Source organism: Hyunsoonleella ulvae (genome assembly GCF_016827605.1).
Lineage (GTDB): Bacteria > Bacteroidota > Bacteroidia > Flavobacteriales > Flavobacteriaceae > Jejuia > Jejuia ulvae.
In genome coordinates, this window is sequence record NZ_JAEPJQ010000002.1 from 115,343 (window position 1) to 173,013 (window position 57,671).

At 34.3% G+C, this 57,671-nt stretch carries 46 protein-coding genes and 1 tRNA gene (2 of these 47 running past the window's edge); 22 read left to right on the plus strand and 25 right to left on the minus strand.

From position 1 onward, the window contains the following. Positions 1-480 carry the 5' portion of a CPBP family intramembrane glutamic endopeptidase gene (locus JS605_RS06320; RefSeq protein WP_203256858.1) on the minus strand. Its footprint begins 147 nt before the window's first position, so 480 of the gene's 627 nt are visible here — the first part of the coding sequence; the start codon lies at positions 478-480; the stop codon falls past the left edge of the window. Next, complete coding sequence (locus JS605_RS06325; protein WP_203256859.1) at positions 477-938, minus strand: Lrp/AsnC family transcriptional regulator; 462 nt, start codon at positions 936-938, stop codon at positions 477-479. The genes JS605_RS06320 and JS605_RS06325 overlap by 4 nt, the downstream gene beginning before the upstream one ends. Before the next feature lie 158 nt (positions 939-1,096). Here JS605_RS06325 and JS605_RS06330 point away from each other — a divergent pair, with 158 nt between their 5' ends. Next, a complete protein-coding gene (locus JS605_RS06330) occupies positions 1,097-2,302 on the plus strand; it encodes an aminotransferase class I/II-fold pyridoxal phosphate-dependent enzyme (RefSeq protein WP_203256860.1) in 1,206 nt (401 codons plus the stop codon). Positions 2,303-2,374: 72 nt separating this feature from the next. On the opposite strand, the gene JS605_RS06335 is transcribed toward JS605_RS06330, so the two are convergent. Together JS605_RS06335 and JS605_RS06340 are read right to left on the minus strand one after the other, a co-directional pair. Beyond that, complete coding sequence (locus JS605_RS06335) at positions 2,375-3,397, minus strand: metal-dependent hydrolase (RefSeq protein WP_203256861.1); 1,023 nt, start codon at positions 3,395-3,397, stop codon at positions 2,375-2,377. Between the two features lie 32 nt (positions 3,398-3,429). Then, positions 3,430-4,200 carry a hypothetical protein gene (locus JS605_RS06340; RefSeq protein ID WP_203256862.1) on the minus strand — a complete coding sequence of 257 codons (771 nt, stop codon included), beginning with the start codon at positions 4,198-4,200 and terminating at the stop codon, positions 3,430-3,432. A 288-nt stretch (positions 4,201-4,488) separates the two neighbouring features. Between JS605_RS06340 and nhaC the strand changes: the two genes are divergently transcribed. The 5 genes from nhaC (at position 4,489) to JS605_RS06365 (ending at position 8,705) form a co-directional block, all read left to right on the plus strand. After that, a complete protein-coding gene (gene nhaC, locus JS605_RS06345; protein ID WP_203257380.1) occupies positions 4,489-5,982 on the plus strand; it encodes a Na+/H+ antiporter NhaC in 1,494 nt (497 codons plus the stop codon). Positions 5,983-6,194: 212 nt separating this feature from the next. After that, complete coding sequence (locus JS605_RS06350; protein WP_203256863.1) at positions 6,195-6,836, plus strand: peroxiredoxin; 642 nt, start codon at positions 6,195-6,197, stop codon at positions 6,834-6,836. A 76-nt stretch (positions 6,837-6,912) separates the two neighbouring features. Then, positions 6,913-7,227 (plus strand): thioredoxin family protein, encoded by a 315-nt coding sequence (locus tag JS605_RS06355; RefSeq protein ID WP_203256864.1) that lies wholly within the window; start codon positions 6,913-6,915, stop codon positions 7,225-7,227. Then, complete coding sequence (locus tag JS605_RS06360; protein WP_203256865.1) at positions 7,208-7,465, plus strand: DUF6952 family protein; 258 nt, start codon at positions 7,208-7,210, stop codon at positions 7,463-7,465. Before JS605_RS06355 ends, JS605_RS06360 begins: the two co-directional genes overlap by 20 nt. A 190-nt stretch (positions 7,466-7,655) precedes the next feature. After that, positions 7,656-8,705, plus strand: coding sequence for a GTP pyrophosphokinase (locus JS605_RS06365; protein WP_203256866.1), 1,050 nt, complete (start codon positions 7,656-7,658; stop codon positions 8,703-8,705). A 261-nt stretch (positions 8,706-8,966) separates the two neighbouring features. On the opposite strand, the gene JS605_RS06370 is transcribed toward JS605_RS06365, so the two are convergent. Next, the gene (locus JS605_RS06370; RefSeq protein ID WP_203256867.1) at positions 8,967-9,437 is read right to left on the minus strand and encodes an ankyrin repeat domain-containing protein; all 471 of its coding nucleotides are present in this window, start codon (positions 9,435-9,437) and stop codon (positions 8,967-8,969) included. Between the two features lie 81 nt (positions 9,438-9,518). Beyond that, a complete protein-coding gene (katG, locus tag JS605_RS06375) occupies positions 9,519-11,708 on the minus strand; it encodes a catalase/peroxidase HPI (RefSeq protein WP_203256868.1) in 2,190 nt (729 codons plus the stop codon). Positions 11,709-11,959: 251 nt separating this feature from the next. On the opposite strand from katG, the gene tpx reads away from it, so the two are divergent. The 7 genes from tpx (at position 11,960) to ribB (ending at position 19,701) form a co-directional block, all read left to right on the plus strand. Then, a complete protein-coding gene (gene tpx / locus JS605_RS06380; RefSeq protein ID WP_203256869.1) occupies positions 11,960-12,466 on the plus strand; it encodes a thiol peroxidase in 507 nt (168 codons plus the stop codon). Then, positions 12,459-12,824 (plus strand): diacylglycerol kinase family protein, encoded by a 366-nt coding sequence (locus JS605_RS06385; protein ID WP_203256870.1) that lies wholly within the window; start codon positions 12,459-12,461, stop codon positions 12,822-12,824. Before tpx ends, JS605_RS06385 begins: the two co-directional genes overlap by 8 nt. Before the next feature lie 7 nt (positions 12,825-12,831). Next, positions 12,832-13,275 (plus strand): DinB family protein, encoded by a 444-nt coding sequence (locus JS605_RS06390; protein WP_203256871.1) that lies wholly within the window; start codon positions 12,832-12,834, stop codon positions 13,273-13,275. A gap of 125 nt (positions 13,276-13,400) precedes the next feature. Next, a complete protein-coding gene (locus JS605_RS06395) occupies positions 13,401-15,791 on the plus strand; it encodes a DNA translocase FtsK (RefSeq protein ID WP_203256872.1) in 2,391 nt (796 codons plus the stop codon). Positions 15,792-15,810: 19 nt separating this feature from the next. Next, positions 15,811-16,449 carry a LolA family protein gene (locus JS605_RS06400; protein WP_203256873.1) on the plus strand — a complete coding sequence of 213 codons (639 nt, stop codon included), beginning with the start codon at positions 15,811-15,813 and terminating at the stop codon, positions 16,447-16,449. 14 nt (positions 16,450-16,463) lie between these two features. Beyond that, positions 16,464-18,524 carry an LptF/LptG family permease gene (locus JS605_RS06405; RefSeq protein WP_203256874.1) on the plus strand — a complete coding sequence of 687 codons (2,061 nt, stop codon included), beginning with the start codon at positions 16,464-16,466 and terminating at the stop codon, positions 18,522-18,524. Between the two features lie 16 nt (positions 18,525-18,540). Beyond that, a complete protein-coding gene (ribB, locus tag JS605_RS06410) occupies positions 18,541-19,701 on the plus strand; it encodes a 3,4-dihydroxy-2-butanone-4-phosphate synthase (protein WP_239000284.1) in 1,161 nt (386 codons plus the stop codon). A 160-nt stretch (positions 19,702-19,861) separates the two neighbouring features. Here the strand turns inward: ribB and JS605_RS06415 are convergent, their stop codons facing one another. The 3 genes from JS605_RS06415 to JS605_RS06425 all read right to left on the minus strand — a co-directional run bounded on the left by JS605_RS06415 (position 19,862) and on the right by JS605_RS06425 (position 23,473). Next, the gene (locus tag JS605_RS06415; protein ID WP_239000285.1) at positions 19,862-21,433 is read right to left on the minus strand and encodes a family 16 glycosylhydrolase; all 1,572 of its coding nucleotides are present in this window, start codon (positions 21,431-21,433) and stop codon (positions 19,862-19,864) included. Between the two features lie 91 nt (positions 21,434-21,524). Beyond that, positions 21,525-22,721, minus strand: a complete 1,197-nt coding sequence (locus JS605_RS06420; protein ID WP_203256875.1) for a DegT/DnrJ/EryC1/StrS family aminotransferase — start codon at positions 22,719-22,721, stop codon at positions 21,525-21,527. 119 nt (positions 22,722-22,840) lie between these two features. Beyond that, the gene (locus tag JS605_RS06425) at positions 22,841-23,473 is read right to left on the minus strand and encodes an NAD(P)H-dependent oxidoreductase (RefSeq protein WP_203256876.1); all 633 of its coding nucleotides are present in this window, start codon (positions 23,471-23,473) and stop codon (positions 22,841-22,843) included. Between the two features lie 183 nt (positions 23,474-23,656). Here JS605_RS06425 and JS605_RS06430 point away from each other — a divergent pair. Then, positions 23,657-23,741: transfer RNA gene (locus tag JS605_RS06430), tRNA-Ser, on the plus strand. A gap of 239 nt (positions 23,742-23,980) precedes the next feature. Continuing rightward, entirely contained in the window at positions 23,981-25,228 is a 1,248-nt protein-coding gene (locus JS605_RS06435) for a site-specific integrase (RefSeq protein ID WP_203256877.1), read from the plus strand. On the opposite strand, the gene JS605_RS06440 is transcribed toward JS605_RS06435, so the two are convergent. Further along, positions 25,225-25,422: a hypothetical protein gene (locus JS605_RS06440; RefSeq protein ID WP_203256878.1), complete on the minus strand. Its 198-nt coding sequence runs from the start codon at positions 25,420-25,422 to the stop codon at positions 25,225-25,227. The two genes, JS605_RS06435 and JS605_RS06440, sit on opposite strands and share 4 nt — an antisense overlap. Positions 25,423-25,580: 158 nt before the next feature. Here JS605_RS06440 and JS605_RS06445 point away from each other — a divergent pair, with 158 nt between their 5' ends. The 3 genes from JS605_RS06445 to JS605_RS06455 are packed head-to-tail and all read left to right on the plus strand — an operon-like array spanning position 25,581 to position 26,981. After that, complete coding sequence (locus tag JS605_RS06445; protein ID WP_203256879.1) at positions 25,581-26,336, plus strand: hypothetical protein; 756 nt, start codon at positions 25,581-25,583, stop codon at positions 26,334-26,336. Then, complete coding sequence (locus JS605_RS06450) at positions 26,336-26,731, plus strand: DUF5675 family protein (RefSeq protein ID WP_203256880.1); 396 nt, start codon at positions 26,336-26,338, stop codon at positions 26,729-26,731. The genes JS605_RS06445 and JS605_RS06450 overlap by 1 nt, the downstream gene beginning before the upstream one ends. 4 nt (positions 26,732-26,735) lie before the next feature. Beyond that, the gene (locus JS605_RS06455) at positions 26,736-26,981 is read left to right on the plus strand and encodes a hypothetical protein (protein ID WP_203256881.1); all 246 of its coding nucleotides are present in this window, start codon (positions 26,736-26,738) and stop codon (positions 26,979-26,981) included. Between the two features lie 437 nt (positions 26,982-27,418). Here JS605_RS06455 and JS605_RS06460 read toward each other — a convergent pair whose 3' ends face one another. The 13 genes from JS605_RS06460 to JS605_RS06520 all read right to left on the minus strand — a co-directional run bounded on the left by JS605_RS06460 (position 27,419) and on the right by JS605_RS06520 (position 45,366). After that, the gene (locus JS605_RS06460; protein ID WP_203256882.1) at positions 27,419-28,552 is read right to left on the minus strand and encodes a hypothetical protein; all 1,134 of its coding nucleotides are present in this window, start codon (positions 28,550-28,552) and stop codon (positions 27,419-27,421) included. Between the two features lie 233 nt (positions 28,553-28,785). Next, positions 28,786-29,529 (minus strand): RteC domain-containing protein, encoded by a 744-nt coding sequence (locus JS605_RS06465; protein ID WP_203256883.1) that lies wholly within the window; start codon positions 29,527-29,529, stop codon positions 28,786-28,788. 140 nt (positions 29,530-29,669) lie between these two features. Further along, a complete protein-coding gene (locus JS605_RS06470; RefSeq protein ID WP_203256884.1) occupies positions 29,670-30,269 on the minus strand; it encodes a DUF2490 domain-containing protein in 600 nt (199 codons plus the stop codon). Between the two features lie 205 nt (positions 30,270-30,474). After that, positions 30,475-31,500 (minus strand): UDP-glucose--hexose-1-phosphate uridylyltransferase, encoded by a 1,026-nt coding sequence (locus JS605_RS06475; RefSeq protein WP_203256885.1) that lies wholly within the window; start codon positions 31,498-31,500, stop codon positions 30,475-30,477. Position 31,501: 1 nt separating this feature from the next. Further along, complete coding sequence (galE, locus tag JS605_RS06480; RefSeq protein WP_203256886.1) at positions 31,502-32,545, minus strand: UDP-glucose 4-epimerase GalE; 1,044 nt, start codon at positions 32,543-32,545, stop codon at positions 31,502-31,504. A gap of 26 nt (positions 32,546-32,571) precedes the next feature. Further along, positions 32,572-33,924 carry an MFS transporter gene (locus JS605_RS06485; protein ID WP_203256887.1) on the minus strand — a complete coding sequence of 451 codons (1,353 nt, stop codon included), beginning with the start codon at positions 33,922-33,924 and terminating at the stop codon, positions 32,572-32,574. Between the two features lie 129 nt (positions 33,925-34,053). Continuing rightward, positions 34,054-34,998 carry a glycerophosphodiester phosphodiesterase family protein gene (locus tag JS605_RS06490; protein WP_203256888.1) on the minus strand — a complete coding sequence of 315 codons (945 nt, stop codon included), beginning with the start codon at positions 34,996-34,998 and terminating at the stop codon, positions 34,054-34,056. A gap of 25 nt (positions 34,999-35,023) precedes the next feature. After that, positions 35,024-36,502 carry an outer membrane protein assembly factor BamB family protein gene (locus tag JS605_RS06495; protein WP_203256889.1) on the minus strand — a complete coding sequence of 493 codons (1,479 nt, stop codon included), beginning with the start codon at positions 36,500-36,502 and terminating at the stop codon, positions 35,024-35,026. 87 nt (positions 36,503-36,589) lie between these two features. After that, a complete protein-coding gene (locus tag JS605_RS06500) occupies positions 36,590-38,086 on the minus strand; it encodes an outer membrane protein assembly factor BamB family protein (protein ID WP_203256890.1) in 1,497 nt (498 codons plus the stop codon). A gap of 12 nt (positions 38,087-38,098) precedes the next feature. Beyond that, complete coding sequence (locus JS605_RS06505; protein WP_203256891.1) at positions 38,099-39,208, minus strand: glycerophosphodiester phosphodiesterase family protein; 1,110 nt, start codon at positions 39,206-39,208, stop codon at positions 38,099-38,101. Positions 39,209-39,227: 19 nt separating this feature from the next. Beyond that, the gene (locus tag JS605_RS06510) at positions 39,228-40,646 is read right to left on the minus strand and encodes a RagB/SusD family nutrient uptake outer membrane protein (protein WP_203256892.1); all 1,419 of its coding nucleotides are present in this window, start codon (positions 40,644-40,646) and stop codon (positions 39,228-39,230) included. An 11-nt stretch (positions 40,647-40,657) separates the two neighbouring features. Then, on the minus strand, positions 40,658-44,044 hold the full coding sequence (locus JS605_RS06515) for a SusC/RagA family TonB-linked outer membrane protein (protein WP_203256893.1): 3,387 nt from the start codon (positions 44,042-44,044) through the stop codon (positions 40,658-40,660). A 155-nt stretch (positions 44,045-44,199) separates the two neighbouring features. Further along, on the minus strand, positions 44,200-45,366 hold the full coding sequence (locus tag JS605_RS06520) for a FecR family protein (RefSeq protein ID WP_203256894.1): 1,167 nt from the start codon (positions 45,364-45,366) through the stop codon (positions 44,200-44,202). Between the two features lie 125 nt (positions 45,367-45,491). On the opposite strand from JS605_RS06520, the gene JS605_RS06525 reads away from it, so the two are divergent. Then, positions 45,492-46,076: an RNA polymerase sigma factor gene (locus JS605_RS06525; RefSeq protein ID WP_203256895.1), complete on the plus strand. Its 585-nt coding sequence runs from the start codon at positions 45,492-45,494 to the stop codon at positions 46,074-46,076. Positions 46,077-46,389: 313 nt separating this feature from the next. Here the strand turns inward: JS605_RS06525 and JS605_RS06530 are convergent, their stop codons facing one another. Together JS605_RS06530 and JS605_RS06535 are read right to left on the minus strand one after the other, a co-directional pair. Next, positions 46,390-48,690, minus strand: coding sequence for a GH92 family glycosyl hydrolase (locus JS605_RS06530; protein ID WP_203256896.1), 2,301 nt, complete (start codon positions 48,688-48,690; stop codon positions 46,390-46,392). Between the two features lie 184 nt (positions 48,691-48,874). Then, complete coding sequence (locus JS605_RS06535; RefSeq protein WP_203256897.1) at positions 48,875-51,529, minus strand: GH92 family glycosyl hydrolase; 2,655 nt, start codon at positions 51,527-51,529, stop codon at positions 48,875-48,877. Between the two features lie 412 nt (positions 51,530-51,941). On the opposite strand from JS605_RS06535, the gene JS605_RS06540 reads away from it, so the two are divergent. From JS605_RS06540 to JS605_RS06550, 3 genes are all read left to right on the plus strand, one after another. Further along, positions 51,942-55,529, plus strand: coding sequence for a glycoside hydrolase family 38 N-terminal domain-containing protein (locus JS605_RS06540; protein WP_203256898.1), 3,588 nt, complete (start codon positions 51,942-51,944; stop codon positions 55,527-55,529). A gap of 422 nt (positions 55,530-55,951) precedes the next feature. Continuing rightward, positions 55,952-56,830, plus strand: coding sequence for an AraC family transcriptional regulator (locus tag JS605_RS06545; protein WP_203256899.1), 879 nt, complete (start codon positions 55,952-55,954; stop codon positions 56,828-56,830). Positions 56,831-57,224: 394 nt separating this feature from the next. Next, a protein-coding gene (locus tag JS605_RS06550) for a glycoside hydrolase family 38 N-terminal domain-containing protein (protein WP_203256900.1) crosses the window boundary here: on the plus strand, positions 57,225-57,671 show its 5' end (the start). Its footprint extends 3,900 nt past the window's final position; only the first 447 of its 4,347 coding nucleotides appear in the window; the start codon lies at positions 57,225-57,227; its stop codon lies beyond the right edge, outside the window.

Genomic DNA, 57,671 nt, shown 5'->3' on the forward strand with positions numbered 1-57,671 from the left:
CACCAAAGTATTCTTAAAGAAAATATGTGCTAACGCAAAAAATGTAGCATTTATAAAAACCAAGAATGCTTTAGAATGCCATAAATTATGATAGCGTTTAAAGAAAAACGTGCGGTAAATAAGTTCTTGTGGATACACTGAAAAAAAAGAGTAGATAAATAGAATAAACAACCAAAGTTTTGGCTTACTGCGTAATACGATAAATAAATCTTCTTTGTTAGTTACCCATAAAAAAACGGTAGTAAGTATGGCTATAACTGCTAACTTTAATAAAGTTTGTGTCCAAAAATATTTCCAATTTAGGTTTTTAGTAATTTTAAAAGCCGCTTTCTCTACTTTTAACAATACATAAACAACATACGTAAACCCTAGCAGACCTATAGCCAATTTAATAAATACTGAGTACTTAAAAGCAAAACTTACAGGCACTAAAATAAATATAGTAAATAGTTCTATGCATTTATAGATTCTGGACGTCATGAAAAGCGAATTACATTAGTTTGTTTCACTTCATTTATTACGAACATACTGTGCGTGCTACCAATATGGTTAATGTTGGTTAATTTTTTTACCATAAACTCTCTAAAAGCTGCCATATTCTCTACAATTACCTTTAAAAGATAATCATAATCACCACTAAGATGGTAACATTCCAAAACTTCATCAAGGTTGTTCACTTCTTTTTCAAAGCTAAATACATAATCTTGGCTATGCTGAAGTAGTTTTACATGACAAAATGCAACAAAGTTGCGGCTAATTTTCTGTTTATTGATAACCACTGTATAACCTTCAATAAAACCTTCTTTTTCTAATTTCTTGATGCGCTCATAAACAGCGGTAACCGAAAGCTCTAATTTATTGGAAAGCTCTTTATTGGTTTGTTTACTATCGCTTTGTAATAACTCAAGTAATTTTTTATCGGTTCTGTCGAAAATCATGATTGAAAAAAATTCGTTCTACAATGAAATTGAAAGCGTATTTCAAAAATTTATTCTAAAAATAATAAAATAAAAAGATTTATTTTCTAAAAAATAAATTATTACTTGACTAAATTTCTAATAATCCTGAAATTCGTTTATCCTAAAAATGATTCATAATGAGTTTTAAACCTGCAAATAATATTCAAGATTTACAGTATTTTGGCGAGTTTGGTGGTGTAAACCCATCCATTTCAGACTCTTCTACCTATACGTTTCTCTCCGCAAAAACTATGTTTCACACTTTTGAAGGCAATGCTGATGGTTGTTACCTCTATTCACGCCACTCCTCACCCTCCAACTTGTACCTGGGAGAGGCTTTAGCCGCTATGGAAGATACTGAAACAGCCAATGTTACTGCTTCTGGTATGGGAGCCATTACTTCAGTAATCATGCAATTATGTAATGCTGGAGATCATATTATTTCAAGTAGGACTATTTATGGTGGTACTTATGCGTTCTTTAAAAATTTTATACCCAAGTTTCATATAGAGGCTTCCTTTGTAGATATCACTAAACCAGAAACTGTAAAAACTGCCATCACAAAACAAACTAAAGTATTGTATTGCGAATCTGTAAGTAACCCTCTTTTGGAAGTAGCTGATATTAGAGCACTTGCAAAAATTGCTAAAGAACATAACTTATCCTTAGTAGTTGATAATACTTTCTCTCCTTTATCCATTTCTCCCGCTACTTTAGGAGCTAATGTTGTTATACATAGTTTAACCAAGTTTATCAATGGCTCTAGTGATACGGTTGGTGGAGTGGTTTGCGGTACACAGAAGTTCATTAATGATTTACGAAATGTAAACGACGGTGCTGGCATGTTACTGGGATCTACTATGGATAGTTTACGTGCTGCTTCTATATTAAAAAACTTGAGAACATTACATATTAGAATGCAACAGCATAGTAAAAATGGATTGTATTTAGCTACAAAGTTTGAAGCTGATGGTTTAAGAACTGTATATCCAGGGCTAACATCCCATCCCTCCCATGAATTGTTTAAAAGTATGATGCATACAGAATATGGGTTTGGTGGAATGCTAACCGTAGATGTTGGTACTTTAAAAAAGGCCAATGAACTTATGGAATTAATGCAACATAGAAACTTAGGATATCTAGCCGTAAGCTTAGGGTTTTACAAAACATTATTTTCAGCCCCAGGCACTTCAACATCCTCTGAAATTCCAGAAGACGAACAAAAAGCCATGGGATTGAGTGATGGTTTAATTCGCTTTTCTATAGGTTTGGATGCGGATATTGAGCGTACTTACCAAATGATGAAAGCCTGTATGGTTGAATTAGGGATACTTAAACGTTAAACCTATACTTTTTAATAGGAATAAGAGTTACAAAGGAAAACCTGATAAAGAATATCGTGAAATTATTTTCAGTTAAATCCCCTTTACACGATCCCATAAAGATTTAAAGGCTGATCCCATATCTTCTACTTTTGGTTCGAAAGGCTTCATATTAAAGCGTTCGCCATCTTTGTAAAGTAATAAACTAAACACCGATGAGTTTGGATCATCCAAATCTAAAAGCGGATAGCGTAAATCGTTATACTGGTATTCTGTAGCATTTAATTTATAAATACTGTAATACCGATTACTAAACCAAGCGAGACCAGCAATGTCCGTATAATCTGAAGGTTTTAAATCCCGATGTTTTGGTATTTCCCTAAAATTTAAAAATCTATTTTCAGTATCAAACCATGAATAGTCAGACACATAATAGGAAGTTTCAGTTTCTGCAATACCATACCATAAAATAGTGTTCAAAATAGCAGGCTGAGTACTAAATCTAATAGCATTAACATGAGCTTCCTCTAGGGATTTTCTAAAAATTAAATCTATATACAACTTATTGCCTAAAGTGAACAACATATAAATGGAACTTATACCAATACCCCATTTTAGCCATCTTCGTCTTTGTAGAGCTGTTCTCCTAAAAAACATTAACACTATCATACAAATTAAAAATGGTAGTGTATATACTGGATCTGCCACCGCTATATTATTTAAAGCAACCCGATAATTACTAAAAGGTGCAAATAATTGAGTACCGTAAGGGGTAAACGCATCTAAAATAGGGTGTGTAAATAATGACCAAAAAAAGAGTAATATCCAATCTTTTTGATTAGTTGTGGCTTTACGTTTACCAAAATCGTACAGCTTATGTACCAGCCAACCTAATAAAAAAGCTGCCAAAACTGAAAATAAAATAGAGTGCATAAAACCTCTGTGAAATAGCATGGCATCAATTTCATTTCCATAGAGCCAACTTCCTACCAAAACATCCAAATCGGGTATAGTACCACCAATGGCACCAAACAACAATGCCTTGTTTCCTATTTTTTTTCCTAATACTGCTTCTCCACAAGCAGCCCCTAAAACGATTTGAGTAAGTGAATCCATATAAAGCCAGCTAAGTTAACTAACTTTTTTATTTATGGTATCCGTCTAAGCCATACTGCAACTCTGGCACCATTTATATTTCCAGTTTCTGTGATAGATCTAAATCCTAAAGTCGTCCCAGCTGGTATGGTTACCGGAGTTGTTAAAATCTCCGTATAAGCTAAATTATCGTTTGCTCCTGAAGCTGTAAATCTAAAAAATTCTGTATAGGCGCCATTTCCTGAAATATTTACAACAGCCATAAGCATCGTGTTGGATGCGTTAGATGTATTATCAGCATGAAAGCTTACAGCGTAGGCTTCCCAAGCCTCTGGCAACGGTATACCTATAAAGCCTGTATCCCCATTAGCATAACTCCATTCCATAGAATTACTGCCTAAATCTGAAGCTTCTTCAGCCCATATTACAACTTTTTCATAAGTAATTTTGTTAGTACTTATTTGCTGCCAATTAACACCATCACTTTGCAATGTTATTGTTGTTTCGCTACCAATTGTTGTAGTTACCGTACCTGTTAAATCCTGATAATTAGAAACTGTAGGCGTATTAGTTGTCGGGTTTTTTATCACATACATTCTTCCATTACAAGTATCTGCCACTGGTAAAGTAATATTGTGGTTACCTCCAAGGATTACGGTGTAATGAGTATCATCTAAAGTTAAATTACCAGAAGTTGTTGTGATATTGGCAGATAAAGAACCGTTAACATCTAAGGTAGATGATGGCATAGTGGTTCCAATGCCAACTTGAGCGCACAAGTTTACACATATCAACAAAAGGAATTGAGAGAAAATCCTTTTCATTTTTTTGTTTTAGCAATAAACGTATTACAATATCTATAAAAAATCAGAGAAACAGTAACTAAATTTTATTTTTTTTAAACCTTTTATTAACTATCACTCTTATTTATTCCTTCTCATCAATATAATCCTTCACATTATAAATAATGTTAACCTACCAAAACAATACTACCAGTGGAAAAGTGCATCAGTTGTTAAAATGTCTAAAACAATGATTTGAAATACTTAAAGCATCACATCATTTTGAAAGAAATTAATAAAATCGTAACATTACCTAACCAAAAAGCTGTTATGAAAGACGATAAGAATATTTCCAAATTTAAAGCCAACGACCAAAATATTATTGAAAACACCGAATTGAATATCTGGGAAGCATTGATACCTATTTTTGCCTTAGTAGCTATGCTTGCTTATAATATTTATGTTTTTAGAGATGATGCACTAAATGGAAGTAATCAGTTTATTTTATTATTGGGAGCTGCTGTAGCTGCAATAGTAGGTTTTAAAAATAGAGTGAGTTATAAGAGAATGCTTGATGAAGTAGCCGAAAACGTAAAATCTACTACAGGAGCTCTTTTAATTTTGTTAATGGTAGGTGCTTTAGCAGGAACATGGCTAATTAGTGGAATTATACCTACAATGATTTATTATGGGCTTCAAATACTAAATCCTACAATTTTTTTAGCAGCCTGTGTCATCATTTGTTCAATTATTTCTATTGCAACTGGAAGTTCATGGACTACTTCAGCAACAGTAGGTATTGCCCTGGTAGGTATTGGAGAAACATTAGGTATTTCTGTGGGTATGACAGCTGGAGCAGTACTTTCAGGAGCATATTTTGGAGATAAAATGTCTCCTTTGAGCGATACTACCAATTTAGCCCCTGCAATGGCTGGAGGCGAGCTTTTTTCACATATTAAATATATGTCCTTAACTACTATTCCAACTATTGTTATCACTCTAATTGCTTTTATAGTAATAGGTTTAAATATAGATACTTCTGGGACACCACAAATAGATGATAAATTGCAAGCTATAAGTAGTGCTTTTAATATAAGCCCATGGCTATTTATAATTCCAATAATCGTGATTTTCATGATTATAAAAAAAACACCACCGTTGATAGCACTTCTTACAGGTTCGCTTTTGGGTGGGGTTACAGCTATTATTTTTCAACCAAATATTGTTACCAGTATAGCTGGTGCTGATTCCTTAAATTTTCAATCTGCTTACAAAGGAGTAATGAATGCTTTAACTGTTGACACTTCTGTACAAACTAGTAGCAAAGAATTAAATGATTTATTTACCGCAGGCGGAATGAGTGGTATGCTTGGAACTATTTGGCTTATTGTTTGTGCTATGGTTTTTGGAGGTGTAATGGATGCCATAGGCGCACTATCTAGAATTACAAAATCATTATTAAAAATGGCGACAACTACTTTTGGTCTTTTTGCTAGTACTGTGGCGAGTTGTCTAGCTTTAAATTTAACTGCATCTGATCAATATCTTGCTTTGGTTGTGCCTGGTAAAATGTTCAAAAGGGCTTATGAAGATCGAGGCTTAGCCCCTGAAAATCTAAGTAGAACACTAGAAGATTCAGGAACAGTAACTTCTGTTTTAATTCCTTGGAATACTTGTGGAGCCTACCATTCAAAGGTCTTGTTTGGATATGCAGGTGCCACCGCATATATACCTTACGCTTTTTTCAGTATTCTAAGTCCGTTTATGACACTACTTTTTGCAGCTCTTAGCATAAAAATCAAACAACTTTCAAAAGCTAAATAAAATGCTTCACTTAGCATAGGTTCATTTGCCAATTTGATAATTATAGCGCTGAATTTTTATATAATCCCTAAAAAACAGTGCAGGTTTTTGAACCGATACTCAATTACTATCCATCAATAAGATTTAATAATTACAATCTACTTTCATAGCTGTTCTTAAATGATAGTTTTGCATTTAAATAAAATATTAATAAACATAAATTATAGACAACTATGGCATTTGTAGGAAAAAAATTTCCAAACTTACATGTAGATGCAATGAACGATTTAGGCGATACATTTAAGTTAAACGTGTTAGAAGAAGCAATAAACAACAAGAAAAAGGTTATCCTATTTTGGTATCCTAAAGATTTTACTTTTGTATGTCCAACAGAACTACATGCATTTCAGGCTGCTCTAGGGGAATTTGAAAAACGTAATACTATTGTAATTGGGGCATCTTGTGACACTCCAGAAGTACATTTTGCGTGGTTAAATACTGAGAAAGACAATGGTGGTATTGAGGGAGTTACTTATCCGCTTTTAGCAGATTCTAACAGAAACTTAGCCTCTACTCTTAGTATTTTAGACATTACAAACGAAACCTACAACGAGGAGACTGGGGTCGTAACTGTAGATGGAGACAATGTCACTTACAGAGCTACTTATATCATAGATGAAGAAGGTGTTGTACAACACGAAAGCATTAACAATATGCCTTTAGGAAGAAACGTGCAAGAGTATTTACGTTTAGTAGACGCCTTAACCCATGTTCAAGAAAAAGGAGAGGTTTGTCCAGCAAACTGGGAAGAGGGTAAAGAAGCTATGAATGCTGATAGAGCTGGTGTTGCTGAGTATTTAACGGCACATGTATAATTATACAAATTACAAAATCTAAATTCCAAGTTCCAATACCATCTTTGGAATTTGGAATTTTAAAATTGATAGTGTTATGGTAAAAGAATTAGAACAAGACAATTTACAAGATTTGGTATCAGGTAATGATACGGTTGTAGTGCAATATTCTGCCTCATGGTGTGGCAATTGCCGCATTATGAAACCAAAAGTAAAAAAGTTAGCTTCTGAATTAGAAGATGTAACTTTTGTTATTGCAGATGCTGAAAAATTCCCTGAATCTAGAAAGTTAGCAACTGTAGATAATCTACCAACTTTTGCAGCTTTTAAAAATGGCACTTTTGTAAACCAAGTGCAAACTAACAAGTTTGATGTATTAAAAGATTTAGTGCATGAAGTTACCAGTAATTAAACATTTAACTAATTTTATAGAAGATAACGATGAGGATTTTATTGTGGAAACGATAGAAACCCTAGAAGCCTTAACTGAAGTACCCTCTCTAAAAGATGAAGAACTAAATGTTATAGGCGAATTGATCTCTAATATGTATGGAGCGCTTGAAGTTAATAAAATAACTAAGGACGGTACACCAAAAAAAGAAGCATTAAATAGTTTTATGAGTCGTGTTATGGGGACTATTGATACTTAATTGAAAAAGAGAAGTGTTATATCTAGAGCCATCTCTTTTTGAGGTGGCTTTTTTATTTCTTCAAAATTGACTTTGTAAAAAAATTCAACCATCTTCGTTTAACGTCGGATATAGGCCACTTGTACTGAACTCGTTTCAGTATCATAACGGCGCATATCCGTCAACACATTAGCTGTAATTTACAAGTTAGATGAAAAAGAAAGAACTTCAAGAATTTATTAAGAAGCATAAACCATACACAGGAATGCTTTATGAATTGCTAAAATCTCTTCTAGAATCAAATTCAGTTAAATACCATATTGTAGAAAAAAGAACTAAGACATTAGAAAGTCTTGAAGAAAAAATTGAAAGGAAAAACATTAATGATGTTTCATCCGATATATTAGATATTTCGGGAATAAGAATTATAATTTATTATGACGATGATTTAGATATTGTTGAGAAAATTATAAATAAAAATTTTAAGGTCGACAAAAATAATTCAATTAATAAGCAAAAGATTTACGATAGTAATGAATTTGGGTATTTATCTAGACATTATATCGTTAAAGTAAACAATAAAAGGGCGGAATTAGAAGAATGGCAACGGTTTAATTCTCTAAATGCTGAAATACAAGTACGTACTGTATTACAACATTCTTGGGCATCAATATCCCATGAACTTTATTATAAAAAAAACTATGATATTCCAAAAGAATTAAATCGTAAACTTTTTCGATTAGCTGGATTATTTGAATTAGCAGATGAACAATTCTTAGAAATTCGTAATAAACATGAGAATCTAGAAAATCAAATTAATTCTCTAAACAGTATAGAACTTGGAAAAGAAAAAATAAATCTTTTAACCTTAAATAATCGTATATCACAGCAAGAAGGAATATTTAATGAAATTAAAAATATAGGAATCGAAAGTGGGTTTAATTATAACAGTATTATTGATGATACATATGTTTCTAATATTATTTTAATAAGTAAGTACCTTCAAATAAACAATATTAGTGAATTAGAACAATTACTGGAAAACAATAAAGCGGACATCAAGATGTTTTTTGATGAAGTAATATCTGTAGACGGAAAGGACAAATATTGGGGAGCAGATATTCCTTTTCTTGTGATGATGTCTCTACTTTTAAATCTGAATGAGGAACAATTGGAGCAATTCAGTACTAAAGTAAATTGGAATAATAGTATCTGGGATAAAACAAAAAAGTCTATCCTGAAAATCAAAAACTACAGCTAACAATGGCTTCTATGAAAAGCCATTGTTTAAGCAAGTACCTTAGATGAATTTAAATTTACTATTTTATTTTTAATTATATCATAATGCTAATGTGGTGGTGGAATGTTGGCTAACGCGCAGCATTATCAACATTTCAATGCCTTTTTATATAACTCACTCAGCAACCTATATGTTTTCAGCTTAGTGTCTACTTGCAAAGTTAAGTATTAGACCACGCAACGAAATCATACACTAGACAGTTAAACAAAACTCTCAAAAAAATCAATTCAACAATCCAATAACTTCCCGAAACTTCTTTTCTTCAGCATAATCCAATGCAATTTTACCTTCATTATCTTGTATGGTGACATCGGCATGATGTTGTAATAACAAGGTTACCATTTTAGTTTGTCCATACATGCTGGCAAAAATCAAAGGGGTATACCCCAAGTTATTTTGTGCATTAATATTCGCGCCTTTATTAAGTAATTGCTTTGCTATATCTGTATTCCCTTTAAAAGCAACACCAATAAGTGCTGTGTTTCCAGAACCATCCGCAGCATCTACCGTAGCATTATAGTTTAAAAGTGTTTCAACTATGTCCTTTTTATCAAAATAGGCTGCAAAAATTAGTGGTGTGAATCCTCTAGTGTCTTTCGCATTAACCAAGTCAGGATTAGATTTTAAAAGTGTTGCTATTTGGTTGACGTCTCCCGTTTGTATCGCTCCAAAAAAAGCTGCGGTATCATTCATAATATTTTAAACTTAAAATAAAATTGGGACAAGCATAATGCTATGTTTGTCCCAATTTCTATCTACTAACCAATTCTACTATTATAGATCAAACCTATCAGCATCCATTACTTTGGCCCAGGCAGCAACAAAATCATTTACAAATTGCGCTTCTCCATCATTGGCTCCGTATACTTCTGCAATGGCTCTCAATTCTGTATTGGATCCAAAAATTAAATCAGCTCGTGTTCCAGTAAACTTCAAAATACCTGTTCTTCTATCCTTGCCTTCAAAAACACGATCGTTAGATGACGTCGCACTCCATGTATACGCAAAATCTAAAAGATTTGTAAAGAAATCGTTGGTTAAATGACCTATGTTATCTGTGAATACACCATGTTTAGAACCATCGTAGTTTGCTCCCATAACACGTAAACCTCCTACTAAAGCTGTCATTTCTGGAATAGATAAATTCATTAAATTGGCTCTATCTACCAATAAATCCTCAGCAGCTACATTTAAACTATCTTTAATGTAGTTTCTAAAACCATCTGCTAAAGGTTCTAAATAGCTAAAAGACTCTACATCTGTTTGTTCTTGAGATGCATCGCCTCTACCCTGAGAGAATGGCACTTGTACATTATGACCCGCATTTCTTGCGGCTTCCTCAACTCCTGCATTTCCCGCTAAGACAATTAAATCAGCCATAGAAACATCGCCACTAAAATCGTTTTGTATGCCTTCTAAAACTTTTAATACGCTTCGTAATTCTTTTGGATTGTTTACTTCCCAACTGCGCTGAGGTTCCAAACGAATACGTGCGCCATTAGCACCACCTCGCTTATCAGAATCCCTGTAAGTAGATGCTGAAGCCCATGCAGTTGTAACCATTTGAGAAATAGTTAAACCAGAAGCTAGAACCATTTTCTTTAGTTTTACTATGTCTGCATCACTAAGCGTATAACTTACTTTTGGGATTGGGTCTTGCCAAATTAACTCCTCTTGCGGCACTTCAGGCCCCAAGTAACGGTCTATAGGTCCCATATCACGGTGCGTTAATTTGTACCAAGCTCTTGCAAAAGCATCTTCAAAAGCTGCATGATCTTTGTGGAAACGTTTTGAGATCTCCAAGTATTTTGGATCTGTTTTTAATGCCATATCAGCTGTAGACATCATTAATGCCTGTGTACCACTACCACCAGCAGCTGGTGCTTTTTTGGCATCTGGATTTTTAGGCGTCCATTGGTGTGCCCCTGCTGGACTTTTGGTAAGTTCCCAGTCGTAATTTAATAACACATCAAAATAATCATGATCCCATTGTGTTGGATTTGGTGTCCAGGCACCTTCCAACCCACTGGTAATAGCATCATCTAACACTCCTGATTTATAGGTGTTTTTCCAACCAGTACTCATTTCTTCTATAGAAGCACCATGGGGTTCTGGTCCAACATATGTATCAGGATCTGCAGCACCGTGGGCTTTTCCAAAGGTGTGTCCCCCTGCAACCAATGCAACGGTTTCTTCATCGTTCATTGCCATTCTTCCAAATGTAATTCTAATATCGTGTGCAGATTTCATCGGGTCTGGGTTTCCGTTAGGGCCTTCTGGGTTTACATATATTAATCCCATATGTACCGCACCTAAATGTCCTTCTAAATCGCCATCACTAGTATCATAACGATCGTCGTTGTCTAACCAACCTGTTTCACTTCCCCAATACACATCTTGCTCTGGCTCCCAAACATCTTCTCGTCCACCAGCAAAACCAAAGGTTTTAAATCCCATAGATTCTAACGCACAGTTTCCTGCCAAGATCATTAAATCTGCCCAGGATAATTTTTTGCCATACTTCTTTTTTATGGGCCATAACAGTAAGCGTGCCTTATCTAAATTTCCATTATCAGGCCAACTGTTTAAAGGTGCAAAACGCTGTGTACCAGACGCTCCTCCTCCTCTACCATCACCTACTCGATACGTACCTGCACTATGCCATGCCATACGAATCATAAATGGGCCGTAATGTCCATAATCAGCTGGCCACCAATCCTGAGAATCCGTCATCGCATCTATAACCTCTTGTTTTAACGTTGGAAAATCTATACTTTCAAATGCTTTAGCATAATCAAAGTCTTTATCATAAGGATTTGAATCTTTTCCATGTTGCCTTAAGATGTTTAATTTGATTTCGTTAGGCCACCAATCTCTATTTCTGGTACCGCCTCCTGCTGTCTGTTTCTGGGTGCCACTCATAAATGGACACTTGCTGATGTCGTTACTGTCTGAATTGTGCATTTTTTATTGTGTGTTTAATTAGTACTCTTGTTTTTACTTACTCAAAATTAGTGATAAAATGTCCTCACATGAGCTGTAGAACATCTTTATAAATTATATTAAAATTGACAAAACTTATAGCTTTTGAAAATTCAATAGTTTTTTTAAATAGTGAAAAAGTATTGCCATAATTATTTCTTAAAGATATTTAATTAATTATGTGTTACAACATAAATATGCTTACTTTTAGAGTTCTAATTAAAAATAATAAAATGGCCAATATTACCTTGGGTGGTAACCCAGTAGAAACTATCGGAGAGCTTCCTGCAGTGGGTTCTCAAATTTTAGATTTTAAATTAACTGCAATAGACTTGTCAACAAAAACCTTAGCTGATTTTAAAGGCAGTAAATTGATTTTAAATATATTTCCTAGTGTAAACACTGGCGTATGTGCTACTTCTGTTAGACAGTTTAATACAGAAGCCAACGAATTAGAAAACACTAAAATATTGTGTATTTCTAGAGATTTACCATTTGCGCAAGAGCAATTTTGTGCTGCTGAAGGATTAGAAAATGTAGTAATGCTATCTGATTTTAAAACTGGGCAGTTTGGTAAAGATTATGGTGTGTTGTTTACTACTGGAATTTTTGATGCTTTATTATCAAGAAGTATTGTTGTTGTTGATACAGATGGTAAAGTACTCTATAACGAGCAAGTGCCAGAAACTGGAGAAGAACCTAATTACAAAGCAGCTTTAGAAGCGCTTTACAATGCCTAAAAAAGAATCTTTTTTAATAAACCGATTAAAAAGCGTAGGCTATGCCTTTAAAGGTGCAGTTTTATTAATTACTAAAGAATCTAGTATAAAAATCCAGCTGGTAATTGCTATTTTAGTAACTATAGCTGGATTTTATTTTGAAATATCAAAAACAGAATGGCTCATACAAATTCTTACTATCGCCTTAGTGATGGGCATTGAGGGAGTAAATACTGCCATTGAGGAAGTTGCCAATTTTGTACACCCAGAGTACCATGAAAAAATAGGTTACATTAAAGATGTTGCCGCAGGTGCTGTGTTTATTGCTGCTATTTGTGCTGTCATCATGGGCTGCATCATATACATCCCCAAACTGTAAAAAATTTATGGAAGACACTATAGATACACTTAAATTGCTTATAAGCAATGGTGTACGTTATATCTCTAATGCATCATCATTAGAACTCTCCCAAAAATCGTCTTTAAAAACATGGTCTAAAAAAGAGATTTTAGGACATTTGATTGACTCTGCCATCAATAACCTACAGAGGTTTACCGAAATTCAATTTGAAGATAAACCATATACAATAAGAAAGTATAGGCAAAATGAATTAGTGGAAGTCAATAATTATCAAAATACTGACGTTAAGGCTTTACTTCAATTATGGTTAGCGCTAAATGAGAGAATCGTATTTCTCATGAATGCTCAAAACAAAAACACTTTGAGTTACGAAGTTAGGTTGGATGATAATATCAGTTCTAACCTAAAGTTCCTAATGGAAGACTATGTAGTGCATTTAAGTCATCATTTAAACCAAATTATAGAATAGGTATTTGGGTAAACCCTTTATAAAAATCGTATTGCCGTATACCTGTAAACCATTTTTAAAAAATACTAATACACCTAGGATAAACGTTAGTAATTTGTATTTTTGCTTAAACTAAGCGCATACCAATGGCGAAGAGAACCAAAACTAAAAAACCTACTAAACCAAAATTAAAAAAACCAAGCTTTAAGTTGTCTAGCCAACAAAAGCTAGTTTTTGGTAGTTTTTTGGTCATCTTTGGCATTATTCTTTGTGTGTCTTTTATATCTTTTTTCTTTACCGGTAAAGCAGACCAGAGTGCCCTTTCAGAATTTGCCTCACGTGATACAGAAGCTAAAAACTGGCTTAGTAAAATTGGTGCTTGGTTAAGCGATTTCTTTATTCATCGTGGGTTTGGAATAGCTGCTTTTATTTTATCTGGTTTGGTGTTCCTGTCTGGTATTTATGTTTTAATGGACATAAAAAAAAGAAAACTGAGGACACACTGGTTTTGGGGAATTTTAATCATGATTTGGTGTTCCATATGCCTAGGATTCTTTTCTTCAAAGCATGATATTTTGGGCGGTACTATTGGTTTTGAAGTTAATAGTTTTTTACAAGATTACATTGGTAAAATAGGGACTGTACTACTATTAATTTTAGGTTTTATCACGTATCTAGCCATGCGATTTAAGGTAACTTTTGAAAGCTTTAAACGCTTATTCTCCACTGCCAAGAAAGATATTGAAAATGAGTTGTCTGATTTAAAGCAAGAGACTTTTGTAGTAGACAACAACCTGTCTGAAGAAGCCGAAGCCATAAAAACTGCCTTTGACATTCCATTAGACAATACCCCAAAAGATAAACCTGTAAAACCTAAAGAGACTACTGTTAAAGATGCTACACCCATTAAAGTTGAAGTTGCGAAACCAGAACCTGAGGAAGATACAGCATTGGAGATAAAGGTTGAGACCATTAAAGAGGAAGTTACAGAAACAGATAACCTAGCCAATAAACTTGTTGAAGATTTTGGTTTATATGATCCTACTTTAGAATTGGGCAATTATCAATTTCCGCATATCGATTTATTAAAAAAGTACGATACTGGGGGCATTACTATAAATCAAGAAGAATTAGAGGAAAACAAAAATAGAATTGTTGAAACTTTAAATAACTATAAAATAGGGATAGCCAGTATTAAAGCTACCATTGGACCAACAGTAACTCTTTATGAAATTGTTCCCGAGGCTGGTGTTCGTATTTCTAAAATTAAAAACTTAGAGGATGATATCGCTTTATCGCTTTCTGCACTAGGTATACGTATTATTGCTCCTATTCCTGGAAAAGGTACTATTGGTATAGAAGTGCCTAATAAAAATGCAACCATCGTTTCTATGCGATCGGTAATTGCGTCTAAAAAGTTTCAGGAATCTAAAATGCAATTGCCAATTGCGCTAGGAAAAACCATAAGTAACGAAACTTTAGTTGTAGACTTAGCAAAAATGCCTCACCTGTTGATGGCTGGTGCCACAGGGCAAGGTAAATCTGTTGGGTTAAATGCAGTATTAACATCGTTACTCTATAAAAAGCACCCAGCTGAAGTTAAGTTTATTTTGGTTGACCCTAAAAAAGTAGAGCTCACGCTTTTTAATAAAATTGAAAGGCACTACTTAGCCAAATTACCTGATAGCGAAGAGGCTATTATTACCGATAACACAAAGGTTATCAATACATTAAACTCATTATGTATTGAAATGGATAACCGTTACGAGCTTCTTAAAAACGCCATGTGTAGAAACATTGCTGAGTATAACAAGAAGTTTAAAGCTCGAAAACTAAATCCTAATGATGGGCATCAATTCTTACCTTACATTGTTTTGGTTGTAGATGAATTTGCTGATTTAATAATGACTGCTGGCAAGGAGGTGGAAACCCCTATTGCACGTTTAGCCCAATTGGCTAGAGCCATAGGCATTCATTTAATTATAGCCACACAACGCCCTTCTGTTAATGTAATCACAGGTATAATAAAAGCAAACTTCCCTGCTCGTATTGCGTTTAGAGTAACCTCAAAAATAGACTCTAGAACCATATTAGATGGCTCTGGAGCTGACCAGTTGATAGGTCGTGGTGATATGTTATACACGCAAGGCAATGACATTACACGAGTACAGTGTGCCTTTGTTGATACTCCTGAAGTAGAAAAAATCACTGAGTTTATTGGAGCCCAAAAAGCATACCCAGATGCCTATATGCTACCTGAATATATTGGCGAAGAAAGTGGCACAAGTCTTGATATAGATATTGAGGATAGAGATAAATTGTTTAAAGAAGCAGCCATTGTAATTGTAACAGCACAACAAGGATCTGCATCTTTACTACAACGAAAACTAAAATTAGGTTACAATAGAGCTGGGCGTTTAATTGATCAATTAGAAGCCGCTGGTATCGTTGGGCCTTTTGAAGGTAGTAAGGCAAGACAAGTGTTAGTACCTGATTTAGCATCTCTTGATGAGCTATTAGAAAATGAAAATATGTAATTTTGTATTAAATAAAAACATGAAAGAGCTGATTACCATAGTATGTATTGCATTTTTAACCTTTTCTGGGTTTTCCCAAAACAAAGGAAAAACTTTATTAAATGAAGTTTCTGAAAAAGTAAAAAGTTACGACAATATATCTATTGATTTTAAATATATTTTAGAAAACACCTCTGAAAATATAAAGCAAGAAACCAGAGGGGATGTTGTTTTAGAAGGCGAAAAATACAAACTAAACATCCTTGGGATTACCCGTCTTTACGATGGTAAAACGCTTTACAGCATAAGTCCAGAAGATGAAGAGGTAACCATCACAACACAAACAGAAGACGAAGAGGATGCAATTACACCAAGTAAAATGCTTTCTTTTTATGAAGATGGTTATACTTATGCTATGGATATTGTTCAGAATATAAAAGGACGAAAGATTCAATATGTAAAACTTACCCCAATTGATTCAAACTCTGAGATCGATTATATCCTTTTGGGAGTTGATGCAGCCACAAAACATATCTACAACTTAATTCAGGTTGGTAAAAATGGTACTAAAACAACGTTAACCGTTAATTCTTTCAAAACGAACGAACCATTATCAAAAACCTTGTTTACCTTTGATGAAGCTAAATATCAAGATTATTACATCAATAAAATTGATTAGGTAGTCTTTACCCTGTGAAAATATTAGATCGCTACATACTTACCACTTATCTTAGAACTTTTTTAAGTGTATTCTCTATTTTGCTATTGATTTTTGTTTTACAAATGATATGGCTATACATAAAAGAGCTTGCTGGTAAAGACTTAGATTTAAGTACCATTATAAAATTTATCATATATGGTTTACCAAAACTCATACCGCTAGTATTGCCGCTTACCATATTGCTAACATCTATTATGGTATTTGGTAATTTTGCAGAAAACTACGAGTTCGCCGCCATGAAATCTACTGGTATTTCTTTGCAACGTGCAATGGCCAGTTTAGGTGTATTTATTGTATCACTAGGGTTCGTTGCTTTTTGGTTTTCTAACAATGTAATTCCATGGGGAGAGTATAATTTTTTTAATCTACGAAAAAATTTAGCCAAGGTAAAACCATCTATGGCTATTGCTGAAGGACAGTTTAACGAAATAGAATCCACTCCCTATAACATTAAGGTTGCAAAAAAATCTGGAGACAGAGGGCAATTTTTAGAAAAGGTTGTCATTCATAAAAAAGGGAGCGATCGTAAAAAAAACGCAACTACCATTACCGCTAAAACAGGAGAGCTGGTAAGTAGCGAAAACTCTAATGTTTTAAAATTGGTGCTACATGATGGTAATTTTTATGAGGATATCTTTCCCAAAGAAATAAAAAATAGAAAAAAGCATCCTTTTGCTAAGAGCAGCTTTGAGGTTTATACGATGAATATCGATTTATCTAACCTCAATACAGTGGATATTGATGATAAGTCTTATTCTAACAAATACAGCATGCTTAATATTTCGGAATTAGACTATACTATTGATTCCCTTACCATAAAGCACGATAAAACCATGAGCGATTTTGGTAATGTGATGTATCAGAGGTCTAGTATTAGCAAATCTGTTAAACCTCTACAAGCACTTTCATCTCCTGAGAAATTCACAAAAAGAGAGATAGAAAACGATGAATATACTATTGAAAAAAATAAAAAAGGGATTAAAAAAAATACAATTCCATTAGATTCTATTTACGCAGGCGAGTTAACTGACTTATTCAGCAACAAAAAAAACTCTCAAATTGTCACTAATGCCATAAGTGCTATTAACAGTATAGATCTACTTATTAAAAATAGAGAGGAACCTCTTGATAGAGAAATAAAATGGTATAACAGGCATATCATCTCATTTCATGAAAAATTGGCACTTCCTTTCGCTTGTATCATATTATTCTTTGTTGGAGCTCCTTTGGGCGCCCTAATAAGAAAAGGAGGTATTGGCTTACCAATGGTTATTGCCATATTATTATTTTTAACCTACCACTTCATTGGGATTTTTGCTATGAATAGTGCAAAAAACGGTAGTTTTAACCCTATTTTAGCAAGTTGGTTTTCAACACTAATTATGCTTCCCTTAAGTGTATTTTTAACAATACGCGCAACTGCTGACAAAGGACTTTTTGATTTTGATAGCATTACGGTGCCTCTAAAAAAATTCTTTAGAATTAAAGAAAAAGACAAAGAGAATTTCAAATTTTTATCATCCTTTACCAACGACAAACTCTTTGATGCTATAACAAATTATGAAACTTTAGGATATTCTGAAACTACAAGGTATGAAGCTATCAAATTATTAAACAGTAGAGAGGTTTCTACACAAGAACTCCAAGAGAAAGGTATATTTACGAACAATGATTTTGAGATATCCCAGAATATCTCTAAGGATTATACCGACCACTCGAAATTTACAATAACGCTGTATTGTATTGGTATTATTCTATTGGTGCTACACTTCGTATTTAAAAACAACAAGTTGCCCTCTTTAGAGTCTGCATCAATTCAACTAAGCATAATTTCTCTAGTTTTGTTTGCTGTTTATTATATAAAATCGGTTGTTAACATTTCTACATTCTACAAACATATTAACACTCCAAAAAGGACACCTAATGCATTCTTACTTGTCATTGGAATTGTATTGTATATGATTACGTTTGTTTTTTTAAGGTATAAAATAAAGGAAGACTTAAAACAAAATTGTTTAGATAGTTTAAAATAAGCAATATCTTTGCAATATGATAGCAGAACCTATGACCAAAGAACGCAATACAATCTTTAAGTTAAACACTATTCATGATGCCATTGAAGATGTTAGAAAAGGTAAAGTGATTATTGTTGTTGATGACCAAAACCGAGAGAATGAAGGAGATTTTGTCGCTGCAGCGGAAAAGGTAACTCCTGAAATGATAAATTTCATGGCTACTCACGGTAGAGGTTTAATATGTGCACCACTTACAGAAAATAGATGTAAGGAACTCGAACTAAATATGATGGTAAGTAACAACACCGACCCAATGGAAACAGCTTTTACTGTATCTGTTGATTTGAGAGGTAATGGTGTTACTACTGGAATTTCGGCAAGTGATAGGGCTAAAACCATAAACGCTCTTATAGATAATAATACAAAACCTTTTGAATTGGCTAGACCAGGACATATATTTCCATTGGTTGCTAAAGAAGGAGGAGTTTTGCGACGAACTGGACATACCGAGGCTGCTATAGATTTTGCTAGATTAGCGGGTTTAGAACCTGCTGGCGTTATTGTTGAAATAATGAATGAAGATGGCTCTATGGCTCGGTTACCTCAGCTTATTGAGGTTGCGAAGAAATTCGATCTTAAAATTGTTTCCATTGAAGATTTAGTTGCTTACCGCATGCAACACGACTCTCTTATTGAGAAAAAGGAAGACTTTCAAATCCATACACGCTTTGGCAATTTTAGATTGCGTGCATACAAGCAAACCACAAACAATCAAATACATATAGCACTTACAAAAGGACAATGGAAAAATAATGAACCTGTGCTAACGCGTATAAATTCTACTTTAATAAATAATGATATTTTAGGTACTCTTACCAATAATGTTGACGAACAACTCAATGCCATGTTTAAAGCTGTAAACGATTTTGGGAAAGGTGCCATAATATTTATCAATCAGGAAGTACAGGCTACAAATATTCTAAATCGTTTAGATTTTTTAAAAAGTAACCAAAAAGAAAACGAAGTTTTAAAAGCGCCTAGAATAAATATGGATACTCGTGATTTTGGTATTGGTGCACAAATACTTCATGATTTAGACATACATAAACTACGATTAATAACCAACAGTGCGCAAACTAAACGTGTTGGTATGATTGGATATGGTTTAGAAATTGTAGATTATGTAAACTACTAAAAAAAGGGACTTAACGCAACTTGCTAAATAGCTTTCCCTTTCTTCCTCTTTGTGTCTTGAAATGCTTCAATTAACGTTATATTCTTAGTTAGAATATTTAGTAATAGAAATACTTCTTTAAAACCTAGGCATTTTTGAGAAACAAATATTGTATTTACGTTTATTGCTTTATAAGTTTTATAGTTTCAATTTTACTTTTAGAATAAATCATAAGTAAATAGATCCCCTTTGTTAAGTTTGATATATCAAGTGAATTCATTGGGTGGTCTTTGATTAAAACTTTATTCCCTAATAAAGTGTAAATCTCAATTTTATCAACATTATGTTTTGATGCTATGTGTAATGTCTCATTAGCTGGATTTGGAAAAATTTTAAAAAGACCTGATTCACTTTCATTTACACTAAGCCCAAGGTTTTGATATACCCTTACATAATCTATTACCATACTACTCTGCGTGAAATTAGGGTCTATAGCTCCAGATATACCTCCCATGGCAATGTTTAAGATAAGATATTGGTCTAAATCGAAAGGCCATGTATCGCTGTTCTTAACAGCTGGTTTATAAGTATAGTATGCTATATCATCTACTAGAAAGGTAATTTGATCTGGAGACCAATTCATAGAATATACATGGTAATTATTTGCGACATCTGTAAGTTCTTGTGATGCAACATTTACCGTATTTCCAAAACTAGAGGGTGTATGTATGGCACTAGATGTATGATTTACTACTCCCAAACCATGCTCCATGATATCTATTTCTCCACAAGCTGGCCATGGTGTTGTTCCAAAACCTTGTGTTTGCCAGTAAGCTCCTGTTTCAGAAATATTTTTTCCAAGGGTCCAAATAGCTGGCCATGTGCCATCTCCAAATGGCAACTTAGCCCTAACGTCTACCCTGCCATAAGTAAATGCAAATTTTGAGTTTAATCTTGCTGAAGTGTATTGTTTCGTTTCTCCTTGATCTGTGAAAGATTCCTTTATAGCTACAATATTTAAATTACCGTTTTCTACAAAAGCATTTTCAATACGATTTGTATAATGTTGTACTTCTCCATTAAACCAATTTCCACCAACTGGAATCTGTGTTTGATGAAACCAATTTAAACTGTTTATTGCTGTTTTTCCAGAGGTATTAAATTCATCAGACCATACCAAATCATTATAAACAACATCCAGACTATTAGGGTTTACAGGTGTAGAACCATCGTCAATATCATCTATTAAGTAAGTTCCTGCTATTGTACTCCCGTCATCAATAAAAATAGTAAGCTTATTATATATTCCCGAGGCATTTACTGGCGTTGTTCCATCAGAGCTTAATACTGCATTGGAGAAATCAAAAATTATATGATTAGTCCATCCAGAAGCAGCAATAGTGTTTACAGTTACTTCTACATCTGGGTTTATGCCTTGCTCTAATTTTAGCATCACTTGATGTCCATTAGGATCAAATGCATAAAAATCTAAACTAATTGTTTTCTGGAAGTCTAAATCTATTGACCGTATTAAATCTATAGTAAAACCTTGCCAAGGATCGGAGCCATTATTAAAAAATTCTCCTACCATATTTGATCCATCTGATGGACTTACTCTTCTAGAAAAACTACTACCACCAAAGGATGTAAAATTATCTGATTGGAAAGAAAAACCTATTGGCATTTGCTGACTAAATAGGCATCCTGTAAAGAACAGTAAAATTAAAAACGACTTAATATTGTTGGTATACATAGCTTTATTTTGAAATTATAAAGCTATAGTATTACTATAGTAACGAAAAATTATTTACCACTACATAAACCATACATAATGTTAATAATAGCTATTTAACAGATGCTCTTATAACTTTTGCCATCTTATTAGCTCTTGTTTTTACCTCTTCTTCTGTCCAAGACAACTTTATTAAACAAGAGATGTTTCTACCGATGTAATGGTCAGACATCTCGAATGTTTTGGTTTTAAGATACTCTAAGCCATTCTTTACTTCATGTGATATTGGAAACAAAGATTTTAATTCCTTTAGGTGCTCCCATTTGCGTATGTAATGCCAATTATTATCATAATAATTCCAGCAAACATCTATACCTTGTGCTTTAAAGCCATTTATAACGCTTCTTGTGGTTTCTAAATCTGGTAGAAAAAAGTTTAGGAAAGCACAACTTTCTACGCCTCCTTCTGGAACAGTTCTAAATGTAACCTCAGGTATTTCACTTAAAGCTTCTCTCAAAATATTGAAGTTTTTCTTTTGGATTGCCAAAAACTCGGGTAAGCGCTTTACTTGGGCTAAACCTACTGCGGCGTGCAGCTCTGAAATTCTAAAATTATAGCCTAAAAAGGGATGTGTTTCTGCACCTCTATCGTTTCCAACATGGTCATGTCCGTGATCACTATAATGATCTGCATTTGTATAATATTGTCCATTATTTGTAACTACTGCCCCTCCTTCTCCACAAGTAATTGTTTTTACAAAATCGAATGAGAAGCAGCCTAAATGGCCTATACTTCCTAAAGGCTTACCTTTGTAAGTACCCCCTATAGCTTGACATGCATCTTCTACGAGCAATACATCATGAGCTTTGGCCACTTCTTGCAGGGCATCCATATTCGCCATGCTTCCGCACATCTGCACCACCATGATGGCTTTTGTTTTTAGTGTAATGGCTTTTTTTACTGCTTCTGGGTTTAACCCCAGAGTATCGTCCACATCTACTAAAATGGGAATGGCTCCCAACAGCATTATGGCTTCGAAACTCGCAACAAATGTAAACGTAGGCATAATAACTTCGTCTCCTGCTCCAATACCTGCCGCAGCTAGTGCAACGGATACTGCTGCAGTTCCACTAGATACTAATTGTACGTGTTTAGCCTTAAAGGTGTTTTGTAATTCTTGCTCTAATGCTTTGGCTTTCCAATGGCCTTTACGCATACCATCGAAACCATAACGCATTAAAACGCCATTGTCTAATACATCGTTTACTTGTTGTCTCTCTAAATCTCCAAATAATTCAAATCCTGGCATAAGTGTTTTTTATATTTAGGGGCTTTTGCGCTAGGGATTGAACGGTCTGTTTGAGCTCTCCCGCTTTTTGCAGGAAGCGAGTAGTGAAAGCCCGACCCTTGTGGTAGCGCCCTTATTTTTTATAGTTCTATTATTACCTTATCTATTGGTTGTCTTACTTTTTTAAATTCTGAGAACATGTCGTCTTTTGCTCTGTACCCAACTGGTAAAAGGAGTACTGACTTGAGTCCTTTCGCTTCTAAATTTAATATTTCATCAAATTGTTTGGGTACAAATCCTTCCATAGGACAGGCATCTATATGTTCTATCGCACAAACCGTCATTAAATTGCCTAATGCTATATATGCTTGATTTGTGGACCATTTTTGTCGTTCCTCGACAGACATTTTGCTCATCATATCTAACAACCCATCCCTGTAGGGTTTTAGAATGTTTTCGGGTGTTTCCCTGATATCTTTTATATTATCATAATATTGGTTGACGTCTGCATTTAAAATATTTTCTTGTATGCAAATAACTAATAAATGTGATGCATCTACAACTTGACTTTGGTTGTAGGAGTGTTTTACAAGCTTTAATCTTAACGTCTTATCTTTTATTACAAGCATTTTTATGGTTTGCAAACCGTAGGAGGTTGCGGTTAAATTAAATGCTTGTTTTAAAATATCTAATTTATCGTTGGGTAAGGTTTTAGTGTCGTCGAACTTTTTAGTGGCATATCGCCATTGTAATTGTTCTATAATATTGGACATTGCTACTTGTTTTGCACAAAAATACGGTTTGAAAATATCTTTTTCTCATAAACTGATATAAAATAAAGCAATGGTAAAATGGTGTAAATTTATTTTAAAAAGTTTTGCTTTTATTTGAAAGAATTAAAAAAGGGTTCTATATTTGCACCCGCATTCAGGCAAATAGCTTGATGAGGCACTCAAGGAGAAATGGCAGAGTGGTCGAATGCGGCAGTCTTGAAAACTGTTGAGGGTCACACCTCCGGGGGTTCGAATCCCTCTTTCTCCGCTGAGAATTTACTAAATTCTACTAAAAGCCGATAAATACTATGTTTATCGGCTTTTTATATTTTTCACATTATCATCTAAAACTATCCAAAATCAATCAAAAAGTAACCTATTCGGTTACCTTTATTGATTTTTAAAATAGGTAACCGAATTTTATTAAACACTTATAAATACTATGATTTACAGTAGGTTGCAAATATAAAATTCACTATATTTATGTAGAATTTATATAGGTAACCGATGTATCATACTTTTTCTATCCTTTTCTTCTTGCAGAAAAATAAAGTGACTTTAGACGGCAAAGCTCCTATTTATGTACGTGTAACGGTAAATGGCAAAAGAGCACAGATAAGTATTCAAAGAAAAGTTCTTATAGAAAAATGGGATTCTTCTACTGGCAAGGTTAAAGGAACTAGTGCTGAATCCAGAACTATCAACTCATATATTGACAGTATTAGACATAAGCTTCAAAAACTACAGGAGCGCTTTATAGATGAAGGAAAGACCGTTACTGCATTAGCAATTAAGAATCGCTACTTAGGGAAAGACAGAGTAAATAAAATGCTTATTGAGATATTCCAAGAGCATAATAGTAAAGTAAATAGTTTGGTTGGAAAAGACTTTGCTCATGGTACAGCTGAGCGTTACAGAACAGCGAAAAGGCATGTGCAAGAATATATTCAAAAAGAATATAACGCGGATGATATCCCTGTAAAGGATGTTAACCACAAATTTATTACTGGATTTGAATATTATTTAAAGACTACCCGTAAGTGTAGTCATAACACAGCTATCAAATACATTACTAACTTCAAAAAAATCATTCGCATTGCTTATGCTAACGATTGGATAAGCAAGGACCCATTCTTTAATTGGAAAGCTAAATTAAAAACAGTTGACCGAGAGTTTCTTTCTAAAGAAGAAATACAAGCAATGGTTGGAAAGGAATTCTCCATTCCTAGGTTAGAATTAGTAAAAGACATATTTATATTTTCTTGTTTTACTGGTTTAGCCTATGCTGATGTAAAAAAGCTATCTAAAGATGATATAGTTATTGGAATAGATGGCAAAAGTTGGATTAAAACTAAAAGAAGTAAAACAGATACTAGAAGTAATATTCCAATTTTAGAGATACCAAAAGAGATTATTAGGAAGTATGCTGAGCATCTAGATGTAATTGATAGTGATAACTTATTACCTGTTCTTAGTAATCAAAAAATGAATTCTTATCTTAAAGAGATTGCAGATAGCTGTGGTATTACTAAGAATCTTACATTTCACTTGGCACGTCATACATTTGCAACAACAGTAACTCTTACCAATGGCGTACCTATAGAATCTGTTAGTAAAATGTTAGGACATAAATCACTTAAGACTACACAACATTATGCTAAAATTTTGGATAAAAAAGTTAGTGATGATATGGCCACACTTAGAGAAAAGTTTTCATCTAACCCAATTGCAACAATAAAAAAGCAAACTTCTTAGTCTTTAAGATACTTTTCTATCGTAATCAAATTTATACCGCTATATTCAGCGAATTCTTCTGCTGTGATAAATTGATATGACTCTTTACCAAAGTGGGCTTTAATCTCATTTAAAAGCTTGCGTCCGTAACGCTCACTTCTTCCGGTGATGCGCTGGATATCTTTTGGGTATATGCAAGCTCTTATTATTCTCATTTAATACTTTATCTATACTTAGTCCATACCTCATCATAGAATCGTCTATATGTATTCTAATGGCATAAAACGAATTAATCGGAATGGATGTGTAGGTGTTTTTGAATTCTTTTATAAAACTACTGTCTTTTGTTTCATAATCAAAATTTTAGATCATTATGGCCAAACAAACAGGTATTATTAAATTGAAAGGAACTATCGGAGATATTTCCTTCTACAAAAGTGCTGACGGACACCTAGCACGTTCAAAAGGTGGTGTCGATAAAAATCGTATTGCAAATGATCCTGCGTTTCAGAGAACTCGTGAAAATGGTTCTGAATTTGGACGAGCTGGAAAAGGCGGCAAAGTGATTAGAAATGCAATTCGTGTGCTTTTGCAGAATGCAAAAGATAAACGTGTGGTTAGTCGTTTGACAAAAACCCTAGTTGCGGTTACCAAAACTGATGCTGTCAATGAGCGTGGGCTTAGAACCATCGAAGATGGTGATATGAACACTTTATTGGGCTTTGAATTCAATATCAATGGTAAGTTAGGCGCAACCCTATTCACACCATATGCGACAGCATATGATCGTGCTGCAGGAAATGTAGATTTAGATATTGCTGCATTTGCACCAACGGTTAGAATCGCTGCTCCTAATGGCACAACGCATTTCAAAGTTGTGATGGGTGCTGCAGAACTTGATTTTGTAAATGAAGTTTCTGTTTTTGAGAGTGCTGAAACTGCAATTCTTCCTTACAATGGTGCAGATACTGCGCCAATTGACTTATCGGTAGCTCTTACAGCCAACTCAGTACTTCCTGTTATGCAAGTTGTTGGTATTGAGTTTTATCAAGAAGTAAACGGACAAATGTATCCATTGAAAAATGGTGCTTTTAACGCTTTATCAATTGCACGGGTAGATACAGCCTAATGAATGTTTTGCTCCAAAGGACCTATTTTGAAGAGGGCACGAATAGTGCTCTCTTTGTTAATGGCCAATTTTTGGGTTTTGCCATTGAATTACCCTGGTTAAAGAACCAAAGAAATGTGTCCTGTATTTCTGAAGGTGAATATGAGCTGAAAGCGAGATATTCGCCAAAGTTCGGTCATCATTTACACATCTTAGATGTAAAAGGTCGCAGTCTTATACTGCTACACCCAGCGAACAACGCGAAACGTGAGCTTCGTGGTTGTATTTCGCCTGTTACACAGTTAACAGGCATTGGAAAAGGTAATAATTCAAAAGCATTACTTCAAAAACTAGTATCGCTATGCTATCAAGCATTCGATAGAAACGAAAATGTATTATTAACAATTAAATCTTAAACAAATGAATATTGTAGATCGTTATAAAAAACCAACGCCAAAGTTCTTCAGAACTTTAAGAAATATTGGCATAGCATTAGCTACGGCTGGTGGTGCTATAATCGCAGCTCCAATTGCAATGCCTGCTTTAGTTGTTACTATTGCTACTTATATGACCGTTGCCGGAACTGTTGCAACTGCAGTAAGTCAAGCTGTGACTGTTGATGATGAAACCGAAATCCCTAAAACTTATCAGAAGGATGAGCAATAACTTATCTCATCTAAAGTTTTCAATTATTGGTGGAACGATATCTTCAACATGGATTCATATCACTTCAGACGACATTATTAAAACCATCATAATGGCAATTTTAGGTGCAGTAGTTAGTTATATTGTCTCTCTTATTTTGAAACGGGTTCATCAAAACTTCAGAAAGAGAAATAAAAATTAGAAAGAGAGCTTCATTTGAGGCTCTTTTTTTTGCGAGAAACATCAGAAGTAGCACAAAACCTTTCCACTATTTTTTTTAGAAAAACAAAAAAGATAACTGTTTCATTGATGGCGAGGGAATGCTGTCATGCTTTTTGGGAAAAATAATGCGCTAGGGCAAAGGTTTAAAAAATAGTACGCGCTTTTTAGCGTATTATTTTTTTCAAAACCTTTGGCTTGAGCTTTATAGCATTATAGCGTCGGACTATGGAAGCCAACTATATTTGTGGACTTTTTTTATGCTCATATGTAACTTTGAAATCTTTGAATTCCATAGAGAAAGGTTCTATACCATTATCGCCATCTAAAGCTACACGTCTCTTAGGTGCTAAAGCCTTAATCTTAACAAACATTTCTGTAATTGGGTCATCAAGTTTAAGTTCAACACTAGCTTGAGATTCTATGAGTTGATGCCAAGAACTCCAAGCGACAGTATCATCTAATTCGACACCTGTGAAATTCATTTGATTTCTTGAAAGAACAAAAATTTTGACATCATTAATTTCTGAAAATTTTACTTTTATATTGTTAATTTGAAGAGAGTTTATAATGGTCTTAGAATCATTATTTAGAACCCAATATTTCATTTTATTAACCCACTCGTTAGCTTTATCAAACAAATTACTTATCCTACTGTACCGCTCTTTCATAGAATAATTATATGGGTCTTGCCACTTCAATTGAAATAAGCCTAAATTTTTGGTTTTAGTGTCATAAACAATTGCATCTATATCGGTTTTAATACCTTCAAATAATATATTAACACCTCTTGGGACTTTAATAATTCTATCAGATGGAAAGAATTTAAAAAGCTCACTTCGAAACCTATCTTCTCGTTTGTTGACTGATTTGTCATAATCACTACGATATCTTCTTTTTAATTCTTTGTTAAGAAGTAAAATTGGATTAGTAAGAACTCCGGCTATTGATTTAATAAAAAGGTTTTTGCCAACTTCAAAGTACATAGGTGGTGGCGCAGACGGATAATCTAAATAGTAATTATAGTTGTCTTTTGTAAGCGTTACACAAGATAAAATTTGCGATACATCCTTAATACTCATATCAAGATAATCTGCATACATTTTAATTTCTCTATCTTGAAAACAAGTGTACGACAGAATGTTATGCAAATCTATTTTAGGGTATGATTTTACTAACTCTAGACAAGCTTCGAGCCTCATAATAGAAGTACCCATTATAATTTCTATCAAATCAACATAACGGCAATACTCTATACCTCCAAAAACATCTTTTGTACCAAAGTCATCATAACCTTGGCATCTAAGCATATGAAAATGTCCTCTTTGATTATAATATTCGTCTAAAATTGGTGTTGAATGATACACTATCATTTTGCCATCAGGACTGCTAATTATTCTTTTTAACTCCTCTTTTATTTCTTGTTCATTAAAAGGTTTCTGCTTTTTTCTTTCTAAGATTATTTTTTCAACGATATTATCTACATAAAAATTTAAACTTTGCTTGTCAAATCTTTCAAGACCAGTATACTTATGGTTATAATCAAAAACGAATTCATTATTACTCTTTTCTGATATTTCTAATAATTCTGATTTCTCATATTCTATTAGCTGTTTACAAAAGGATAATTTACCAGAATAAATAATATTTGCATCACACCTTTGATATCTGCGGCTCCACTATTGATTGACCCTGAACTATGCAGCGCATAGATAAGTTCTATCAGATCGGTTTTGTTACCGGTCCAATTTAAATTAGATTCCTTTTGGAATGGGTTATAAATTCCTTTCATTTTAATCCCTGTTTTCAATTTACTTATTTCTATTTTTAATTTTATGATTAGCTTTTCATAAGCTATGATTGTAGCCAATGTTGAACAATGGCTGGTTGAGAAGTTTTGATCTGTTAAAAATTGATAGTCTTCTTTATTGAGGCGCACTTTGGCATTTTTAGTTAAAAAGTATTGCTCATCTAAATGCGTTGCGCCCCTTTTAAAATAATAAAAGAACTCTTGGTTGTTGGTAAAGTATTCCTGAAGCGTATTAATATAGTTGTTATAGTATTTAGTTTGAGCCTTTGTGTCTGTTTTTGGACGTTTACTTTCGATATTGAAATTTTCAACGAAATAGATGAGTTTACTCAGTACTTTTGGTTTTATGCTTTTATAAAAGCTTATTTCTTCTTCATTAGATAAAAATCCATTAGATACCACCCAACGTCTTAACTCTTCTAAGGTGTATTTACAAAATTCAACCCCTTTTTCGGATATAAAAAATATATCATCATTTTCAGAGTTTAGCGTTTTTATTTTTTGTTCAAGTTCTTCTATAAGTTTGTTGTAGGATTTCAATTAACATGATTTTAGACTGAGGCATTTCAAAACCAATTTAATTCTAAGGAAGGTATTACATTTTGCTATTGGGTTCTTTAAATACCATGTTTCACTTCATTACTTTATATTCTTATGCGTAGTGGCCGTAAATATTACTATTAAAGCTTCCAATAATAGTTTATTCGTAACCAAAATTTATGTTCAGTTTCACTCGCTTTTATAAAGGCAGCAACTCTGTAGTCTAATCCAAACTCCAAACGTTCTTTTTCTGACAGGGTATACCCTAGTAAAGGCACTATGCGTACTTCTATATCATAGCCTTCTTTAAACTTATTTAGATATTCATTATTCAACTTGAAGTAGAATTCATTCAGGTTCAAAGTTTGTCCGTTAATGGGTTTTTCCAAGGCTATTCTATATCGAAAACGAAACTCTGGTTTGTTTTGTACTTCAAAGCTTTGGTCAGCCCTAAGCCTATGAGATAGCTTAAATGTACTGTATTCCCTTATATACAGATACTGTTGTATAAAACGGTGCATTACAATATCTCGTCCAAACCTTGTGAGATAACCACCTCCAAAAGACTTATTATATATTTTCTTCGAAACAAAGTTTGTTACATCTGTAAATAAATATTTAGACCCCAATATTTCAGACTTATTAAAATTTCCCTCAGAAAACACTTGTCTAGCTTCTACCCTAGAATTTAAAGTCCAACCATTATAAAGCTTAAACCCAATGTTGAGATTAGGCAACATACCAAACTGATATTCTTCTTGGGAATTACTTTTAAATGTGATGCAATTGAATAGAACTATTATGACTATTTTTTTTCTGATAACTACTACTTTTATATAAAAACATAATTATTTAGTTTTGGTGCAAAGTCTTGAAGATGCTATTTTTATTAACTTAAAAAGCATTTACACTAAACTTATATAGACAGCCCAAAAAGCTTAAAAATTAAGCTACAACTAATTCTTTCATCCTAGTTGCTACTATCTCTGGTGTTATATCACGCTGAGGAGACCCGAACATCTCATACCCTACCATGAATTTTTTCACTGTGGCGCTTCTTAACAACGGTGGATAAAAACTCATGTGCCAATGCCAGTGACTATTATCTTCTCCGTTGGTTGGTGCTTGATGAATACCACTAGAATATGGGAACGAGGTGTTGAAAATCTTATCGTAAGCTTTTGTTAATACCGAAATAGCTTCCGCATATAAATAAGCCTCTTCATCGTTTAGTTCTAAGATGCTTTTTTTATGTGCTTTTGGAACAATCATAGCCTCAAATGGCCATAAAGCCCAGAATGGAACTAAAACTACAAAGGCGTCATTCTCAAAAATAATACGCTCTTTTTTCTCTAATTCTTGAGCCAAATAATCGCCCAATAAACTGCTCCCGTTCTTTCTGAAGTAGTTTAATTGTTGGGCATTCTTTTTTTCAACTTCATTAGGTAAGGTTGACTGACTCCAAATTTGTCCGTGTGGGTGGGGATTACTACAACCCATCACAGCCCCTTTGTTTTCAAAAATCTGTACATAGTTGATTAACTTATTATCACCTAATTCTTTATACTCTTTTTGCCATGCGAAAACTACTTTTTGAATTTCGTTTGCATTCATATTTGCTAAACTTTTTGAGTGGTCTGGACTAAAGCAAACTACTTTACAAATTCCTTTTTCGCTTTTAGCTACTAACAGACCATCATTCACCTCAAAGTCAGGAGAGTCTTTTTGAAGTGCAGCAAAGTCATTAGTGAATATAAACACATCCTCATATTTAGGATTTACTTCACCATTTATTCTGGTATTTCCAGCACATAAGTAGCAAGACTCATCATAGGCAGGTCTCTTTTCGTTGTTTACCACTTCATTTTGTCCTTGCCATGGTCTTTTGGCTCTATGCGGAGACACTAAGACCCATTCTCCTGTTAATATATTAAAGCGCTTATGAGAGTAATCTTGTAAATTGGTTTTCATATTAATTTTCTTGTAAATTTTGTTCTTGCCTATAATTTTGCTCCCATTTCCACGCTGTTGCAATCATATTCTCCAAATTTCTTTTAGCGACCCAACCCAATTTTGTCTTTGCCAAACTTGTATCTGAATATAATTGGGGTACATCTCCAGGTCTTCGATCGGCAATTGTGTAATTGACTTTTTGATTTAGAACCTTTTCAAATGCATTTATAATTTCCAATACTGAATACCCATTCCCTGTACCTAAATTGAAAGTCTCAAAAGCATTTTCTTGTTTTTTCTCTAATAGTCGTTGGACCGCAATAACGTGTGCCTCTGCTAAGTCTACAACATGAATATAATCTCGAATAGGTGTACCATCCTTAGTTGGATAATCATTACCAAATACACTTAAAGTTTTCCTAATACCAACTGCTGTTTGCGTTATATAGGGCATCAAATTATTTGGAATACCATTTGGTAATTCACCTAGACATCCAGAATCATGGGCACCAATTGGATTAAAATATCGCAAAGAAATCGCTGATAAATCTTTATTTGAAATAGTAATATCCTCAAGTACCTCCTCTGCTACTCTTTTTGTGTTTCCATATGGAGAAAAGGGTCGCTTGGTTTTATTTTTCTCTGTTATTGGTAATTCGTCAGGATTGCCATACACCGTGGCCGAAGATGAAAAAATAAAATTATTAATATTATATTTTTCCATAGCCACCAATACATTTATTAAGGCATAGAGATTATTATGATAATATTTCAAGGGTTTTTCAATAGATTCCGATACTGCCTTGTGTGCTGCAAAATGAATTACTGCGTCTATATTTTTATTGTAACAAAACATATTGTCACATAAAAAACTATCCTTTAAATCAACCTCTAATAATTTAGGTCTAATTCCTGTAATAGATTTTATTCTATCAAGAACTTCTTTATTGGAATTAGATAAATCGTCAAGTATTAAGACTTCAAAATCGTTTTCTATTAAAGCAACTGCAGTATGCGATCCAATATAACCGCAACCTCCTGTTACCATTATTCTTTTTTTCATAATAAAAACCTAATTATTTAATTACTTCAATCTTTAGCTTTTGCATTCCAAACTAACACAGCTAAAATCATTGAAAGTATAGCTGCGCCTAACCAAAATATCCTTATCTGTGAAAAATCATAAGTCATTACTCCTCCTACCATTGATGAAGAACCCTCTATATATATCCCACTCATAACCTCCTGGATACCAGCACCAGCGTAACTAGCTATACCAATCAAACCCATAGCTGCTCCTGCTGCTTTCTTTGGTGCCAAATCCACGGCCATTAACCCTCCCAAAAAAGTGATTAAAATCCCAATTGCAAATCCATGTACAATCATTGAAATGGAGTCTGTTAACACACTTGAATTTGGATAAAACAAAAAGACTGATACTGATACAACATTGAGGATTCCTGCTACCAGGGCTGGTACGTTCCTGCTACCTTTAAAGAACCTGTCGGATATAAATCCAGAAACTACAGTTCCTATGATTCCCGATATGGCTGTCAATCCAATAATTTGAGCTGCCTCAATATTGCTGTAGCCTTTCTCTGCCTCGGCATAAAACACTCCCCAACTTTCAATAGCATACCGAATGACGTACATTAATGCTGATGATAGTGCAAGTAACCAAATAGCCGGGTTTTTCAGTATAGCCTTTTGGGAACTGCTTACATCTTTGGGTTTATTTACAAGTGGCTTTTCCCCTTTCTCTTTTTGTTCTAGCGATACCACAGATGGTAAGCCTTTGCTCTCCGGACTATCATACAAAAATAGCTTTACCATAATAGCTCCTATTATTCCAACTACTCCTGCGCCCCAAAAACCCCATTGCCAACCACCTAAACCAATCAAAAATGGTAACAGGGTGAAGGCTATTGCTTTTCCTATATTATGGCTGGCACTCCACGCCGCATAATAGGTGCCTCGCTCTTTTGCTTTAAACCACCTAGTAAGGGCTACTACGCAAGGGGCTGCTCCCTGTGACTGGAACCAACCACTTAAACCCCATACTACAATAAACACCACAAAAATTGGAAAAAAGCCCAAAATTAAGTTGGCCAAAGCCGTAAAAAGTAAACCTATTGAAATAAATTTATTGACATTTAAATGGTCTGATAAAAAGCCATTTACTAACTTACCTATTGCATAGGAAAAGAAAAGAGCCGAACCAATTTGTCCTAATTGTGCTGGGTTAAATATTTCTGCATCCACTAGAGGTTTTTTAATGACGCTCAAACTCAACCTACAAACATAAAAAAAAGCATATCCAAATGTGGCCGAGAGAAAAACACTCCATTTGGACAGCTTATATTTTCTAGTTGATTCTGTTACATCATTTATCTCTTCCTTTGCTGGAAGTGGGGCAAAGAATTTTTTAATAATTTTAATCATAATTAAATTTTTAGATTTTTAGATGAGTTTTTCGGGAAGGATATTATTTGGAAAAAGCGCAGTAATACAACTGCGCCATTTCACTTTCAACTAAACTAAATTAAAACTAACTCATGCTATTAATAGTTCTTAGTTATGAAGTCCTTTGCTCCTTAAATACTTCAATAATAATTCAGGTCTATCGGTTTGAATGATATCAATATTATTATCAATAAACCAATCGTAAATTGCAGGGTTTTGCACAGCTTTTTCATCATCATGCCCTGCATTGTGATGTGCCCATAGTGCATTAACCCAAATACTTGAGCCACTATCCCTGATTTTTTTAAATTCTTTTATGAATTTGATACTATCATGTTTCACCGTAAATTCAAATGCTACAGGTGTGTTACTAGAAGATAAATACTCTTCAACTATTGTAGTTGCGTTTTTATTCGGCAATCCTAATATTGGCATAAAATGAACTTTACCTAGGTAAGCTCCAAATTCATTTTCAACCTCGGACAAAGATTTTGCCCCTTTAATTACAACTTGGTCTTGTGTATCAGTTTCTTTGATAATGGCATAACATTTATCAAAAATGCTATAACTCTTATCTAGATTAACTAATATTTTGCCCTTGGCTACTTCTAAAGCTTGTTTTAGAGTAGGTATTTTATGTTGGGTTGCCACCCCTAATCCATCAACTAACCGTAATGTTCTCAGAGAATCCAAGGACCATTCATTTATATTACCTTTACCAGTAGTAGTTCTATCTATAGTTTTGTCGTGCATTAAAACTAAGTGACCATCTTTAGTTTCTCTTATATCAATTTCAACCATGTCCACACCCATTTCAATACAATTTTTTATAGCCTGTAAAGAGTTTTCTGGTGCATTTCGCCAATCGCCTCTATGAGAAACAACAATGATTTGATTGTTATTTGAATCTTCTAAATTTGCTATTTTATCTTTTAAGGTTGTATTTACTGTCAGTTTTTCATCATTTTTAATATTTGAATCGCAAGGACATTCTTCTTTGCATCCAGTAAAAACAGCTAAAAAAATAATTATAAGTAAAATGGGTGTTCGCATGATATTTTTAATGTTTCAGCTAAGTTTATTTAATCACTAATTTTGAGGTTGCTACTTTAGCATCTTCATTTACTTTCAAAATATAAACTCCAGCTCTTAAATTTGAAGTTTTAATCATCTCATTTGCTTCAATACTTTTTGCGTACACTTGTTTACCTAACATATCAAAGATTTGAATCGATTTTATACCATTTGAATCTGTTGACACATAAAACTCTCCATTATTAACTGGATTAGGGTATACTGTGAATCCGTTAATAAATTCTCTAGATGTTGATAAGGTAATGGCGTTTACGTTTGATGTGTGTCTTGCATTTTTACCATACATAGGCCAGCCTCCTACTTGTAAACCAGTTGCAGAAGTAGTTAAGGCACTTAATTTACCCGCAGAAGCTGTTTCAACACCAACGTAAATTGTACCATCTGAATTAATGGCTGCCGGAGATGTAATTTTAGTTCCTAAACTTAAAGGCGTGTAAGCTTCTGTACCATCGCTATTAAGTACATAAAACATTCCACTAGTGTCACCAAAATATAATCTGCCTAGGTTATCAATAGCAGGCACAACTTCAATTGCTGAACTTGCTGTGTAAGTCCAAAGTATATTTCCATTTAATGGATTAAATGCTTGCATTTTTCCTCCAGTATTACCTAAATACACAGTTCCATCAGCGGCTACTGCCGGACCACCCTTCTCGACATTTTCACCAGTAAAGGTAACAGACCATTTCTCAGTACCATCTATCGGGTTATATGCTTTCAATACACCATCACCTGCTGAATTTAATTTTGCGGAAGCATAAATTGTTCCATCATCTGCAAGTGCTATTGCTGAACTGGCATAACCACCTGACCCATATGTTGCAGACCATTTTTGAGTACCATCTGGATTAATTGCATAAATATTATCGTTAGTTGCAATGGCATAAATAGTTCCATCAGATGCTATAGCAGGTACGCAATTAAAATCAGTTCCTGTTTCAAAAATCCAATTTTGTGTTGTCAAATCAAGCGAAAAGTTTCGAGCTCCTCTATCATTGTTATTACGAGTCATTATATAAACTTCTCCATTTGAGGCAAAAGCTGGAGCTGAATAACGTACTCTAGAGTTCATATAAAAAGTACGTAAAGTATCCCCCGTAGCAGCATTAAATCGATGTACACGTCTTCCATAATGACCGCTTATATAAACTGATCCATCTGCATTTATTGAAGGACTGGATATAACTTGATCTACTTTACCTTGAGAAGAACCTTCATTAACATGTCCCATCCATTTTAGAGTGTTATTTGGGTTTATAGCAAAGAGATTTTCAGGAGAAGTCTCATAGGTTAGTGTTTCTCTTGTACCATAATCACAAGCTATGTAAATTGTACCATCGTTTGCAATAGCTGGACCCGAGTAAGCTACTTTATCTGGTAATGAATAAGACCAGCTTTCAACTAATTGACCGTAAGAAGCCATAGATAATAATAATCCTAATACTGTGTAAAATTTTTTCATAATATTTAAGTTTTGGAATGTTAGTTATCTGGACGGCTCTTAAAAAGAACCGTCCGATATTTATTTAATAAATTGGTTTTGAATACTTTACCTGCCCGTATGCTTAGCATCCTTGGCATACATAGGCCAACCTCCATTTGCTAATCCTGTAGCTTCTGTTTGGAACGCATAAACTTTTCCAAAATCGCCATCGTTGGCAGCTACGTATATGGTGCCATCTGACCCTATTACGGCCGATGAATGAATTTCATCACCAAGCTTCACAACTTTATATAATTTCTCACCATCAGAATTTATGACATGAAAGAATCCAGCAAGGTCTCCAAAATATAGGTTACCTTCATTATCAATGGCTGGCACAGTCTCTATTGCTCCATTTGCTGTATAAGACCATTTTTCAGTACCATCTGGGTTGTAAGCAATCATTTTTTCCTCATAGCCACCAAGATAAATAGTTCCATCTGGAGCTATCGCTGGTCCTCCTTGGTTAGCTTTAGCTGGTAAAGTCTTACGCCATTTCTCTGTACCATCTGCTGGGTTATAAGCAATTAGCACGCCTTCAGAACCATTTTCCCCTGCGAAATAAACAGTTCCGTCTTCTCCTATGGCTATTGCAGTTGCTGCCCAAGTTCCGTAAACCGCGCGCCATTTTTCTGTTCCATCAGGATTGATGGCATAAACATTATCATTGGTTGAGCTTACATAAATAGTTCCGTCAGATGCTATCGCCGGAGTTGAGTTAAAGTCTTCTCCTGCTTCAAACACCCAGTTCATAGTATTTAAAGATGCATCTAAGGAGTAAAAACCTTTTCCTGCTTTGTTGTAACCACCAACATAAACTGTACCATCAGCTCCAAAAACAGGACAAGAGTAACGTATTCTAGCGTCTGTATTGTATTCTCCTTCTATTGTTCCTGTTGATGCGTTAACGCGCCATATTTTTCTACTGTAAAAACTGGCTGTATATACAGATCCATCAGCAGCAATTGAAGGGGAGGACCTTATTTGGTCTGACTTATTTGCCGAACCTTCAAAAAACACTTGATCCCAAACTTTTGCACCGTTTTTAATTGCAATAAAATCAGGGCCTTGGTTTTCTCTTACAGCTTGATTAAACCCAATAAACAATGTTCCATCATCTGATAAGGCAGGTGATGAATGGTTTAATTTACCTTCCAAGGTATAGTTCCAAAGTTCAGTTGGAGGTGTACTTGAAAGTGATTGTTCTAAAGTAATGGTTTTAGAGGCTATAACACTTGAACTCCCAGTATTGTCTAACACCGTTAATGTAATGGTGTATTCACCTCCTTCTGCATAAAAATGTTCTGGAGACTGTTTTTGTGAGTTTTCGCCGTCACCAAATTCCCAATTCCAAGATGTAATAAATCCATCTATATCTGAAGACTTGTCTGTAAAAACTATTTTTTCTTCCGCTCTAAATTTTCCTGCCGTAACTAAAAAATCTGCTACCGGCTTAACAGTTTCTGCTTTTCCTACAGCAGCTACATCATCACTCTCGCAAGATGTGAATGTATATATCACTATTGCACCAAAAATAAGCGCTAATCTTATTATTTTTTTCATGATTAATTTTATTTAATTAATATATTGTTTTACCAAAACTGGATAATCGGTTTGTATAATATTTCCTTTTAAATTGACAACTTTATTAATTTGATTATAGTTGTCGTCTTCTGGAGCAGTACTGGTATTTACGTAAGCATTTTTTAGAATATACCAGCCCTCTCCCTTAGCTTTATCAACCAGATTTTGATTAAAAGAAGCATCAGTATAATGCACTACTTTAACGCCCTTATCTGTATAGGTATTAAAATCTGACGCACTACTAATATTGGGCATCGCAAGCGCATTGGCATCCTTACTTATTATGCTGTTGATAACCGCAACATCTTTAGAATAAAACAACACTTGTTTTACCATGCCATATTGTTTTATATCAGCATAAACTTTTTCAAAAGGTGCTTTGTTATGGATATCTAAATCTATATAAAGCTGTCCTCTGGATATTGCCAAAACTTCTTTTAAAGTTGGAATTCTTTCGGTTGTTAAAACACCATTACCATCGTAAAGTTTGAAATCTTTTAATTCCTGAAGTGTGAAATCTGAAACATTACCAGAACCATTAGTTGTTCTATCTATGGTTTTATCATGCATTAATACTAGCTCACCATCCTTTGATGTTCTTACATCAATTTCAATCATACCAATAGAATTGGTAATGGCTGCATTGACTGACGCTATGGAATTTTCAGGATGTACATTATGGTTTCCTCTATGCGCACAAATGAGTATTTCATCATCACTCAATTTATCTATTAGGGCTTTTCTTCCACTAATATCGTAACTATAATAGACCTTAACATCTTGTGAAACTGCCGAAGTATTATTGCCGTTCTGTAACGTTAATGTTACCTCATAGGTCCCCCCCCCAATTTCAGTGTATACATGGGAAGGGGTTTTGGAGCTAGAAGTTTTTCCATCCCCAAAATCCCATTCATATACTGTATTTTCATCAATCCCAGTAGAGTTACTTGTAAAATTAACGGGGGTACCAATCTGCACTTCGGCTGGCTGAAACGAAAATGATGCCGTTAATTTTTGAGTATTTGGTTCATCAGTGCTACACGATGGTAATACCGTAAACAACATGAAATACCATACAAATATGCATACAAACTTTTTCATTTATACCATTCTAGTTTTGTTAGTATCCCGGATTTTGCGACATACTATCTGGATCCGAATCAATTTGTGCCTGGGGAATTGGAAGTAAAAGGTCTTCTTGATTTATAGTGATATTGGCTGTAGATGGCATACCATCAAAATGAGTATTCATGATGCTAATAGGATCTCCTAGCCTTTTAATATCTAACCAACGATGCGGTTCATGAAATAGCTCATGCCTTCTCTCTTCCAACAACGCTGTAATAAATTCTGTTTGATTTGTAACAGTAGTTGATGTTAAACTTGCCAAACCTGCTCTTGTTCTTATTTGGTTTAACAAGTTAAATGCTTCACCATCGGCTACATACCCTTGGGCATTCAAAGCCTCTGCCAACATCAACAATACATCGGCATACCTTAGTACTATAACATTGTTATCTCCATCATCCACTACGGGCTGATCATCATCAACATATTTAGTTGAAATAAAAACTGTTGGGGTACTGGCATCGGGAACTATTTCATCTCTTCTTAAGTCACCCGCTTCAAAAGAACTTGCTAAGTCCTCAGTAATAATATTGTTGCCACGAGAGCCTGGATTAGCTTGAGAAGAAAATCTTGTGGCGAATTTGCTACCTTCAGAGTTTCCGTTTACGTCAGACTTGAATTGAATCTCAAAAATAGATTCAGATCCATTTTCATTATTCACTCCAAAATTATCTGCGTAATTATTTAAAAGCGTATAACCGGTCACTGCTCTTAATGCTGTTTCTGCTGCTTGCGGATTACCATTGGTTAAATACACTTTACCCAGCAAAGCATTAGCAGCTCCTTTTGTTGCCCTACCAGTATCATTCAACTCGGGCAATTCATTTTGTGCTTCAGATAAATCTGTTATTATTTGAGTAAATACTTCGGCTTTAGATGTTCTTCCTTGTCCAAAAAAGTCAGTAGGATTTGTTGTTTCTTGGGTTACCAAAGGTACATCTCCATATAGATTTACAAGGTTATAATAAATCAGCGCACGTATAAACCTAGCTTCGCCTTTTCTTGTTGCTTTTGTTGCTTTGTCCATATCGGTTATATCGTCAATTCTATTTAGTACGATATTAGCTGTTTGAATGGCAATATAAGAATCACTCCATGTTGAAGTAATAACTGGATTTGTTGTAACCCTGTTAAACAAATCCATATCACCATAACCACCTGAATTTGAAGGCTCTTCCTCAAACGTATTGTCAGAACGTGTTTCTAATAAAATGTGATAATTATAACCATAAAGGCCATCCCGTTGTAACGCACCGTACATGGCGTTAACAGCGGCTTCTAAATCTGCTGCATTTCTATAAAACCCAGCTGAAGTGTTTTGATCCTCAGGTGCTATATTAAGGTCGTCTTCGCATGATGCATTCATGAGCATCATTGTAACACTAAAGAATATATATTTAAGTATTTTCATTGTCTTTTTTTTTAAAATGAAACATTTAATCCTAAAACAAACGATTTATTTTGTGGATAACTACCTTCTGTATCACTAGGGTCTAAGGGATTGGATCTAGATTGTTCTGGATTAAATCCTTTAAAATCTGTGAACATAAATGGATTCTTTGCTGTAGCATATAATCTCATTCTTTGCAATCCTATTTTTGAAGTAACAGACTCTGGTAAATTATATCCTAATGTTATGTTCCTTATTCTTAAAAAAGAGCCATCTTGCAAGAATGCCGATGAGACATTAGCTCTTCCACGTTCACTTGACTGCGTGTAATCAGGTCTTGCTAATGTTCCATTGGGATTATTTTGAGGGTGCCATCTATTTTCAAAATACCATTCTAATTGGTTTGAGAACCCTTGGCCATTGGTAGCATTTCGAACGGTACGCGATAACACCTTATTACCCTCTACACCATCAATAAATATATTTAGATCGAAGTTTTTGTAAGCAAAACGATTATTGAATCCATATGTAAAATCAGGTAAAGCAGACCCTATTACAGTTCTATCATTGTCATCTATAAAACCATTATTGTCGACATCTACAATTCGCCAATCTCCCACTTTTACTGTGGTACCACTTTGCGGAGAACCATCTATTTCTGATTGCGATTTATAAATACCATCAACCACAAAACCATAAAAATCACCTATAGGATGACCAACTCTTGTTATATTAGTTCCTCCTGCTATAATCTGATCTTGACCAGAAGCCAACGAAGTAACTTTATTTTCTACTTTAGAAAAGTTAAAACTTGAGTTCCATTTTACCTTTCCTAAATTGATATTTGATGTAGATAGTATCAATTCAAAACCTTTGTTTTCCATACTACCAATATTTTGTAATGAAGTACTAAAACCAGACTGCAGAGGTACTGGTACATTCAATAGCATGTCTTCGGTTTTTGCAATAAAATAATCTGCACTTAAATTAAGCTTATTGTCAAATAACCCAATATCTGCCCCAAAATTATTTGTTATTGACGTTTCCCAAGAAAGGTCTTCATTAGGTGCTGTACTAGGTCTTTGCCCACTTACAAAGCTATCATCTAAAATTCCGTTTAATTGTCTTAAAACAGCAATAGAACCGTAATTTCCTATTTGGTTATTTCCTGTTTTACCCCAACTGTATCTGAACTTTAAATTAGTTAGAAAGCTATCTTCAGGAAAAAAATCTTCTTTACTTACTACCCATCCACCTGAAAGTGAAGGAAAGACTCCAAATTTGGTATTAGCACCAAATCTAGAAGACCCATCTCTTCTAATAGATGCACTAAAAAGATATTTAGAATCATAATCATATTGTAATCGACCAAAGTAAGATATAAGAATCCATTCCGAGATATTTTTATCAGTCGTAGTTGTTGCCGTTCCAGCAATATTGGTAATTTCATTACTATCTAAAACAGGAGCATCTACCTCAGTCTCTTCAAATAACTCTTTTTGGTATGAATAACCTCCTAGTAAATTGAAATTATGATTGTCAAATACTTTAGTGTATGTTAATGTGTTTTCTGTAATCCAATTTTTTCTAACTCTTGTTCTCTCACCTGCAGATGGAACAGAAGCTACTACATCTCTTCTATATCTACCAATAGTCGAAGGTCTAAACTCTTCTCTAAATGAATAATCAAAATCTCCTCCTAATAGGGTTTTAAAAGTTAATCCTTCGATTATATCAACTTCTAAAAATGTGCTTCCAAAAAGTCTAAATTTATTTTTTTCATCTTTTCTTTGTAAAGCAATAGCAACTGGATTCTCTACAAGTGCTCCATCAGTACCACCATTATTATGCCATCTGATTTGCTGACTAATATTTAAGTTCCCTTCATCATTATAAGGCGTAAAGAACGGTTCCATTAATATAGCCTGTTGCATTGGGCTATCCGTCCAACCTTCTACTACCGAATTCTGATTTGAAACACTTGGAGTAAGGTTTATTCCAAATCTTACTTTATCACTAAACTCTGTTTCTAAATTAATTTTGGCGGTAAAACGCTCAAAGTCTGAACCAATTATTAAACCTTCTTGACTAAAGTACCCACCAGAGGCGAACCATTTAGTTTTCCCACTCCTACCAGAAGCTGATAAATTATAACTCTGAATCTTTCCATCCTGAAAAACATCATCTAACCAATTGTTATCAGTCAAACCTGGCGTGCCAGATAAATATTTTTCTATATTGTTGGGAATTAAATTTCTTGGTCTAGCACCGTTTGCCAATCTTGTTGCTGTATCATCATTTTCACTCCTATTAACAGGATCATCAGATACATAGCCCCAGTCTCTTGCTTCTTTTACCATTTGTGCATACTGATAGGCATTTAAGAATTTCATAGGGTTTAGCACAGATTGAAACCCCGTATAAGTTTCAAAACTAAAAGAAGTTTTTTCTGTTTTGGCACTTTTGGTAGTTACAAAAATAACCCCATTAGCACCTCTAGAACCATAAATTGCTGTAGAGGCTGCATCTTTTAATACTTCAATTGATTCAATATCAAGTGGGTTTATTGCATTCAAATCACTACCTTCAGTTAGCGGGTAGCCATCTACAACAATAAGAGGTGATCTACCAGCCGTGATAGTACCAACACCTCTAATCTTTATTTGAGAACCTGTTCCAGGTGCTCCAGGTGTTACCACCTGCACCCCAGCTACTCTTCCTGCCAATGATTCATCTACGCCTCCAACAGGTAATTGGCTTATATCCTCTGATTTTACTGAAGCCACAGCTCCAAGTACTTTAGCCCTTGACAACGTACCGTAACCAACCACAACAACCTCATCCAAAGCAGCAGTATCTTCAACTAGCACAATTGATAAGTTGGTTTTATTATTAAGAAGTACTTCTTGGGATTTGAAACCTAAATACGATACTACTAAAATAGTATTCGTGTTTGCCACTTCTAAAGTAAATTTACCATCAAAATCCGTTTGTGTTCCATTGGTAGTAGCTTTTTCAATAATATTAGCTCCTGGAAGGGGTTGACCATTTTGGTCTACAACTGTTCCCGATACTTTTGTTTGTTGCGGCTTAGTACTATTTTGCACTTCATCTTTACTTTCCTCAATTACAATAGTATTGTTTTTAGAAAGTTTAAAATTGACATTACTACTTGAAAGTGTATGATTAAGTAGTTTGGATAATTCTATAGTCCCTTTTTTTAATTGCACTTTTGGTGCATCATCAAACAAACTTTCCGGGTATAAAAACCTGTACTTTGTTTGTTTTTTAATAATTCTAAAGACTTGATGAACAGATACCTCCTTATCCTGATCAATAATTACTTTTTCTTGAGAAAATCCATCAATTGAATTGAACCCAAAAACAGCAGTGCATAGTAAAAAGATAAATGTTCTCATAATAAGCATTAGTAACCGTTTTCGAATGAGTGAACGGACATCAATAAATTTAATTTCCATAAATTTGCATAGTGTTAGTTAGTTATACATTAATTAATACATTATCAAAAGGTCGAAGTTTGTGACACCGCCAAATGTTCAACTTCGATCTCTTTTTATTTTAAGATTATAGTTTTTCCTTTTATTTCATAGGCTTCAATTATTTTAAAATTCTTAATAGTCTCCAATATTTCTTCTATTTTTTGGTCTTTCCCTAAAACGCCAAAAAACTTAACTTCCTCTAATGATTTGTTGTCAAAGATTATATCAACATCATACCATCTGGACAAAACCTTCATAATTTCCTTGAGTGGTTTTCTTTCAAAACTAAAAACCCCTTCTTTCCATGAAATTTCATTATATACATCTACTTCCCTTACTAAGAAATTTTTAGTATTAATATCAAGGCTTGACTGTTGATTAGGCATTAAATTTTGTTTTCTGTTTTCATAATTAACTGAAACTCTACCCTCAACTAATGTTGTATAGATACTAGTTTCATCTCTGTAAGCCTTAATATTAAACTCTGTACCTAAAACTTCGATTTCTTGAGATTGATTTAACACTTTAAACTTAGCGCCCTTGTGTTCTGTACTAGGTGATACCTCAAAATATGCCTCACCATATACTAGTTCAACTTGGCGAGCTTTACCATCAATAAAACTTACAGGGTATTTTAGTTGTGTTTCCGAATTAAGCCAAACCCTAGTACCATCTGACAGTACTATATAGAATTGCCCGCCTCTTGGAATAGTTAAATGATTATAAGCTAACTCCTTAGCATTACCTTGGTTAGCTTTATAAATAATCTCTTCACCATTACTGCTAGCGTTTTGAGTCTTAAGAGATTCTCCTTTTTCTAATGCAATTTGAGAACCATCGCCTAAAGTTAGTTTTGCTTTATCTGTTCCTGGTTCAATAACATTAGTGTCCACTATTATTGGAGTAGTTTCAACTGACTTGGTGAATATGTTATCTTTAAAAAAATATGTTGTAGCAATTATACCAACAAAGATTGCGGCATATTTCATTACCCTGATATACTTACGAAATCTATATTGCTTTTTCTCCTTATCAATTAATTCAAGCAATTCTTTTTTTGAGTCATCGGAATCAAACATTTCCATATTTAAATCAATTAGGTAGTTAATCTTAACGAATTCCTTAAACATCTTATAATTATCAAGGTCTTCCAGCCATAATTCTAGCTTATTCCGTTCTAAAAGAGTAGCTTGCCTAGTAAGATATTTTATTATTAGTCTATGTATATCTTGAGAAATCATTTTAACGCATATACTACTATAACACATCATTTTTACACAACCCTAACTTTTTAGCAACATTTTTTATTATTTTTGCATTAATCCACTCCTGTTTTTATCTAATTCTTAATTTATATTATTGCTAAATGAACTACATAAGTCTTATAAATGGTCTTAAAAAAGGAGATTCCAAAGCCTATTCATTGTTAGTTGATACTTATCATAATAAATTATGTGTTTATGCTTATCAGCTTACAAATGACCGTGATTATGCCAAAGATATTGTTCAAAACGTGTTTATTAATATTTGGAGAATACGCTTAAAACTTAAAGATGACTTCGCGGTTAAAAGTTATTTATATAGATCTGTGTATAATGAATTTCTAAACCAGGAAAGAAATAGGGTACATGCTATTCCTTTAGATAAAAAAAACATTGATGCATTAAGTTCTATTTTGGAAGAAGAAGATGAAAAATCGTTAGACAGACTAATGAATTTGGTGAAACGAGAAATTGAAAACCTACCCCCTAAATGCAAACAAACATTTTTATTAAGTAAGCAAGAAGGCCTCACTAATATTGAAATTTCTGAATATCTAAATGTTTCTATAAAATCTGTTGAAGCTCATATGACTAAAGCTTTTTCCATATTAAGAAAAACCGTAGGCGAAAAAATGCAAGGGATTCTATTTTTGTTGTTTGGATTTCCTAGAGAAACACAGTTTAATTAAACCTCTTGGAATTCAATTTTAAATTCTTTCTTAAACTCAAATACTACTAAATAGTATCAATTAATTCGGTTTCTTATTCGGTTACCTAATACTACAAAGGTTGTTTAATTACTTTAATATAAAGGGATAAAGAGGAACTGGATAGTTCCTCTTTATCCGCAAAAGAAACCCGAAACTTTCGTTTCGGGTTTTGTATTTTTTAAAAGTACTAAGAACTAGTTGATATATAGAGTGCAAATTCGTAAATCTGACAAACAACGTTTGTTTTAGATTAATTATTTGTTTGAGGTTCTTTTTGGGCTCTACTGTTAAGTTAAATACTTCCCATCTCAAAAACCAATTCCCCGCCTTTAAGAATTTCGTCATGGGTAATATACTTTCTATCTAATACGGTTCCATTTAAATTTACAGATTTAACAATGTAATTATCATCACTTAAGTTTTCTGCTTTTACTTTAAAGGCTTTTCCGTTAGGTAAGTTTATGGTTGCTTCTTCTACTTGTGGTGCTCCTAAAATATACTCGCCTCCTGTAGGGTTTACTGGGTAAAACCCGAGTACTCCAAACATATACCATGCAGACATTTGTCCGCAATCGTCATTTCCCATTAAACCATCTGGTTTGCTATAATAGTATTCATCAATTAATGTCTTTATTATTTTATCAGCTTTATGGGGTCTGTCACTATACTTGTAAAGATAGGGTACATGATGGCAAGGTTCGTTACCATGCCAATACTGCCCGTAAGTGCCACGAAGTTCCCAAACCAAAGTACGTACCTCTGGGATTTCTTTTGAATAGAACATGGCATCTAGCTTATTACCAAATTCGGTTTTACCTCCCATAATATCTACCAAACCAGGAACATCATGTAACACATGAAACTGATAATGATAAGCATTACCTTCAGTAAAATCTGAGCCTTTTAACCATTCGCCAACAACCTCAGTTGCATCTACATCTTTTTTAAATTCGCCTTTTGCATTTTTTCCTCGCATAAAACCACTTTCCGTATCATACACATTTTTGTAAAATGATGCTCTGTTTCTTAAAAATTTGGCTTCTTTGGTTTTGCCTAACCTTTCAGCTAGTAAAGCACCAGCATAATCATCATAGGTGTTTTCTAACAAACGGGATACGGTTTCCCTGCCATCGTCTATTTTTGATAATTTTACATCATAGGGAATATAACCAAAGGAATCTATGAGCTTTACATGGTTTCTATAGTGTTCTTTTGTTAAGGAATTCCATACGGCATCGAAAACTTTGTCATCCGAATATCCTTTTGGTTTTATGCCTTTTAAATAGGCGTCTACAATAACGGGTACGGCATGATTACCTATCATGGTATGGGTTTCTTGCCCCCATAATTGCCATCGTGGTAGGTATCTATTAGCTTCTTTTGGATTTAAAGTATCCACCTTCATATACGTATAACTATCCATCATGGAGGTATTGATATCACTTACCAATTCTGGACTTAAAATGGTATACATGGGTTTGGCCGCACGATAAGTATCCCACAAAGAGAGGGTTGAATAATATTTACCACTGGTAGCTTTTTGAACTCCAGAACCTGAACTTCTAAATTTTCCATCTACATCTGCAATATTATTGGGCTGAATGTATAAATGATACAAACTGGTATAAAATGCTATCTTTTTATCGGCCTCGCCTTCTAAAGTAATTTTACTAAAAATGTCGTTCCACTTTTTATTTGTGCTGGTTCTCACTGCATCAAAACTGTTCCACGAAGGAATTTGTGCTTCCAGATTCTTTTTAGCTTCTTCTACTCCAACGGTTGATACGCCAATTTTTACTTCAAGTACAGCGCTATCTCCCATATCAAAATCCAAAATATATCTTGGCGCCTTTTCTTGTTTATTATCGGGTGGTAACAGTTCGTTTTTATTGGTAATCTTGTTACTAAACTTTATAACATAATATAAATCCCGTTTCGCCCATTGACGTGCTTTTCTATAACCAATTAAGGTATAATCGTCTTCAAACTGCTGATGCGCGTCTAAAACATTACCTGGTATATCCTTTACATTCCAAGTTACACCATATTGTAAATCTATAAGTAGTTTAGCATCTTTAGCAGTGTTGTAGGTATATCTGTGGTATGCCACATGCTCGGAAGCTGTAAGTTCTACTTGTACCTTAAAATCGTCTAAATACACCTTGTAATACCCTGGTGTGGCTTCTTCACTTTCTTTTTTATATGTGGATTTATAATTGAATCGTGAATTACTGTTAATGGTATCTGTATTTAAGGGTTGTAACAAAATATCGGACAATGACGGACACCCTACTCCATTTAAATGTGTTTGCGTAAAACCAATAAGCCAAGGGTCGTTATACTGATATCCTGCTATATGGTCCGCTTCATAGCCTTTGTAGTAGGTATCATAAGACTCCGGACTTGGTTGTACCATTCCCAAAGGTGTTGTTGCTCCCGGAAATGTATGTCCATCATTTTGCGTACCTACAAATGGATTTACATACGCTGTATAATCTTCTACGGTCTCTTGGTTACCACATGAAAACATAAAGACAAAAAATAGTAGTACCATATTCTTTGTTACTGTGTTGAGCCATCCTTTTTTATTCATTTTTTTCTGATTTAGCTGAAGGAACTATCAATCTACCCTATCGCTGTTAGTATTACGAAGCATCTCATAATTTTTCAAGATACTTTAGTAGGTAAAACTATAGCATACATTTCTGCTTATAGTGGATAGATTCGTTTTAAACATGGACATATTATGCATAGTTGATTATGGTTGAAAAATTACCTTAATCTTTTCCCCATTGGGTATTAGGCTCAGGTCCCATTTTAAATTCCAAAGTACTTCCACTCATAATATCATCGTGATGAATCCATGACTTTTTATAAGGCTTTCCGTTAAGAGTTGCCGATTGGATATACACATTGTCTTTTGAGTTATTATGGGCTATTACCGTAAATTGTTTTCCATTATCTAAATTTAAACGGACTTTATTAAACATAGGACTACCAATTTGGTATGTAGGATTACCGGGGCAAGTGGGATAAAAGCCCATGCTCCCAAAAATATACCATGACGACATTTGCCCACAATCTTCGTTACCGGGCAATCCTCCTGGACCTGAAGAAAAATTCTCATTGAGTAAGGTTCTAATCAATTTTTGGGTTTTCCAAGGTGCTCCTATGTAATTGTACAGGTATGGGGAGTGCATGGAGTACTCATCGCCTACATAATAAAAATTGTTGCTAAAAAAGTGGTCTAGGTATGCCTCAAGCGCATCATCCCCTCCCATAAAATCTGCGAGTCCTTTAACATCGTGTGGCGCAAATAGGGTAATATTTCTAAAGTAATTTTCTCTATCCATATCTGAGCCATAAGCCCATCCGCTAATAGATGGGTCTGTAGGACTTCGCCAACTACCATCGGCATTTCGTCTCCTAACCAATTTTGTTTCTGGGTCTAAAAAGTTTTTGTAATACAATGAGCGAGCCATAAACTCATTATAGATAGCCTCTTTACCCATAGCCTTAGCCATTTGTGCAATGCAATAATCATCATAAGCAAATTCCAGGGTTCTAATAGCAGATTCTCCATATACATCAGTTGGTACATAACCCAACTTTTGGTATTCCGTAATACCCACACGTGCCACATAATGCCCTGTACCGGGTGTAGTTGCATTTTTCATCATAGCTTCAAAAGCCTTTTCTTCATCATAATCTCGCAGACCTTTTATGTAAGCATCAGCAATTACTGCATCGGCATGTGTACCGTGCATGATATTTGAGTATCCCGGACACGGCCATTTAGGCATCCATCCCCCTTCATCATAGGCATTCAACAAAGCTGTAATCATGGTTGAAACCCGCTCTGGCTCTAGCAGAATAAGCAGTGGGTGTTCTGAGCGAAATGTATCCCACAGCGAAAAATCGGTATACATCACTCCCGGCATTACCTTGCCATTAAAAGCACTGTAATGGTAACCGTCTTCGGTCATATCTCTTGGTAACAGTAAACTACGCTGTAGTGCCGTATAGAATATCTTCTTTTGGTCTTCGGGGACTTCAATATGAATTTTATTCAATAGTTGATGCCATGATGATTTTGTTTCTTGTACTGTTTTTTCAAAATCCCAATGGTTTATCTCATTGTCTAAATTTTTTCTTGCTTGTTGCAAACTAATAAAAGAAGTCCCTATTTTAACCTGAACTTTTTCATCTTGATGGGTTTTAAACGACACATGAACAGCAGAAGACTCCGCACCATTTAGAGCTATTTCCCTTTTTTTATCCATTGTATATGCTCTGGGTTGCGCACACCCAAGTTTTAAGGTTGCGCCCCCAGTGTTTTCATAATACTCAAGTTTAATTGTGTAGGCTTCATTTGTGTTTAGTGCTATACTGTAGGTATCTGTGGTTGCGCCTCTATTGTGCCAAGAGTCAATCACAAGTTTATTATTTAGGTACAAACGCACACCATCATCACTGGTTAGGTAAAAGGTATGCATTCCAGAAGTTTTTGGTACAAGTGTAGCGGTATATCGTATGGAAAATTTATCCGGGTTTACCGCTTTTGCTGGTTGGCCACTCCAGTTAAAATCAATCGTCCTATCTGTTCGCTTTAGCACAGGCTTGCCAGTTAAATCCATGGTATTGAAAAACTCGCCTTTAAAACCATCTGGGAACAGTTGCATAGTGCTACTCATATTTGGTTTTGGCACTATAGCAAAATCATCAAAAGGTTTACTAAACTTAGCCACAAAATAGCATGCAAATTCTCGCCCTACATACCCCCTATTGCCTGCTCTTCCTGTATCATCGGTATATCCTTCTATCTCATTTTTCTCAGTATTTACATGAAAATACCCGTTTGCTAAAGGGTTATCCATAACGATATGTGATGCTTCCGATTTTGGAAAAGTAAACTGCAAAAACTTAGCTTTAGATACTGCGGTAAGTTCTGCTTTAACAGCATAATCATCTAACGTTACCGAATAATAATGTGGCTTGGCAACTTCAGAATTATGATTAAAACTTGAGGCTCGTTCCTCTGGATTAACCTTTAAATCTCCCACCATAGGCATGATGGTTAACGGACCATATTCAGACATAGATGCACCATTGGGATAGTGCGTACTGCGAAAGCCTTGTATCGTTTTATCTTCCCACCAATACGGTATATCTTTTTTTGCTGTTTGTGGAGTAATCTGGGTCATAGCAAAAGGCGCTCCAACACCGGGGTAGACATGTCCTTGAGGTAATTCGGCCTGACTTAATGTAGATGTACCAGACCAAGGTTTTGTGCCTATTCTTGTATCTACATCATCTAAATTGGTTGTACTATGGTTTTTTGGAGCTTCTTTCTCTTTTAAATTACAGCTTAATACGCTTATAACTGCTAAAAGAACGATAGCCTTACTTCCTTTTTTTAATCTAAATATCATAATAAGTACATTAACGATTGATAAAAAAATTCTTGAAATGAATCATCTCCTAAGCTAAGATACAGGTATATTATACCATTGCATTTTAATTTCAAAGTGACAAAACTGAAGTTTATATTTAGATTTCCACTTTCATGAGAACAATAGTTACTCAAAAAATATCGATACATAGTAACGAGACATTCTTTTGGTTAAATTTATAATTCCGTTTTTTTCTAAAATCAAGTATTTCGACAAACAACACCTCCCAAAAGATAAAGAACCTTACTGAAAGGCTTAACATTAAAAAAATGAAATATTCCCCTTTGTTTTACAATAAATATCAGCCTTTTACCTTTTAATAATATCAATTTATTTTGATATATTTGAACCAACTAAACCGATTTAGTTAATCCAAAGATAATTCACAATTATGAAACTAAAAGTCCTTATTACCATTTTATGTGTGTGTGTATTTTCAGTTTTTCAGCCTACGGCTTATGCTTTTAAAAACAAAACCGAAATAAAGACTTCCCCTTCTTTTCACGGTGGTTCTACTAGCGTTAGTCATATTCAAGAACTAAACACCAATTACCGTTTATACAACATTTGTAAAAATGATATTGAAGGTTATAGTAAAATGCTTTCAGGTTCAGAATTTTTCCTATACCCATCACTTCGGGAAGATATGAATATTTCTATGATTGCAAGAGCTACAACTGGCAAAATGGGCTTTGAGTTTTTAACCGGTAAAGTTCCAGAAAACTATCAAAAAGATATCGTCAACTTCTTTTTCTTAAGCGATATTGATTTTAATTTAAGGGAATCGTTTGACGTTTTTGTTAATGACCAACATCTTTTAACCTTTAATTCCAATAAAGACGGCTCGTTATCGGTAACCGAAAATCCAGGCAATGGTAATGCTGAATATATTTTGATAAGACGGGATGCAAATGGCGATGGTATTGGAGCTTTTAGATTGTCGGTGCCTACCTCAAAAATTAAGAAAGGAGAAAGTGCCAAAATAAAAGTGATAGGTCGCAAAAAAAATTCCAATTGTTGGTTTATGATTTTTAAGGGTACGGACGTGGTTGAGCGCATCAATAAATCAGTTACAGAAGAAATGGCATTCAGTATCAAACAGAAAGATAATGTGCTTTATGTAGATGCACCTGCCCATTTTGCGGGCAAATCCATTCAATTAATTTCCGACGGAAAAAAGAGTAAACTAAAAACGTTTAAAGGTCAAGGCGAACTGGCAAAAGCGTCTTTCGAAATTAACGCCCCTAAACATAGTTTTGAGCTTATTTACAACAATGAAACCATAGCTGTAACTTTTGAAAAAGGCGACGGCTCTGGTATGAAAACCGACATTGTTGGTTCATTTTTATACCATCATATGACCAACTACAATCCCTATTGGACCGCCTCTTTAGCCAAACTTTACAAACCTGAATTCTTTGATGCCTACGATAATTTCTTCGATAAAAAATACGAAAAAGGTTTAGTTTCTATTATGAATTCCAGCCACCAAGATATTGCTTGGGTAGATAGACCTTCGGTTTGTATTATTTTAAGAGATACGTTGCTATTAGCACCCGTTTTAAAGGATGCTTTTATACGCGACGATTATGGTTTTGATATTGAAGATGGTTTAATGTTGCGTGAATACATAGACCGCCACCCAGGGTCTGAGGCACAAATTACAGAATTGCTCAATAGAAAATTAGTATCCGTTGGCGCCACCTACAACTGCCCTTACGAAGATATGTACGATGCCGAAGACCAGGTAAGGCAATTGTATTTAGGTAAAAAATGGGTAAAAAAGACCTTTGGTGGATACGACTCTAAAGTATACTGGAATGTGGATGTACCCGGTAAAACCATGCAGTTGCCACAAATACTTAAAAAGGCAGGTGTAGATTATATGGTAATTAGCAGACACGCCAAAGGCATGTTCCATTGGGCGAGCCCAGATGGCAGTTCTGTGTTTACCTACTCCCCTGGCCACTACGGAAACGATTTATTGTATCTCACAAGAGATATGAACAGCAAAATGAAATATGGCGCGGAGCAAGTATTGTGGTGGGAAAACAGTTTTGAAGATGGCAAAATACACACTCCGCTTTTGTCGAGCCAAGACATGTTACCAGCCATTGATTATTCAGATTATATTGATACTTGGAATTCCTTTGAAAAAGTAAAGGATATCGACAGAAAAGAGATTGAAGTGAATTTACCAAAAATGGAACTCATGACAGTTGATGAATATTTACCACTTGCCGAAAAACATGCCACCAAAGTAGATACTATTATGGGAGAGCGCCCCAATGTATGGGTGTATATTCACGGGCCTGGGCATCATGATGCGTTAACTGCTAGCAGGGAAGCCTCTAAACTATTGCCATCTGCAGAAAAGTTTTTATCTATTGCCAATAAACTCGACCCTGTTAAAGCACCTTATCCGTTTGAGGCTTTTGATGAAGCGTGGCAAGCCAAGATTTATCCAGACCACGGCTGGGGCGGACATGATGGCGATGTTACCGATAATTTGTTTAAAGAAAATCTGGTAAAATCGAGAACCATGGGGCAAAATCTTTTAAATGAAGGTTTAGATATCATTGCATCCAAAATCAAGAAAAATAAAAAATTAGGAATGCCTATCGTCCTTTTTAACAGTTTATCTTGGGAAAGAACAGACCCAGTAACCACTACCTTACAGTTCCCTAAAGGCTATAAAAATGGTATTACAATAGTTAATAAAGACAAAAAAATAATCCCATCACAAATTATAAATGCCAAATATCATGATGATGGAAGTCTAAAAAGTGCTGATGTTACTTTTATTGCAGAAAATATTCCATCGATAGGGTACGCCACGTATTATGTTCAAAATAAAAAAACAACCTTTGCCAACAATACCAATGCTTCAAAAAGTAATTACGAAAACCCATATTACCGCATTAATTTTGAAAAGGGTGGGATGACTTCGGTTTTTGATAAGGAATTAAATAAAGACCTTTTTGATAATAGCGTATTTAAAACTGGAGATGTATTTACCATGCAGTCTGTTGGTAATGGCGCTGGAGAGTTTGGAGATGTACAACAACCCACCATGGTAAACTATGACCAAGTGAGCACGCATAACCCTGAATGGGAAATTATTGAAAATGGCCCTATTTACACTAAATATAGGTTAGAACAGCCAATTAAGCATGCTATTGTAAGACAAGATGTAACGCTTTACCATAACCTAAAACGTATTTATTTTGATACAACTTTACGTAATTGGTCAGGAGAACTTTACAGAGAATTTAGAACAGCATTCCCAGTAAACATGGAAAACCCTGAAATAGCCCATGAAGTGCCTTTTGGTACTGTAAGAGTTGGTAAAGATGAAATTGAAACCGCTGGCGAACGCTATACACCACTTTGTAAAGACGTACACCCAAGAGCTATTATCGATTGGATTTCTGCAACAGATGAAGATGTGGCTATAACACTAAGTTCTTCTGTGGCCGCCGCAGACTGGATAGACCCAACCGGTAAAACCAACAGCAATATTTTACAACACGCATTATTAGCAAGTAGAACATCGTGCCATTGGGAAGGGAATGAATATTCTCAGGGTGGAAACCACGATTTTCATAATGTACTAACCTCAACTAAAGCAGGTAGTGTATTAGGGCAAAAAATAGCAAAACAAAAAAATGAGCCTATTCAAGTTGTTGTGAACCCCATCACTACGTCAAAACCTTATTTATCGGAAAACTTGAGTTTCTTTTCTATTAATGCCGAAAATATTATTATTACTACCATTAAAAAAGCAGAGGATTCCGAAGATTTAATAGCAAGAATGTATAATGTAGAAGGTGGTACGGAAACCGTAAATGTGTCTTCGTATTTTGATATTAAATCCTATTATCATACAAACATTATCGAAGAAAATCCTGTGCCAGTTGCACCTCAATTGAAAATTGGCAAGTATGCGATAGAAACCTATGGTTTAAAAGTTGATTAATAGTACAGTTGTTTTCCAAGAACAAAGCCGATTATCTATAGTTTTAAGATAGTCGGCTTTGTATTTTAATACTTTTTTAAAATATGAGCTCGATGAATTATACACTTATAATCAATTATTTACGTGCATCAAACATTGTAACCATGTCATTCCGAGCGAGGAACGAGGAGGAATCTCATCATAATGAGATATCTCGTCGCTCATGCTTCGCTCTGTCGATATGACAAAGTGCTATTTTTTTCATTATTCAAGTATAATATATGTATTGATATCTTAATCGAACTCACGTTAATATATTAATCACTACTTGAAAATTTTTGCCAATTAAGTTTTATAGAATGTGAATGAATTAACAAAACTTACCTAATGCTTATACTTGTAATAGAATGATAATTTTTAACTTTAGCTGAATTTAAAATTAAATGAAAGCATCGTTTTATAAAATCCTTTTCGATGAGGAAACCCCTTTTCGATGTACATATTTAGACAAACCTAGTTTTGATATGCCTTGGCATTTCCACCCTGAACTAGAATTAACATTAATACTAGAAAGTGAGGGTGTAAGGTACATAGGAGACCATACATCTAGATACAAAGCTGGAGATTTAGTTTTGGTAGGCTCTAATTTACCGCATATGTGGGTAAATAACAGTACGGAAACTTCTAGTGACAACAAAGCTTTAGATAGAAGCATACGAATTACACTTCAGTTCCCGCCAGATATGATAGATAACATGTTTAAAAAAGCGCAAGAATTACAACCCCTAATTCAGCTTTTTACACTAGCACAAAGAGGCATATCATTTTCCCAAACAACAAGTGAAGAAATTAAACCTCTGTTTCTGGAAATTAACGATAGAACAGGACTTAGAAAATGGATATCGGTATTTGACTTATTATTTAAATTAACAGAAGCAGAAGGTTATAAATTATTAGCAAGCCCTGGGTATTTACCACAATTAACAAGAAAAGATCACGGATTGGTAAACAAAGTGTTCAATCACATTGAAACTCATTTTAAAGATAAAATCACACTACAGGAAATGGCAGATATGGCGTGTTTAACTAAACCTTCGTTCTGCCGTTTATTCAAACAAAAGACAGGAAAAACATTTTTTGATTTCTTAAATGAGTATCGCATAAATCATGCTAAACGTTTACTTTTAGATAATACAAATGAGTCAATAAACACAATTGCCATCCATTCGGGATTTCCAACAATTCAACATTTCAATAAAAAATTCAAGGAATTAAACAGAGGGCTTACCCCTTCTCAATTTTTAAAAGCCAACGCTAGGTAAACCACCATAGTTTCTTACATAATAAAAAATGTATTGAAATAAATCTATCCCTAATAATCAGTGTTCCAAATTTCTTTTCTATCTAATAAGACAACATTAACATAGAGTTTCTTCTTAATGTTAATATTGACTCAAATCTAGCAAGTATCATATCATAATCCTAATGCCATAATAGCTAAATTTGTACTTACCAACACTTAATTTTACCAACAAACAAAGCTAAACTAAAGTCTTACCTAAAATTTCATCAAAATTCTTTAAGAATTTTATATTGTACTTTACTTAGCCTGTGCCCGTAGATTTCGCACATATTAACATGTACGAATGCATTGTAAATTGATAAAACAAGTGTTTAACAAATGTAATTAATAGCAATACACCCAGTTTAAAAACTATGAAAAATTTTTTAGTACTCTCATTTCTATGTTGTTTTATTTCAATAAGCGCACAAAATTCAAAAATTGAAATTACCGATATAACGCCTACACCGTTTTTCCCGAAGGCAAAAAACGGAGAGGCATTAAAACAATTAGTAAAACTATCAATAAACAACACAGCAACTAAAGCATCTGTTGAAGCAAGAATTAAAGTTGAAGGGTTTAATGAATACTACCAAAATTTGGGTGCTTTAGCCAAAGACAAAGGAGTTTACGACCTTATGTTAATGGATGTAAACAAACCTTCTAAAGTATTAATAGAACTAATCAACAATAAAAAAAGAGTAGTAGCGCAGAAAACTGTTGTTTGGCAACCTCAAAAAAAATGGAAGGTTTATTATGCGGCCGTTTCGCACCAAGACCTTGGGTTTATAAGCTATTACCAAAATATCAGAAAAGCGGTA

Coding starts and splice junctions, on each gene's coding strand:
- JS605_RS06325 (WP_203256859.1), bottom strand. CDS start 938: ATGATTTTCGACAGAACCGATAAAAAATTACTTGAGTTATTACAAAGC.
- JS605_RS06330 (WP_203256860.1), top strand. CDS start 1,097: ATGAGTTTTAAACCTGCAAATAATATTCAAGATTTACAGTATTTTGGC.
- JS605_RS06335 (WP_203256861.1), bottom strand. CDS start 3,397: ATGGATTCACTTACTCAAATCGTTTTAGGGGCTGCTTGTGGAGAAGCA.
- JS605_RS06340 (WP_203256862.1), bottom strand. CDS start 4,200: ATGAAAAGGATTTTCTCTCAATTCCTTTTGTTGATATGTGTAAACTTG.
- nhaC (WP_203257380.1), top strand. CDS start 4,489: ATGAAAGACGATAAGAATATTTCCAAATTTAAAGCCAACGACCAAAAT.
- JS605_RS06350 (WP_203256863.1), top strand. CDS start 6,195: ATGGCATTTGTAGGAAAAAAATTTCCAAACTTACATGTAGATGCAATG.
- JS605_RS06355 (WP_203256864.1), top strand. CDS start 6,913: ATGGTAAAAGAATTAGAACAAGACAATTTACAAGATTTGGTATCAGGT.
- JS605_RS06360 (WP_203256865.1), top strand. CDS start 7,208: ATGAAGTTACCAGTAATTAAACATTTAACTAATTTTATAGAAGATAAC.
- JS605_RS06365 (WP_203256866.1), top strand. CDS start 7,656: ATGAAAAAGAAAGAACTTCAAGAATTTATTAAGAAGCATAAACCATAC.
- JS605_RS06370 (WP_203256867.1), bottom strand. CDS start 9,437: ATGAATGATACCGCAGCTTTTTTTGGAGCGATACAAACGGGAGACGTC.
- katG (WP_203256868.1), bottom strand. CDS start 11,708: ATGCACAATTCAGACAGTAACGACATCAGCAAGTGTCCATTTATGAGT.
- tpx (WP_203256869.1), top strand. CDS start 11,960: ATGGCCAATATTACCTTGGGTGGTAACCCAGTAGAAACTATCGGAGAG.
- JS605_RS06385 (WP_203256870.1), top strand. CDS start 12,459: ATGCCTAAAAAAGAATCTTTTTTAATAAACCGATTAAAAAGCGTAGGC.
- JS605_RS06390 (WP_203256871.1), top strand. CDS start 12,832: ATGGAAGACACTATAGATACACTTAAATTGCTTATAAGCAATGGTGTA.
- JS605_RS06395 (WP_203256872.1), top strand. CDS start 13,401: ATGGCGAAGAGAACCAAAACTAAAAAACCTACTAAACCAAAATTAAAA.
- JS605_RS06400 (WP_203256873.1), top strand. CDS start 15,811: ATGAAAGAGCTGATTACCATAGTATGTATTGCATTTTTAACCTTTTCT.
- ribB (WP_239000284.1), top strand. CDS start 18,541: ATGATAGCAGAACCTATGACCAAAGAACGCAATACAATCTTTAAGTTA.
- JS605_RS06415 (WP_239000285.1), bottom strand. CDS start 21,433: ATGTATACCAACAATATTAAGTCGTTTTTAATTTTACTGTTCTTTACA.
- JS605_RS06420 (WP_203256875.1), bottom strand. CDS start 22,721: ATGCCAGGATTTGAATTATTTGGAGATTTAGAGAGACAACAAGTAAAC.
- JS605_RS06425 (WP_203256876.1), bottom strand. CDS start 23,473: ATGTCCAATATTATAGAACAATTACAATGGCGATATGCCACTAAAAAG.
- JS605_RS06435 (WP_203256877.1), top strand. CDS start 23,981: ATGTATCATACTTTTTCTATCCTTTTCTTCTTGCAGAAAAATAAAGTG.
- JS605_RS06440 (WP_203256878.1), bottom strand. CDS start 25,422: ATGAGAATAATAAGAGCTTGCATATACCCAAAAGATATCCAGCGCATC.
- JS605_RS06445 (WP_203256879.1), top strand. CDS start 25,581: ATGGCCAAACAAACAGGTATTATTAAATTGAAAGGAACTATCGGAGAT.
- JS605_RS06450 (WP_203256880.1), top strand. CDS start 26,336: ATGAATGTTTTGCTCCAAAGGACCTATTTTGAAGAGGGCACGAATAGT.
- JS605_RS06455 (WP_203256881.1), top strand. CDS start 26,736: ATGAATATTGTAGATCGTTATAAAAAACCAACGCCAAAGTTCTTCAGA.
- JS605_RS06460 (WP_203256882.1), bottom strand. CDS start 28,552: ATGATAGTGTATCATTCAACACCAATTTTAGACGAATATTATAATCAA.
- JS605_RS06470 (WP_203256884.1), bottom strand. CDS start 30,269: ATGTTGCCTAATCTCAACATTGGGTTTAAGCTTTATAATGGTTGGACT.
- JS605_RS06475 (WP_203256885.1), bottom strand. CDS start 31,500: ATGAAAACCAATTTACAAGATTACTCTCATAAGCGCTTTAATATATTA.
- galE (WP_203256886.1), bottom strand. CDS start 32,545: ATGAAAAAAAGAATAATGGTAACAGGAGGTTGCGGTTATATTGGATCG.
- JS605_RS06485 (WP_203256887.1), bottom strand. CDS start 33,924: ATGATTAAAATTATTAAAAAATTCTTTGCCCCACTTCCAGCAAAGGAA.
- JS605_RS06490 (WP_203256888.1), bottom strand. CDS start 34,998: ATGCGAACACCCATTTTACTTATAATTATTTTTTTAGCTGTTTTTACT.
- JS605_RS06495 (WP_203256889.1), bottom strand. CDS start 36,502: ATGAAAAAATTTTACACAGTATTAGGATTATTATTATCTATGGCTTCT.
- JS605_RS06500 (WP_203256890.1), bottom strand. CDS start 38,086: ATGAAAAAAATAATAAGATTAGCGCTTATTTTTGGTGCAATAGTGATA.
- JS605_RS06505 (WP_203256891.1), bottom strand. CDS start 39,208: ATGAAAAAGTTTGTATGCATATTTGTATGGTATTTCATGTTGTTTACG.
- JS605_RS06510 (WP_203256892.1), bottom strand. CDS start 40,646: ATGAAAATACTTAAATATATATTCTTTAGTGTTACAATGATGCTCATG.
- JS605_RS06515 (WP_203256893.1), bottom strand. CDS start 44,044: ATGAGAACATTTATCTTTTTACTATGCACTGCTGTTTTTGGGTTCAAT.
- JS605_RS06520 (WP_203256894.1), bottom strand. CDS start 45,366: ATGATTTCTCAAGATATACATAGACTAATAATAAAATATCTTACTAGG.
- JS605_RS06525 (WP_203256895.1), top strand. CDS start 45,492: ATGAACTACATAAGTCTTATAAATGGTCTTAAAAAAGGAGATTCCAAA.
- JS605_RS06530 (WP_203256896.1), bottom strand. CDS start 48,690: ATGAATAAAAAAGGATGGCTCAACACAGTAACAAAGAATATGGTACTA.
- JS605_RS06535 (WP_203256897.1), bottom strand. CDS start 51,529: ATGATATTTAGATTAAAAAAAGGAAGTAAGGCTATCGTTCTTTTAGCA.
- JS605_RS06540 (WP_203256898.1), top strand. CDS start 51,942: ATGAAACTAAAAGTCCTTATTACCATTTTATGTGTGTGTGTATTTTCA.
- JS605_RS06545 (WP_203256899.1), top strand. CDS start 55,952: ATGAAAGCATCGTTTTATAAAATCCTTTTCGATGAGGAAACCCCTTTT.